We start from the raw sequence: 57,041 nt of genomic DNA, 5'->3' as shown, positions 1-57,041 counted from the left end.
TCAAAAAAGAAATTTTATTTTTTTATCTGCCTTATTTGCCTTGCTGTTTTTTGCACCGCTAACCTACTCGCAGACAACGCCTAAAAAAACAGAAAGCCGGTCTAAATTATTTGAAGAAACAACAACCGACAGTGATTATCTGATGGCGATCGAAAAAGCAAGTGCCGTAATGGAAACTGCTTACAACGATGCCGATTTTGACGGAGCAAGCCATCATTTGTTTGGAGAAATCAAAAGGACCCAAAGCAAACTCGATTTAATTTTAGAAAGCCTTAAAGGTGCAAATCCGAATGTGCGTAACCAGCAAATGTATCGTATTGTTCTAAGAGAAATCCAACAGGAGCTTGACGAGCAAAACGACGCCATCAATTTACGTAACAAAAACCTGGAAAAAATCAAAGACCGGTTTATCGAATTACGTAAAGACAAAACTCTGGTTGGCCTTATAAAAGATACTATCCGACGCAAACAATTTAAAAACGAATTTGCGAATCTTAGAAAAAAATACAAGAACACGGATAGTCTGATGACTAAAAACCAGGGGGTTTTAAACAAAAACAAAAGACTGACCGTAGAAAGAAAAATTGCGGTTTCTAATGCCCTGATTACGGTAGAAAACAATCTGGAAAAATCAGGAATCAGCATGCTGAAGAAAGAATATCCATTTTTATGGAGCATTGCCGATTCTGTGCCGAAGCAAAAAGTTACCCAGACCATCAAATCAAAAATTATTATTGAAGAAAGCGTTGCTGCTTATTACGCAAGTTACCGCGCAGGAGGATTAATTAGCCTTGCAATTTTAATGGGTTTACTGGGCTGGTATATTTTTCGCAACCTGAAATATTTAAAAAACAACGGACATGCCGAAAATCTGGCTCTTTTAAATTTTAAATACCTGAACAAGGGAGTTATCATTCCGGTGGCTGTAATAGGTCTTAATATCGCTGTAGTGAGCAATCTGTATGCTCCTGCTCTGTTTATAGAAATACTTCAGCTCATTTTGCTCGGAATTCTTACGATTCTTTTCAAAAATCACTGGTCAGGAAACGCCATGCGCAACTGGACACTGCTTTTAGGATTGTTCTTTGCCCTTTGTTTTCTGGATTTATTCATTACCGTAGGACTACTGCAACGCTGTTGCTTTATTGTGATTAACGTTTTGGGAATCCGTTACGGACTGGTTCAGATTAAGAGTCTGAAGAACGAATTATACATCAAAGGTTTCTTTAAATGGGCGAATATTATTTTTATCGGATTTAATGGATTATCGATACTGTATAACATTTTCGGACGTGTATCGCTTTCAAATATGCTAAGTGTTACTGCTTTTGTCTCTCTTACACAGATTGTTGCATTAAGCGTACTGATAAAAATTATTCTTGAAATTATTCTTTTACAAATCTATACGACAAGGGTAAAACGCGGAATCGAAAAGATTTTTGACCACGAAAGTTTATCCGACACGCTCAAAAAGCCTTTTATCATCATTATCAGCTATATGTGGCTGGTGGTAATTGGTTCTAACCTGAATTTTTGGGAATCGCTTCGAACTTCGCTGGGGAATTTGCTTAGCCATCCCAACACGATCGGAAGCATCACTTTTACGTTAGGAAATATCCTTTTGTTTTTTATTATTATTTGGGTGGCGCATTTACTGCAAAAATATGTGGCGTACTTTTTTGGTGAAGTAGATGATGAAAACGAAGAAAACATAAATAAAAGACAACATTCAAAATTACTGATTACAAGACTGGTTGTTTTAATTGTCGGATATCTTTTGGCTGTTGCAGCCTCTGGCATGCCTCTGGACAAATTAAGCATACTTTTAGGAGCTTTGGGTGTCGGTGTTGGACTTGGATTACAAAACGTTGTAAATAACTTCGTATCGGGCATTATTTTGATTTTTGACAAACCCATTCAGATTGGTGATGTTGTCGATATCAGTTCAGAATCCGGACGTGTAAAATCCATGGGGCTTCGTACGACTAAAATTAACGCTCCGAACGGTGCCGAAATTATTATCCCGAATGGTAATCTATTGTCGCAAAATATTACGAACTGGACTTATACGGACAATTTTAAGCTAGTTGATGTTTCGATTGAAATTACAGGAGATACCACTCCGGATGAAATTAACGATACTATTCAAAAATCGCTGGAGACGATTGCACTGGTTAACAATATCAAGCCTTCGCAAATCTATTACAATGCGATTTCTGACGGAAAATATAAAATTCAGATCAAATTCTGGTGCAGTATTTACAGAACCGAAGAAACGGTGAGCACTGCCCGTCAGGTTTTATTCAGTAATTTTAAAGCAAAAGGGCTGACCTTTTCAAGCTAAGGAATTCAGTTTTAATTAAAACAAAAAAGCCGTCAGATTTATTTCCGACGGCTTTTTTTATTGTTTAAAGGATTAAAATTTCGCTGCAAATTCTTTGGCAAAATCTTCCAGTTTAATTTTTCCGTCAACAGAAAAATTACCGTTGAGGAAATGTTCCGAAATCTTACCGCTTCGCAACCCTGAACCCATTTCGGTATACAAACCTGCAATTTCTTCCGGTAATCCGGCTTGCGTCATTCCCTGCAAAGATTGTTCGTCAGTAAACTCAACCCATGGTAAATCTGTTTTTTCAATCGCTGATCCAATCGCTTTTGCAATTTCACCTGGTGTACGCACATCGCTGATGATGTAACGAATATTTTTTCCTGTCGCTTCTTTTTGCAACTCTTCGGCTACTGTCGCTGCAATATCTTCCGGATGTACCAAAGGCATTTTGGCATCTGCAGGATAATTGGCTCCCATGATTCCGGCACCTTTTATCATCGGAACGTCGTTGTATAAATTGGTATAGAAAAATCCGGCACGTAAAATAGTTACGGCAGTATTTTCTAAATTATTGTACAACGCTTCGATTGGATGTAGTCCGGCAATTGGCCCGTTTCCGTTTGGCAAATGAGCCCCAATACTACTCAGCATTACAACACGTTTGATTTTTGATTTTTCTATTGCTTCCGCAAAAGCTTTTCCGGCATTTACCGTATTCGAAATCACGTTTGCTCCTCCTAAATTTGGCGGTGTCATCGCAAAAAGTGCATCTGCTCCGGCAAAAGTATCAGCCAAAAATGTACTGTCACTTACGGAACCAACAGCTGCCTTTGCTCCTATTTTTTCAATTGCTTCTTTTCTGTCGGCATTACTGCTGATCACTGTTACCACATGCCCGGCACTTACTAATTGTTTTGCCAATGGTTTTCCGATGTTCCCTAACGAACCTGTAATTATTATTTTCATCTTAAATTGTTTTTTATTTACAGAAACAAAGGTATATTTGTACTTACTTTTATACAAGTACTTACCCTAAAGTATGTATTATGACAGCAATTAAAGAAGCCTCAACAATTCAGGAAAATAAGCAATATGCCTTAGACACCTGCCCTGTTACGTATGTAATGGAAAAAATCGGCGGATACTGGAAGCCCATTATCCTGTATCATTTATCAACCAGCGATAAACGCTACAGCGAACTCAAAAGAGCGATTCCGGCCATAACGGAAAAAATGCTTATTCAGCATCTGAAACAACTTGAAGCCGATGGATTGGTAATCAGAGAAGCAAAACCGGTTGTTCCACCATTTGTAACATATCGTTTAAGCAATTCCGGAAATGGTTTGATTCCGGTGATTCATGCTATGGCAGAATGGGCTTTTAAGGAAAAGGATGGGGTTTATAAGGTTTAAAAAACAAATTATTGTATTAGTTTGTTATAAAAATTTAAACACTAAATTTAACCTTCCAAATTTAAATCAAACCAAAAACAAACCTTAAGAAAAATCAATATGGGAAATCAGGAAAATATTAGGAAAGTTGCCATTGTTGGGTATAACAGAATTCCGTTTGCGAGAGCCAATACTTTTTATTCAGACGTAAGCAATTTACAAATGATGACGGCTACGCTTGACGGACTTGTTGAAAAATATAATCTTCAGGGTCAGTTACTTGGTGAAGTTGTTGGTGGAGCGGTAATCAAACATGTTACAGACAACAACCTGATCAGAGAATGCGTAATGAGAACAGCTCTTGATCCTGCTACTCCTGCCTGCGACCTGCAACAGGCCTGCGATACCGGAATTGAAAGTGCCATTTATATTGCCAACAAAATTGCGCTTGGCCAGATCGAATCGGGAATTGCCTGTGGCGTTGATTCTATCAGCGACATGCCGATTGCGGTGAGCGAAAAACTGAGAAAAATATTGCTTGAGGCCCGAAAAGCAAAATCACTTGGAGGTAAAATAAAAACATTCCTGAAAATCCGACCAAAAGACCTTACTCCGCTTGTACCAAGAAACGAAGAATCCCAAACCGGACTTTCGATGGGCGGACATACGGAAATTACGGCTAAATATTATAAAATATCCAGAGAAGATCAGGATCAGCTGGCATTAAAAAGCCACCTGAATATGGCAAAAGCGTATGACGAAGGTTTTTTCAGCGATATGGTCACTCCGTTTAACGGACTTGATAAAGACAATAATTTAAGAAAAGACAGTACTTTAGAGAAACTGGCAAAACTGGCTCCGGCCTTTGACAAAACCAACGGAACGCTTACGGCAGGTAACTCTACTCCGCTTACCGATGGTGCTTCGGGTATTCTTTTGGCGAGTGAAGAATGGGCAAAAGAACATAATTTACCCATTTTAGCTTACATCACTCACGCTGAAGTTGCGGCTATTGAATATGTAAAAAATCAACAGAATTTATTATTAGCGCCTTTATTCGCAGCATCCAGAATGTTGGAAAAAGCAAATTTGACTTTACAGGATTTTGATTATTATGAAATTCACGAGGCTTTTGCTGCTCAGGTTCTGGCAACGCTTAAAATCTGGGAAAGTCCGGAACTAAGCAAGGAAATTGGTCTTAAAAAATCTCTTGGCGCTATTGACAGAAACAAACTAAACGTAAAAGGAAGCAGTCTGGCTGCAGCGCATCCGTTTGCGGCTACGGGCGGAAGAATTATTGGTGTAATGGCAAAACTGCTTAACGAAAAAGGCTCCGGAAGAGGTTTTATCTCGATCTGTGCTGCCGGAGGACAAGGGATTACTATGATTATTGAGAAATAAGTTTTTTTTTGAAGGTTCAAAGGGACAAAGTTTCAAAGGGACAAAGCAAGCTTTAATTTATTAATCTCGCAAAGTCGCGAAGACGCAGAGTTTTTAATTTAAATTTACTTTGCGTCTTTGCGACTTGCGGGAAATTATCATTTAATGAGAGAATCCAAATGAGATGCTCATAATGATAATTCCAATAACGATTGTGGTGATTATTACGTACAGATAATCTTTTTCTAAAAGGAAAGAAAATAACGACAGTAACACCCTAAATACCGGTGTCAGGAAAAGTAAAACGATTCCGAAGAATATTATGGATTCTCCGCTTCCCTGAATTACGCCTTTATAAACAGAAGCAATTACTTCAAAAATATTTCTGTCATTTTCTTTGAAAACCGAATAGTTTTCGATGTCATTTCCGTGGTGCAATAAATATACAATTCCGCCGATAAAGGCTACTGATAACGAAATCCAGACTCCGTAACGCAATAAATTACCCACTATTTTCTGAAAATCTTTTTCTCCGAATTTTTCCTGTGTCATGTGCTTAGATTTTTCCATTAAGTCCGTTATAAATCATGTTTAAGGCGAGTACAAAAATTAAGCAGGCAAAAAAGATTCGCAGTTTTTTAGGGTTTGTTTTCACCAGGATTTTAGCTCCGGCCATAGCGCCAAACAAAACGCCAATCACAACCGGCATACAGATTCCGGGCTCAATATATCCTTTTTGAATATAAATTACGGAACTCGCCATTGCGGTTACTCCCATCATAAAATTGCTTGTGGTAGTCGAAACTTTAAACGGAATTCGCATAATGTTATCCATCGCAATTACTTTAAAGGCTCCGGAACCAATTCCGAGTAATCCTGACATCATTCCGGCAATTCCCATCATGCTGAACCCTCCTATTACATTCTTTGTTCCGTAACTGATTATTTCTCCGTCATGCGAAGGATAAGTTCCCTGCAGTTTTAGGTTTTTAGCTAATGGACTGGATTCTAAAACAATATGTTCTTCTTTTTTTCTTAATGAATTGATGGCCGAGAAAATCAGGGTAAGCCCGAATAAGACGGCTATAAAAGATGTGGGTGCAATGGCAGAAAGAAGTGCTCCGCCAACCGCTCCCAAAGTGGTGGCAATTTCGAGAAAAATCCCCAGACGCATATTGGTAATTCCTTCTTTTACATAAGCTGCAGCCGAACCGGATGAAGTGGCAATTACAGAAACCAAAGCCGCCCCGATGGCATAATGAATATCAACTCCGAGAACGATTGTTAAAAGAGGTATGATGATGATTCCGCCTCCTAATCCTGATAATGATCCTATAAAACCAGCCAGAAAAGCTCCCAAAATCATAATCAGGGTAAATGTAAGTACTGTCATTTGGATTTCTTTATTTGACTGCTAATTTACAAATACATATTTGCTTTGACAGCATCGCATTTTACAACAAAGCCATAAAAAACTAAAATAAACACATAAACAACTAATTATCAATACAATAAATCTCCGCTTAAAAATACCTTAAAAATTCCGTGATCTTAAAATTCTTTCATTTTTTTTTAAATTTAATCCATTCAAAACAGACTATTTTTATCACAAACTCTTTTCAAAAAAAGAATAAAAAAAGAGTGTTTTCTAACCAATTTATATTATTTTTAACATTTAAATCATTTCTGGTTTTCTTTTATAAATCCCCAATTTACAACGCTTTAACTTTTATTTTTTGAGCTTAACTATCGATTTTATGGTACTTTATTTTAAAAGACTTCATTTACTGTTGTTCTTAATTTTATCGTTTGGCCTGCAGGCGCAGATCGAAAATAAAAAGAAGTCTTTTGTATATAAAAATCCAACTGAAGTTAAGGAAGGAAAAAAAATTGCCGATTTGTATGCTTTGTACAATAAAGGCGATGAGAAAAAGGCGTATCTCAAAGCACATTCCATATTAAAAACTTCCCATAATAACCGCACCACTGCTTGTGCTGATTTGCTCCTTGCCTATTATTTTAACAAAAAAGCGGTCATAGATTCTTCTATTTATTATACCAATCAGGCATTAAAATTTAATACGGTAGTAAATGATTCACTCAAAAACAGGCTTTATTCTCTTGGATATAACCTGCTGGCGATGAATTATAAAAAAAGAGGTTTATTGGGTGAAAGTAAAAAATGGCACCTGAAAGGCATTGAAGTTTCGCAGAAATACAATGAAAAAAACCTGTTCTATACACATACACATGGTTTGGCTTTGGTTTACAGTCAATTGGGAGATAATAAAAATGCTTTGAAATTGTTTAAGCAATGTCTTGAATATAAGGAAGATCCTGAGATTATTTATGGCAGCTATATTAATATTGGTGATATTTACGCGGCTCAAAAAGAATTTGACCTTTCTAACCAATACCTCAACAAGGCAAATATTTTGTGCCAACAGCAAAACAATAATAACTGCAAGGCTATTGTGGCTATAAGTCTTGCCAGCAATCTGGAGGAACAAAACAAAAAAGCAGAGGCTTTGAAGCTTTATAATGAGGCTATTAAAATCGCCGATGCCAACGAATACAACCAAATTGCGCTAATTGCGAGACTGAATACGGGAAAAATTTACCTGGAATCCAAAAAATACGATACGGCAAAACTGATTTATTCTTCAGGATTAGAAAATGCGCTTAAACTGGGGCTGTTAAATGAACAAACGGTTATTTATAATGCGCTGAAAGAAATTGCCATTGCCCAGGATGATTATAAAAATGCTTATCATTTTAGCAATAAGTATTATAAAATAAAGGATTCCATAACCCATCTTCAGAATCAGAAGGAAATTAACGAACTCGACGTAAAGTATAAAACAAGTCAGAAAGAAAAGGAAATTGAAGCTTTGCAATTTGAGAATGCGACCAAAAAACTGACGCTGGAAAATCAGTTTGAGGCTATAAAAAACATGCGCCTTCAGGAAGAAATTACCAATAAGGAAAATGAAAATACGATTTTATTTTTTCAGAATTCATCGGAGAAAAAGTTAAATGAAATTTCTTTATTGAAGAAAGACCAGCAACTAAAGGCTTTAGAAATAAACCAGCAAAAGAAAACCAGGCTTTTTACCATAATTGCCTTTTTGATTTTACTGATTCCGATTACAGGACTTTTGTTTCAATATTATAAACGTCTAAAAGCACAACGCTTACTGAACAGTAAACAGGCTGAAATCAGTTCGCAGAAAATAAACGGAATCCTGAAAGACCAGGAATTAAAACTGATCAAGGCTTCTATCAGCGGACAGGACAAGGAACGCGAACGTATTTCGCAGGAACTGCACGACAGCATCGGCGGAAATCTTGCAGCTATCAAATTACAGCTGAACCATTTGGCAAGCAGTAATTTTTCGAATATTGAAAATATCAACCTGCAGCTGGATGACACGTATCAGCAAGTCAGAAGTTTGTCGCATACTTTGATGCCGAAGAAATTCAGCCAGAACAAATTTTGTGAAGTTTTAGAATCTTACCTCAACAATATCAGTGCTGCGAGTGATCTCAAGATTTCATTTCTGACATATCCGAAAAAGGGAATTAATGAAATGAGCGAGGTGATTCAGATTGAAGTTTTCAAAATTATCCAGGAGCTGCTGACCAATACAATTAAACATGCCAAAGCTACTCAGATAGAAATTCAGCTCAACCTCATCGACAATGACCTGAATGTTTTGTTTGAAGATAACGGAATTGGTTTTAATACCGGAAATTACAAACAGGGAATTGGTTTTATTAATCTCGAAACACGAATTAAGAAACTAAACGGTTCTCTTTTAATAGACTCAAAACTGAAAAGAGGGACTATAATAAATATAGAAATCCCCTCTTTTGCAGAAACAACTAAATCTAAAAAAAACATCCTGAAAGGAATTGACTTAAAAGATCAGCTTGATGAATTAAAAAGTAAACTTTAATTACTGCAAACTGACTATTAATTTTTTTATATAATGAGCAAAATCAAAATTCTTATCGCCGACGATCACACTATGTTCCTACAGGGAATCATTTCGCTATTGGAACAGGAACCTAATATTGAAATTACCGGCAAGGCAATAAACGGTCTTGAAGCGTTGGAAATTATTGGGCAACAGCCTGTCGATTTAGTAATTCTTGATATCAGCATGCCTGAAATGGACGGTATCGAACTGAGTAAAATCTTAAAAAAGAAATATCCTGCTATCCGGATTCTGGTGGTAAGTACACACAGTAATGTTAGTATTATTTCGCGACTGATCCGAATTGGCGTTAATGGCTATTTATTGAAAAATGCCGAGAAAGCCGAATTACTGGAGGCAATCAATACAATTGCAAACGGTGAGAATTACTTTTCTGAAGAAACAGAAGAAAAACATCTCTCGAACAATCTGAGAATTGAGAAACAGGTGTCAACTTTAACGGAACTTAGCTCTCGCGAAAAAGAAATCCTGGTTTTGATAGCGCATGAATACAATACTGCAGAAATTGCTGAAAAAACTTTTATCAGCCTGAATACTGTAAACACGCACCGCAAAAACTTATTATCTAAACTGAATGCCAAAAATACGGCGGGACTTGTAAAATATGCCGTTGAGAATGGTTTGGTTGATTAATATTCAAAACCTCTTCCGAACCTGTAATTGAGAACAAGTCCGAAAGTGTCCGGGATTACAACATTGTCAAATGATTTGTTGTACGTACAGATTATTTTAAAATTGTCTTTTATATAAAAACCAGCCAGAAGATTGACAGTATCCGAAGTGCGGTAACCGCCACCAAATTCGACTTTGTTTTTATAATTTACCAATAGATTTAAATCGGCCTGAAATGGTGCTCCTTCGGTATATTTTGCCAAAAAGCCGGGAGTTATTACCACATCTTCCAATTCGCCTTTAAAAAACCGGTAACCAAAGTATCCGTAATATACATTTTCTAAATTGGTATTGTTTTTTGAATTGAAAGCGCTGTTGAGCACATTTGGAGCAGAAATCCCAACATAGAGGTTTTCTCTGTTATACAAAAAACCAAGTCCAAGCGTGGGTGTAAAAACATTAATATCTTCCTGAAATTCGGGATCGTTTTCTAATCCTAATTTGGTTAGGTTTTCATTATAAAGCATCCCTCCTGCTGTTAATCCAAACGAAATAAAGGTCGAATTATAACCACTAGCCTTCTCTTCTTTGCCTGAATTGAAATGAATTTTATAAGCATATGAGGTAAAAAAACTGGTGGTGTTTGTGACACCAATTTCATCATGCGAAATACCCGCGGCCAGACCTACCTTGTCTGACCACGCCAATGTATTTAACGAAACATCAAAGCTTCTTGGGCTTCCGTCAACAGCAGAATTAAAATAACCATCTGTTGTCAGGACCATATCTGTATTTTCATAAAAACCTGCATGAGCCGGGTTTATAAGGACAGTATTGTAATTATAAGTCGAATAAACTGGCGTTTGCTGTGCATATGCCCTTTCTAAAAAAATAATTAATAATAATGTTATAAGGAGTGTATTTACTATTCTTTTCATGAATTATCGTTTTAAAACAAGGTATCCCTTAAGTTTTGTGAAATGGTGATTATCTGCATTTGGATTGATTTCGAAGAAATATGTTCCTTCGGGAAGCTCATTGGCACCAAGGTTTTTGCTTTTGTTGGCTATTCCGGTAAAAACATTCGTGGTGTTATCGTATCCCGTAATCTGGAAAACCAAATCGCCCCAACGGTTGTAAATGGATACTTTGTTATTTGGATATTGGGTAATATCATCAATCAGCCAGAAATCGTTTATACCATCGTTGTTTGGCGAAAACCCATATTTGGTTTCGTCTGTTTGTTTTGGCAGTACCGAAATAGTAACAGCATCCTGGGCTTCGCAACCGTCTTCACTTATAAAATTAACCGTATAAGTAGTAGTGGTAACTGGTGAAAACAAAGGATTAGCAATTGCTGTATTGCTCACGCCTTCTGACGGAGTCCAGGTAAAAGTTCCGTCTTTTGTAGCTAAGGCTTCAATCTGTATATTTTCGCCTTCCTTTATTTCTACATCATTTCCTGCATCTACCAATAAAATAACTGCATTCAGCTGAAATGGACAATTCGATTCATTTCCTGCCATATCTCTGGCCGTAATATTGATTGTCATTCCGTCTGTAAAATCGCTTCCTGCAGCCGGATCCTGCGTAATAACCGGATTCGGATCTACATTATCGGATACTGAAATTATAGTCGTAAAATCAGGCACTTTCGTTTCTGAACAGGCTACTGACTGGTTTTGCAGACAAGTAATCTGAGGAGATTCTGTATCTGTAATTAAATGAATAGTAAAGGAACAGCTTGCTGAATTTCCGCTACTGTCTGTAAGGCTCATCTCAACGCTCATCCCCTCTGCAACTGCAGAGCCCGGTGGCGGATTTTGAATAATAGTAAAATTAGTATCGCAATTGTCTTTTACCGTAACTAAGTTTATATAGTCCGGTAAATCCAGATAGGATAATAGGTTTTGGTCTCCGGGACAGATCATTTCCGGAGGAGTGGTATCCGCGGAAGCGTTTACTTTAAAACTGCAATACGATTCATTGTTTGAAGCATCTTTTGCGGTTACCGTAATTGTCATTCCATCCACAAATGTGCTTCCTGCTGTTGGTTCCTGTGTGATTATTGGTGAAGCATCACAATTATCCGTGGCCGTAATTAAGGAGGTATAATCCGGAATTATCTTTTCACAGGTTATATTCTGATCTCCGATACACGTTATAACCGGAGGTACATTATCCGCGGAAGCGTTGATGACAAAACTGCAATAGCCTTCGTGACCAGAAACATCTTTTGCTGTGAGTGTTATGGTCATTCCGTTTACGAATGGAGTTCCAACAGCCGGACTTTGTGTGATAACCGGAACTGCATCGCAATTATCGGTCGCTGTAACTAAAGCGGTATAATCCGGAATGGTACTTCCGCATTCTAATTCCTGATTGTTAATACAATTTATAACTGGTGAAGTTGTATCTGGGGCATTATTTATAATAAAATTACAATTTGAGTAGTTATTCGAAATATCTGTTGCGGTAATTGTAATAGTCATTCCGTCCACAAAAAGAGTTCCGGCAACCGGATTTTGAGTAAGAACCGGGGCGGCATCACAATTGTCCGTAACAGTCACCAGAGTGGTATAATCCGGAATTGTACTTCCGCATTCTAAGCTCTGGTTTCCGGGGCATACAATTACCGGAGGTGTGCTGTCGGCAGAAAGGTTAACGGTGAAATCACAATACGATTCGTTGTTTGAAATGTCTTTTGCTGTTATTTTTACCGCCATTCCGGGAGTAAAAGCAGTTCCGGCTACGGGATTTTGCGTAATTGTTATTGTTCCTGTACAATTGTCTGTTGCGGAAACCAAAGAGGTATAATCCGGTAATACTGCTTCACAAGATAAACCCTGATTCCCAATACAGGTAATAACCGGTGCTGTTATGTCAGGAGTTGCGGCATGTATGGTAAGATCACAAGAATCTGCATTACCTGATTCGTCTTTGTATGTAATATGAATTTTTATTCCGTCATAAAATGGAGTTCCTGCCGGAGGTGTCATTTCAGAAGTTATGGTCTTGCTGCAATTATCAGCTACATTCATAATAGGATCTGAAGCATAATCAGGCAGTACGTCACCACAATTAAGGGTTAGGTTTGTCGGGCAGTTAAATGTCGGCGGAGCCGTATCAGGCCCTGAGGCAGTAATATGGAAACTGCATTTGCTTTCGTTTCCTGCGTCGTCTTTTGCCGTAAACGAAATATCCATTCCGTCAAAGAAAGCCGTACCCACTGCCGGGGTTTGTATTACCTCAACATCTGTATCGATGTCATCATATACTATTAATTCGCTAATGTAATCAGGAATTACTGAACCACAGGCCAACTGTTTGTTTCCTGGGCAAAATAAAACCGGATTTACGTTATCTACGGCAAGTGTAATGTTAAAAGTACACGTCTCATAGTTAGAACTTGCATCTGTTACCGTTAGCACTACTGTTACAGGATCTCCGGTAAACACTGTTCCTTCGGCAGGAGTTTGTGTGATAACAGGTTTTTCGTCACAGTTATCTTTTGAAATTAATGAAAACTTATAATTCGGAATTACATCTCCGACATTCATTGCTGTATCTGACGGACAACTGGTGATAACAGGCTTTTCTGTGTCTAATATTGAAGCCCTGCCATAGATTAGATAGGCTTTTCCCGGATTAATGTTTATTTTTAGTTCACTGGAATAAACGCTTAAAGGAGTTCCCACAATCAGGTCATCAAAACCGTCATGATTGATGTCGCCTGCAAAATCTATATTTGAATCACTCAAATAGCCAATATAAACTCTAATTCCGTCTGCAGGAGAAAATTTGGTCAGCTCTACAGTTGAATTCCAAGTATTTTTTCCAAATAAAACATACGCATAAGAATTACCATATAGAAAAACATAATCGTCGATGCCGTCATTATTAAAATCACCAATACCTCCAAATTTATCACTTATATGTGTATCTGTTATCGTAAATCCGTTAGTACCGTTGAGGTCTTTCAGATCTACTGAAGCGGGCATGGAAGAAGATCCAAAAAGAATATAATTTCTGCTAAAGGCAATATCATTAAATCCATCGTGATTTAAATCTCCTGCTTTATTGACACGTCCGTATTGTAATGTTTGTGTCGAATGTTCTACAGTAAAACCATTACTGCCGTTTAAGGTCATCACATCAAATGAAGCCGGAAAACCGGAACGACCGTAAACAATAAACTTTTTGGCACCATCAAAACTTCCTAATGCAATATCCGGAATACCATCTCCATTAACATCTCCTAAAGAGGCTACAGATCTGCCCACTTTATCAGTTGCAGAGCTACTGGTAATTACGGCACCATTTGTTCCGTTTATGTCTGAGCTTAAAAGCAGAGCCGGAAAGCCACCATTTTTACCATAAATAACATAGGCTTTCGGAACACTACTTCCAAGTCCGCCAATAAGAATGTCGCTGTAACCATCGCTGTTAAAATCTCCCGCACTGTCCATGCTGAATCCGTTACGCTCAAAATTGACAGCTCCCTTAAATGTAAAACCATTATTTCCGTTTAATGACGATAAAAAGAACTCAGACGAATAACCGCCCGTTTTTCCGAAGATCACATAGACAGCACCAATGTAAAAGCTAAATGAAGGTCCGTTTGTAGATGGTGCACTCATCATTATGTCTGCCAGTCCATCACCATTAAGGTCACCCGCTTCTGATACTGAATATCCGATTTCGTCAAATTCGCCCGGATTAATATCATTTCGAATAATAAATCCGTTACTGCCATTTAAAAATCTAAAATCAATTGTCGGAGGAAATCCTGCCGTAGTACCAAAAATAACATAAGCTGCTCCTTTCTTTGTCTCACTTTTATTTCCAAAAGCTCCTGAAGAAGAATAATAAGCCCCAAGAGCACTGACAATAAAATCGTCTGTTCCGTCTCCATTAATGTCTCCGGCTTTGCTCACACTATATCCGGCCTTAGTTACTCCTGGTTCTCCATACATTACAAATCCATTTGATCCGTCTATCTTATCTACTGAAGAATCAAAACTTTTGCAGTTCTGCGGTGGTGTCGGACTCTTTAGTTTTACCAAAAAACTACAGGAATTTGTATTTCCTGATAAATCGGTTACCGTGATAATAACATTGGTATCTGCTGTAAATAAAGTTCCGTGAGGCGGGTTTTGAGTAGTGATTAAATCATAATTACTGGTAAAGGTGCAATTATCGTTTAAAACCTCCAGCATAGAAATATAATCAGGCAATGTAGCATTAGCAAAAAGCTCCTGATTTCCCGGACAGGTAATTGTTGGAATTACATTATCTGTATGATCTGCTTTTTCTCCATAAAAAATATAAGCAGTACCCTTATTGCTATATCCAAATTTTCGGATATTACCAATTACAAAATCATTGGTTCCGTCCTGATTAAAATCACCAAGACCCCCTACATCAGAACCGAATATTCCGCTCGAAAAATTTTTATCCGTATCAAAAACCTGATACCCTAATGTATGGACAATGTTTTTTTCGTTTACAATTCCCGTTGCTGTATTTCCTCCATATACCATGTAAACAGCTCCATTATAACTGATTCCTATTTCGGCAGCAATGGCAACATCAGCTTTGGAATCCTTATTTATATCTTTTATACCGGTAACAAAGGTTCCGAATTTGCCGGAATTCAGTGATCCCTGAAAAATAACTCCTGTAGCCGATGTAATATTCGAAACTGATGATGTACCCGAAAGACCGCTATTGCCAAAAACAACATAGGCTTCACCTGCTTTTAAAATTCCATTAACGTTTTTGCCCGGTGCGCCAATTATAATATCAGCAATTCCGTCCTGATTAAAATCTCCCGCAGCGGCTACCGAGGTTCCCATATTAGCAGAAACTCCTGTACCCAGAATTATATATCCTTCGCCGGCTGTCAGGTTATCTAACTGAATTATGGCCGGAAATACCAGGTTTTTACCAAATAACACAATTGTTCTTCCTGCGCTGCTATCCGTTCCGTCTGACATTGACGGATAACCTAAAACCAGGTCATCTATTCCGTCATTATTAAAATCTCCTGCATTTTTGCAAACAGCGTTCATACTGACAAAACTTGCAGCATATCCTACTATAGCAAAACCGTTACTGCCCGTAAGTGCAGAAGTAGTGATATCGGATGGTGCGGCACTACCAAAAATGATATAATGTTTACCGCCTGAATTGGAATTATCTGAAACTATAACATCGCTTATACCGTCATGGTTGATATCTCCGGCATAACTAACATTTTTTACAGTAGTGGATTCATGTATGGTGATAAAGATACCTTTTGAATTATCTATATCGGTACGATTGTATAAAGCCTGAAAAGGGGTGCTTTTTCCATAAAAGACAAAAGCTCTTCCTTGTCCGGAAGGTTCAAAATTTGAGGATGCAATAATATCGTTTATCCCATCATGATTAAAATCTCCTGCAATATCTAAAGACAGGCCTAATTGTTCTTCTGCAATTTCTCCTCTTATGATAAAACCATTGGTTCCGTCTAAAGTGGTAACATCAAAAGTCTCAAGTGAAAAACCGGATCCTCCAAAAATCACGTAAATTTCACCAACATTGGACAGTCCGCCAAAATCGGCACCGGGTGCTGATATCATTAAATCAGGAATTCCGTCGCCGTTTATGTCTCCGGCAGATCTGGCTTTTAAACCCAAATCATCCGAAAAGGATTTGCCGGTAACGGTAAATCCGTTGGAGCCGTCAATTATAGATTTTGGTATTTGCGGACAGCCGTTTTGTCCATAAGAAAATATTATTCCTGATAATAAAAGCAGTATTAGAATAAGCTGTCTTTTATTATTTGTTTTGGATGTAGTAGAATTTTTTTTCATTCTCAATACTATATTTTACACTTGATTTAAGTTGCAAAACTATAGTATCACAGAATCTTAAATGTCACTAGAAATAGTGATTTTAATCAGAAGATTTATATGTAATTTATCTTCATAACTGAGAAGAATTTTTTAGTTATTCTTTGCTTCATTAGCCACTAGTGCAGCAACAGCGTCAACAGATTTCTGAACAATTTCTTCAGCAGTTCCTATGAACCTGTACTTTTTAGCGATTTCCTTATGCGGAAAAATAAAATGAAGAAATATGGTACCAACGGGTTTTGTTGCGCTTTCGCTCCCGCCCGGAGTTGTTAATCCTGTAAGTGCCACACAAATATCCGATGTTACGAAACGATGGAAATTTCTGGCCATTAATTTGGTCACAACCGCCGATTCTGCGGTATATTGTTTTATTGTTCCTTTCGGGATGAGAAGCAGGTCTTCTTTCATAGATTCATGATAACAAACCAGTCCGCCAATCAGTATTTTTCCTGAATCCATAACGGTAGAAAATTCATAACTTAACTTTCCTGCCGAGGCACTTTCGACAAAACATATCGTCCAGTTTTTCTTTATTAATGCTTCGCAACATGCTGTAACAATTTTACTTGCCATGGTTTATGTTTTAAAGTTTTGACATACTTTTTTATACCAATTAAAAATGGCAAAACAGATTAATCCGTTTTGCCATTTCCAAATATTCAAAATATTATAAGTTTGCTTCTCTTTCCCAGAAGCGGTGTTTTCCTATTGCATCTGCAAAAGAAGCGGCTAAATTTTCATCGCCAGCCTGATCGCTGATCAGTATACCCACATCCCTGCTTATTTTATCGTTGTGAGCAAAACAAAGGGTTTCAATTCCTTCGCCTTCAACAGCAATAAATTTGCAATGCTTATAAGCGTCAGTAACAAATTCTTTTACTTCATTTTTATTTTTTATATCCAGAATTCCTTTTCCGGCCGGAACAAATACGGCATCAAAAAGTACAGAGGCTGCCGTTAAGTAACTTTGGTCAACAGGAATTTCTGTACCTTCTTCAGAAACTATAGTCCCCAGGTGAGGCGCAATAATTTTGACTACTGCCCCGCCGTTTTCCAACGTGGTTTTCATATTATTTACAGACGCAGCATTTACCCCATCATTGCACAAAAAGGCAATTTGTCTGGTTGCAATTATACCGGAACCTTTGTCATTTTTAAGTATGCTTAAGGCATCAGAAGTATCAATTTCAGATTTAACTTCTTTTGGTTCGTACTTTGTCGGATCGGCATCTGCTCCTACTCCGTGATTTATTGGTGTTTCTAAATCTTTTGGCACTTTTAGTCCCAAACCTTTCGCTACTTTACTAACCAGTATTTTATCTACCTTAGATAATAGTCCCAGCATTCTTTCGCGTATTGCTACTGTTTCAACTTTTCCTAATTCAAAACACAAAGCATTAATAATATGTGCTTGTTCTGTTTCGGTCTGACTTTGATAAAAAAGTGTCGCCTGGCTAAAATGGTCTGAGAAACTGGCACTTCTGTCACGAACTTTGTGCGCATCTACGCGTTCGTTAAAACTGGCAAAACCTCCTTCGTCAATTTTTGCCTGAAACGGACAGCCGCCACCTAATGAATTTGGATGGTAACTTACACGACCAACTGCAATTTCCTGACGCATGTGTCCGTCGCGCTGGTTATTGTGCATTGGAGCAATGGTTCTGTTAATCGGAATTTCATGAAAATTTGGACTTCCTAATCTTGACAATTGTGTATCTGTGTAAGAGAATAAACGCCCTTGCAGTAACGGGTCATTGGTAAAATCAATTCCCGGAACAACATGTCCAGGATGAAATGCTACCTGTTCTGTTTCTGCAAAAAAGTTATCTGGATTTTTATTCAGCGTCATTTTTCCGATAATGGTAACGGGTACAATTTCTTCAGGAATTAGTTTGGTTGGATCCAGTAAATCAAAATCGAATTTATGTTCGTCACTTTCCGGTACAATCTGTACTCCCAATTCCCATTCAGGGAAATTTCCAGATTCAATAGCTTCCCATAAATCCTGTTTATGAAAATCGGAGTTTTTACCTGAAATTTTTTGTGCTTCGTCCCATAAAACACTGTGCGTTCCTAATACCGGTTTCCAGTGAAATTTTACAAAGTGGGATTCGTTTTTGTTATTGATGAATCTAAAAGTATGTACACCAAAACCTTCCATCATCCTTAAGCTTCTTGGTATTGCCCTGTCACTCATGACCCACATAATCATGTGCATCGATTCGGGCATCAGTGAAATAAAATCCCAAAAAGTATCATGGGCAGATGCTGCTTGTGGAATTTCGTTATGAGGTTCCGGTTTTACGGCATGAACCAGATCCGGAAATTTCATGGCATCCTGAATAAAAAATACAGGCATATTATTTCCAACCAGGTCATAATTCCCTTCTTCTGTATAAAATTTTACAGAAAATCCACGAACATCACGCGCCAGGTCTGTAGATCCTCTTGATCCTGCAACTGTAGAAAAACGTACAAAGACAGGAGTTTTAATATCGGTATTATTTAGAAAACCCGCTTTTGTATATTTACCCAACGGTTTATATAGTTCAAAATAACCGTGGGCTGCAGAACCTCTTGCATGTACAATTCGTTCCGGAATTCTTTCATGGTCAAAATTGGTGATTTTCTCTCTTAAGATGAAATCTTCCAGTAATGATGGTCCTCTTTCTCCTGCTTTTAGGGAGTTATTGTTATCATTTATTTTAACTCCCTGATCTGTAGTAAGAAATTGACCGTCTGCATTTGATCTGTTCAAATCGAGATCCTTTTGCTTATTATTTGTATCATCGTAATTTGATGGTTTCTGCTTTTTCATATTAATAGGAATTTAATTTATTTTTTTTTTGAAAGAAATCATATGAATTCACCTTACAGACTGGTTTTATAAAAAGTTTGGTAAAATTCATTGTTTGTAGTAATCAAAAGTAGGAAGACAGGAAACAGAACGGCTTACATGATTCTTATCAAAGCTTACAATATTTAAAGCTTTGATTTTCAATACAAAAAATTAACATTTTCAATCATTTTCTTATAAAAACCGAAATAATAAGTTTTCTGTTCTTAAAATTTGGACACATCCATTTAAAACTGATAATTATAGAATCTCAACGCAATTTTGTGTAAAGCAAAATGATACGTCCGGAGGTAAATTTGTAAGAGACATTAAAATATAAATATCGCCTGGTATAAACTAAAAGTGAATTTTAAAACGAATAGTTATGAAAAACGATAATAAAAATTATGGTCAGGTCGAACGTAATTTTCATCATGATGAAGCTGACCTTACGGACAAAAAAAGAGATGCTTCTGTAGAAAATTTGTTTGACAACGATCAATATGATACGGAAAATAAGGATGACATGCAGTATAAAGAAGATGACCTGAACGATGTCAACCATGAAACAAACGATTATAACAGAAATGAAAATATCCCAAACGAAGAAACCGTATTAGACAAGGATGGGAATATTATTAATGAGCAGCCAAACGATCTTGATGATAATTTTAATCAAAACAACATTGATTATTTAGAAAAAGACGGCGATTTGGATAACAATCATAAAAAATAAAATAGTATGGAAAAGTATCAAAACCCTGATTATGGTCAGCACGATCCTGATTATATCGAACAAAATACACTTGTTGACGGAACTCTTTCTAATGAAGACCAATACAAACAAGATTTGAAAAAACATGACGAACGGGAATTTGGCGAAAGCGATCCTGATCATTACGAACAAAACACCCTTGTCGACAATGATAATTATGCGCGTGATGAGGATCCGTATCAACATCAGGAAGAATTTATTGATGACCCAAAACATCCGGTTGATTTTGAGAGCAACACTGACGTGAAAGCTGAGAATATTCCGAATGAGGAAAGAGTTATCAATGAGGATGATGCGATTACAAACGACGGCGAAGAAGATGATTTAAATGAAGATTATGATCCTGATTTAGATAATGATAATCCTGATGAAGACTTGGATGAAGACGAGGAACTGGACGATTTTGATGCAGAACATTTCCCGGAAAATCATCCAAGAGAATAACTAAATATATTCCGGTTTAAAACAATGATTTTATGACTATCGCAACTCAAATTGTATGGCTTTTTGTATTAGCAATTCCAATTTCCTGCATTAGCTGGACTGTAACTCATGAAGAGATTTTCAGGGAGCCTCACGAATGGTGTGTCAGGCGTTCGCAAAACGGCAGATTTATCGTGACCCGAAAATTTTTCTACCTGTTTACATGCGAATATTGCTTTAGTCATTACATTACGATCATTTTTATAATTCTTTGTGATTACAAACTATTGTTAGATGATTGGAGGGGTTATTTAATCGCTTTATTTTCTCTTGTGTTTGTTGCCAATATCTACATGAGCCTTTTCGGGTTATTGAGACAGGCCATAAAAAAAGAGAAAGTTGAAATAAAGAAAATTGAATCTGAGGAAAAACAAATTGAAAATCATAATGATTAGATGGAAATTATGTAAAAATATTTTAAAATTATGTAAATCCAGTTTTTAAACTGTTTTATTTTTTATAATTAACCCATTAATCAACTAATAAGAAGCATCTTAACTCTAAAATTGTTCTTTTTGTTATTATTGTTGCGATTCTGAGTATTAAATGTTCAGATCATTGTGATGACGAAAATTTAAGAAGAGATAGAGAGTTAACAATTGTAACCAAGCATAAAGATTCAATTGAAATTGACTAACATTTAATTACAAAACGGCATCCTTCCGGGTGCCGTTTTTTTAGTTTAAATTATTCTGAATATTGTTTCTCTTTAACGGATCACTTCTATAATCTTCAATAGACTTAATATCCGACCAATACTCAATTACCGTATTTATAATTTCTTTAAATTTATCATAATCATAAGGTTTAATGACATAACTGTGGGTAGGTACCGAATAAAGGTCGATCACAAAACACTGATTAAAAGTAGTCGTAAAAAATAAGCAGGGACAATGGAGTTCCATACTCAGTTTTTTGTATGTAACCTGTACAATTTGTTCATCATTCATATTGAGCAACGCAATGTCTGAAAGTATTAAAAAGACTTTCGTTTTTTCTAAAGTTATATAGCTATATGCATCATTTGCTGTATTAAAATAAAGAACTTTGTTTAAAATCCCCAATTCAGAGAAAATTTCCATAAATAATTTCCGATCCCCCTGATTATTTTCTATAAGCACAATAGGTCCATTTTTATTCATACCAGGCTATTTTTAGTTATAAAATAAAGCAACGAGTAGTACTAATATTACTGAACACAGCAATATCCAAATCAAATATTCTAATTTTTAAGAGAAATTTTTTATACTATTTTTTTTGAAAAATTATATAATTTTATTGTAGGACTATTACTTCTAAATTTACGAATTATTTCAATAGGTTTACTATATCCTTAAAATTATATAATTAGATATTTAAATTCTATAAGCAAAAATTAAACGAAATGATTTAATTTTGTAAAAATGAGAAAACAATAAAATCATTGCCATGAAAAACAAAAATCAATTGCAGATTATGGCAAGACAGTAATTGTTAAAGACGCTTCCGGTACAGAAAGTACTGCTGATGATTCACAAAAAAGGCTCTGCTAATATTAAAGAGTCCACAAATTATAATTTTTAAAATCAAAAGAATGGCAGAAAAAAATTATGATCCAGACAATGACAATTGTCCGGAAAAAGACACCATAGAAAACCTTCATAATTCAAAACTTAATAATAATTCTCAGACTGCAGAAGAGTTTATAGATGACAGTCCAAATCGTATTTCCAAAAAGGATAAGGATAAAGAACAAAAAACTGACTCAGGTAAACCAGAGGATAATTAGAGACCTATAGAAGTCTTTTTAGATTTCATTTAAAAATAATCTGAACAGAACCAGATTTTAATACGTTTAATTTAAAAAAATAAAAGATATGTCAAATTTCATTAATCCATTATTAATTGGAAACGCAGCGGCCGGTTTATTAGAAAACAATAATCCTAAAATATCTGCAAAACATTTAGCCTGCGCCGGAGTGAGTACATTAATCATTGGTGCTGTATTAAAAAAAACAGGCCATCGTAAAGCAGGAAACCTTCTTGCAGGACTGGCGTTACCATTACTTACGTCTGCATGCTACAAAAAATTTAAAGCCAAAAAATCAGAGAATGTCAATAAAAGTACAGACATTACAGGAAACTTTTACGAAGGTTAATTAAGTAATGCACCAAATAAAAAAAAGCACTTCATCTGAAGTGCTTTTTTTATTTAGGAATGGGAATGGTATTTTAGCGCAAAGCTATTTCTAATTGATATTACCTTCAACCCAGTTAAGTGCTTTGTTGAAAGCCTCTTTTTTAAAACCTTTAAATTCACCTGGCACAACATAGCTAAACCCATTTGTAAAGGATATGATTTCTTCAGAATCAGAAACTATGGCAGCTCTGTTCCACTTTCCCAGATGCTTAAGCCCCAGCATCGCATCCTGCAGCCATGCGCCGGCTGTAAAATTCTCTATATCAGTGTCCAAAACCAATAAAAAATTGATTTCATTCATTTGTTTTACCAGTTTTTCTACCGCCGGAACCACTACACTCTGAAAGTCTTCTTTTGTCACTTCTGCTAATGCTCTGAAAGCAACAATATTATCTGTTGTATCGATTTGATGTATCATTTTTTTAAAAATTAATTATTGAAATTCATTTTGAGAATTCCGGGTCACACCATCGGAAATTTAGAATAAAAATAAAAAGAAACAATTTTTTTTCCATTATATTATCTCAATATAATCTTACAGAATCTCTATTAATAAAAGTTTCTATAACGTTAATCTTTCGTTTTATCCAGTCAATATCTTAAACAGAATTCAGGTAATTTTAAATGTATTAATGAATTAACTGAAGTAAAATGGAAAAGCCAAAGAAATTTCCCGAACAAAAACAGCAACTGCCCGGTAACGAATTTCAAATGAATCCACAGCCTGAAATTATTCGTGAAAATTATGGAGGAAGCGGAAAACTTTTAGGTAAAGTAGCCTTTATAACTGGTGGAGACAGCGGTATTGGCCGCAGTGTTGCCGTTCATTTTGCCAGAGAAGGTGCCAATGTTGCAATTGTATATTTAAAAGAAGATAAAGATGCCCTTGAAACCAGAAGACTGATTGAAAAAGAAGGACAGCAGTGCCTGATTATAAGCGGGGATTTAAAAGATGAGAAATTCTGTAAATCTGCAATAAAAAAATGCCACTCAACATTTAAAAAAATCAATATTGTGGTAAATAATGCTGCCATACAATTTCCGCAAAAAGAACTGGAAAAGATAACGGCAGCACAGCTACAGAAAACTTTCGAAACCAACATTTATCCTTATTTCTATATCACAAAAGCAGCCCTGCCTTTTATGACCGAAGGAGATACCATTATCAATACAAGTTCCGTTACAGCCTATCGAGGAAGCGAACATCTGGTAGATTATGCCAGTACAAAAGGCGCCATTGTCAGTTACACCCGATCTTTATCAGCAATGCTGGCACCAAAAAAAATCAGGGTAAACGGCGTAGCACCAGGCCCGATATGGACACCTTTGATTGTGGCTAGTTTTGACAAACTTTCAGATTTTGGAAAAGACAATCCGATGGGAAGAGCCGGACAGCCCTCAGAAGTAGCACCCGCCTATGTTTTTCTTGCCTGCGAAGACAGTAGTTATATCACCGGACAATTTATTCATATTAATGGCGGGGAAATTGTGGGGTAATATTTAAAATGCGTTTGCCACGAATTTTCACGAATTGTTTTTTATAAATCTTAAAAAAAAGCGGATATACTTTTATCAAAGTATATCCGCTTTTTTGATTATAAATATGATTAATGACCAATAATTTCATGTCAATTCCATTATTATTACAAAAGCATATTAGTAATATTAATATTGCTAAAAATAATTTGATTATTAGTTATTTTAGAGTAAAATTCATTAATTTGTTAAAGAAGTTGTAACTCTTTTATTATATATTATTTACAGCCTTCATTAATAATCACGACTCAAAAACAAATATTTTACCTAACTCTAATTCGTATCTGAATGAAAAAATTACTCTTATTAGGAATAATTTCTACTGCTTTTCTTTCCTGTACCACTGATGATGCCGAAACCGGAAAATCAGCCGCAAACAGAACAGGAATACAAGCAAACGGCCCCGGAGATTCTCCAATTATAGTACCTCCACCTCCAATCAAAAAACACTCCGTTGTGTCGAAGGGCCCCGGAGATGCTACTATCCCGGTTCCGCCACCTCCAAAACCTAAATAAAATTATTAACCCTTTCTAAAATATAACTAATGAAAAAATTATTACTTTTTGGATGTGTTGCAATATTTAGCATAACATTTTTTTCTTGTACAACTGATGATAATCAGGAAACTGCAAATATGGGCACTAGTCTAACCGGACCTGGAGATCAACCTATAATAGTTCCTCCGCCTCCAACAAAAAAACAGGCAAAAGTTGTTGAAGGTCCCGGAGATGATCCAATTACAGTACCGCCGCCACCGCCAACCAAAAACTAATTTAAATTATAAACCATTTTTAAGTATAATGAAAAAAATATTACTTTTTGGGAGTATTGCAATGCTTAGCATTACATCCTTTTCCTGTACTACTGACGAGAATCAGGAAAATGAGAACGCAGGTAAAATACAAACTAATTTAACTGGACCTGGGGATCAGCCTGTCATAGTATTACCGCCGCCGAGAAAAGCAGTTTCTGCTCAGGGACCAGATGATGATCCAATTACTGTACCACCTCCACCACCAAAGAAACTAACAGTTTTTGCAGATGGGCCTGGTGATCTTCCTATTAAGGTTCCTCCACCTCCATTAGAAAATTAACTAAAACTATAAATTGTTGTAAATAATAACTAATGAAAAAAATATTACTTTTTGGAAGTTTTGCAATACTTAGCATTACATCCTTTTCCTGTACTACTGACGAGAATCAGACAATTGAGGAAACAAGCAAAACACAAGCAATCGTTGACGGACCTGGCGATGATCCTATTATTCCACCGCCACCTCCCAAAAAACAATCTGTTGTGTCAAAAGGCCCCGGAGATGCTCCAATTATAGTACCTCCACCAAAAAAACAGGCGTCGATTGTAGAAGGACCAGGTGATGACCCTATTAATCTACCGCCACTAAAAAAATAAGATTAATTTAAAATACGATCAAGGGAAAATAATAAAACTTATTTTCCCTTTTTTTATGCCTTTTATTTTGAAGCGCAATCCTTTTTCTTGTATGTCTTAAAAATGTGATTTGAAATCGGTCTCATTGCACTTTTGTTTTCAGGATGCTTCCCATTTCCATATGAATTAAAGAAATCAACTTTTTTATTGCTCTTAGTGTACCAAACAATTGCCTCACCATCTGGTTTAAAGCATCTTGAAGTATCGCAAACTGGTATTTTTCTTAAACTTAAAAGATTGTCATCTATTTGGATAACTTCATTCAAATTTCCTTTAATTGGTTTACCACAATCAACAATTTCATAATGATCATCAGACCATTGCATGCAGTGTTTTTTAAATACAGTAAAACATATTACTGATCCAATTAAACCAAAAAGAAATATTGTAGCAACTATTGTTCGTTTTGACCTTTTAAATAGCCTTCCATAAAACTTATTTTTGAATTGTGCCTTTTTTGATTTTGACTTTTGTTCATCATAATTGGGTGAATATCCATTGGATTGCTGATTTTTTTTGTCTTTCTCAGTAATTTCTCTATCAGGTGAATTATCAAATTGTTGTTCCTCTACAATACCTCCTTTTTCAAAAAATTGCTTATAAGGTCTTAATTTGAAATCTACCAAAATAGCAGCAAGGTTTACAGTATCAAATTTTAATGGCTCTTTTTTTCGTTTCAAAAAATCCCCAACTTTTTTAAACTTATCTGTATGAACAGTAGAAGTATCTTCATTATTTGAATCAAATTTAGATTTAAAAAAATCATAATATACTTTTAAATCATCACTACTAGGATCCGATGTGAAAATTTTCCAGCATAAATCTCTCAAATTTGCTTGCGAGGGTGGGTTAAAAAAATTGGAATTAGAACCGTTTTTTTCTTTCTCAAATTTAATTCTTATAGCTTCTTTGTAATCTTCTCTAGTATTGTTTAGCATAAGCTTTTCGGATTTTGCAGGATTTTCAAGGTGTTTTCAGTACTTGTTCGGATTTCTAAATATTTAATGGGAATTCCTGGAATTCCGTATAAACACTGACTAATACTCGTCGCATCTTTGCCATATCAAAATTAGTTACTGTTCGATTTCGCGATAAGAACAAATGTACAAAACTAGTTCAAATACAAGTGTGGAAAACCGTAAGACGGTGTTTATCCCGGGAAGTATAGATTAAATCTTACTGTTCTACGCACTTGACTTCCCAACAAAAATCAACAACAGCCGCAAGGTGCGGTCTGAAAATCAGCAAGAAAAATTTCGATTTCAAATATCGAACAGGCTGATCTATTCCAAATTTTTAACAAAGAAGTAAAATGAAAAAAGTTTTTATATTATCGTGTTTAGTAGTAGCCTGTATGGCGTTCGTATCTTGTACAAATGATGAAGAAGATACAACAGATAACAAATCTAAAATTCCATCATATGCAGATTATCCAGGTGATACCGGTGGTGGGCAAAGTGGGCAAACCCCTATTCCTCCTCCAAAACCATAATTAATTTATGATTGGTAACAGTCCAATTAATTAATTTCATAATTTCGGGAAATGAAACTCTTAAAAGTCCATTTCCCGATTTTTATTTTTTTGCTTATTTGCCTGATAAGCATCTCATCCTGCACTAAAAAAGAACCTTATCATTCTGAGGAAAAAACAAAAAAATCAGACTACAGTAATTATTTAGCCATGGCCGATAAATACTTTGAAAAACAGGTTTATGACAGTGCTTTTTATTTTTATAATAAATCCAGATTGGAATGTAAACCAAATGAAAATGAAAAGATTATCTATTCTTTGCTTAAAATGTCTGTGACACAACAAATTCAGGGTGATTATTCCGGAAGTGAAACTAGTGCTACAGAAGCAATTCCTTTCTTTCAGACAAACACTAATTCTTATTACAGAGTGGCTGTCTACAATATTTTAGGTATTAATTATAAAAACACATTTGACTTCAATAATGCTATTCATTATTACAATCTTGCCTACCGATTTTCTGAAGATGACCTGCAAAAAACTATCATAAAAAATAATATTGCAGTTGTACATATTGAGAGGCGCTCCTATGAGCGGGCTTTAAAAATTCTTCTTTCCTTGGAAACAAAAAAACTTGCAGATAATCCTGAAAATAACGCACGTGTCTTAGACAATATAGGATTTTGCTACTATAAACTGAAAAATCCTAAGGCATTAGATTACTTAAACCAATCTTTAAAAATACGACGAGAGATAAAAGATAATTTTGGAATTACTTCAAGCTTAATGCATTTTTCAGAAGTTTATACTGAAACAAATAAAAAACTTGCAAAACAATACGCCAGTGATGCTTACTCAAAAGCTTCTGAAGTAAATAATGTCGATGACCGGCTGGCATCTTTAAAACTATTGATTCAAACCTCAGAAGGAAAAGAATTAAAAGAAACAACTTCTCTTTATTTAAAGATTAATGACAGCATAATCAGAACCCGGCAAAAAGCAAAAAATCAGTTTGCCAAAATAAAATATGATTCAAAAAAAGACCGTGAAGAAAATTTGATATTAAAAGCGCAGAAAGCAGAAAATGACTTACTATTAGAGCGACAAAAAAGTCAAAACTTAATTTACTTAGTGGTAATTATTGTAGGTGTCGGATTCTTGTTCTTTCTATATTTTTACCTTACCAATAAAGGAAAACGCGAAAAAACAAAAGCCGTGTATGAATCTGAAATCCGTATTTCAAAAAAACTGCATGACGAATTGGCAAATGACGTATTTCATACCATGACTTTTGCCGAAACTCAGGATCTGAAAGTCCCGGACAAAAAAATAGTTTTATTGGATAATCTTGAGAAAATTTATGCAAATGCGCGAAATATTTCTAAAGAAAACAGCATCATTGATACCGGAGAGAATTATGAAAATAATCTGAAAGAGTTATTGACAAGCTATAAAAGTGATACAACCGAAATCATTATAAAAAAAGGAAATACGATTGACTGGACAAACATACAGCCCGAAAAAAAGATTGCACTGCAAAGGGTATTGCATGAACTCATGGTCAATATGAAGAAGTATAGCCAGGCTAGTTTTGTTGTGATTGATTTTGATGTAATCGAAAATAATATCCAAATCAAGTACTCTGATAACGGAATTGGAATTGAAGATAAATTAGTACTAAAAAATGGTCTTTACAATGCGGAAAACCGTATTAAAACAATAAAAGGAACTATTACTTTTGACATTGGAACCGGTAAAGGTTTCAAAGCTAAAATCTTATTTCCTAAATAATAACTATACTTTATGTTTAAAAAAGTTTTAATTGTAGATGACATTGATTTTAATGATATTGCCGCTGTTCAGGTTTTAAATGATCTTGAAGTTCCTGAAATAGAGTATTCAAAATATTGTGATGATGCTTTATTAAAATTAAAAAAAGCACATTTAGAAAATCAGCCTTATGAATTATTGATTTCTGATTTATCGTTCAAAGCCGATCATAGAGAAAACAAACTCAATTCGGGGGAAGAACTTATCGCTGCCGTAAAAAAATTGTATCCGGAAATTAAGATTATTGTTTTTTCAATTGAGGACAGAGCATTTCGTATAAAATCTCTGTTTGACGAGTTCAGTATTAATGGTTATGTAATGAAAGGCCGTACGAGTATTTATGACCTCAGAAAGGCAATTGAAAAAGCCTACAGAAACGAGGAAAAAAATATTTCTCAGGAGTTACAGCATTTATTACATGACAAAGCTGTTATCGAAATTGATAAATACGATATCGAACTGATACGACATCTTTCTTTTGGTGTTCCGCAGGAAAGCATGGAAGCTACTTTTAAAGAAAAAGGAATTACTCCAAACAGCAAAAGCACAATTGAGAAACGTATTGCTAAACTTAAAGATTATTTTAAAGCAAACAATCCAGCTCATCTTGTTTCTATTGCCAAGGATTTGGGTATTATATAAAACGCATTTACTTATTTAATTTCATTGCTAAGCCCTTTTTAAAGGGCTTTTTTATTGCCTAAATTATAATATGATGCTGCTTACGGTTTTCCGTAAAATACTGATTTTAAATAGGGTTAAGTTTGGATTATTAAAATTCAAACAAATGAAAGTTAACCAATTATATATCGGACATATCTGTACATTATGCTGTGGAAGTCTGATATATATTCTATTTCGAAGCTCAAATCTAAAAATGTTTATTTGGTTCGAAAAATTGAACCTCTTAAATACAATAATCAAACTTAGACGTTTTACGATTTATTACGCAGACAGTCTTCCAAACATCATTTTATATTCACTACCAGATGGCTTATGGTTATTTTCTTATGTCAGCCTTGTTTTATTCCTGTGGAGAAATGAAATCAAACATGAAAATCTATTTTGGATTTTTAGTATTCCAATAATCTCAATTACGTCCGAATTAGGGCAAATAATAAAATTAGTTCCAGGCACTTTTGATTTATCGGATTTAGTAATGTATCTCCTAGGAACTCTTTTACCTTTTTTAATTTACCAAAAATCAATAACTATAAATTTAAAACACTTATGAAAAGAAAAGTACAACATTTATTTTCTGCATTAGTTCTTGCAGGTTTTGTCTTCATTGCCTTTGAAAGTGGAGATGATAAGAAAAGTAATTATAAAAGGAATTCTACCGGAGTAACTGATAGTGAAAGTTCAAAACCTGATGTTGAAATAATAAAGCAGTCTGCAAAATTTGAACCTACTCTAAGTTCTTATACAATTCATTGCCGTCTTAGAAATAATACAAATGAATTGATCACTTATCTTGATTTAAAAGCAACCTTCTACGATAAAGAAGGAAATATCGTTGGAACAGGAATTGGTAATGCTGCAAATTTTGCGGCTGGTGCTGAAAAAACGGTAGATGTTATGGGGCTTGATATCCAAAACTGTGAAAATTATGAAGTTGAAATTGAAACTATATTAAATTAAACAATAACTAAAATCAAAAAAAATGGCAACATCACATGAAATTAAATGTATTAATAAATCTGATAGATATAATATACATGAGCGCATTTTGCGTATTGGAGGAATAAACAATAATGGAACAATTTGGAGATTATCTTTAGCAGAAGCTATAGAAGCTATTGAAAATGATAAATGGACATTTTATGTAAATAATATTTATGGCCAAAAAGTAAATGTAATAATTGCAAAAACTTCGACTGGGAATAAATATTTAAAAACAGAAGCAGATACTACTGAAAAAAATAATTTACTAGAATTACCTGAATGCAAATAGTGTAATCATGGGCTTTCGATTTCAAAAAAGGATAAAACTTGGAGGAGGATTAGGCTTAAATTTAAGCAAATCCGGAATCTCTCCAAGTTTAAGAACCAAAATGGGAACATTTAGTAAAAGTGGTTATTCTGTTAAAACACCAATTAACGGATTACGATATCAAAATAGTGGCTGCATTATATTATTTGCATTCACAGGACTTATAACATTTCTAATTTACATTATATGAAAACATTAATAATCATGAACAATAGAATAAAATATACTGCATTTTTTTTAGCAATATTATTATTGGGTTTAATAATATCCTGCTCTGAATCATCAGATTCAGCTGATATATCATCGAGTTCAAATTGCCCAACAAAAACCTGTGGTGATTTTAAATCTCAGAGTCAGGCACAATCTGCTTATGACAGCAACAAAAGTTGTTATAAAAACCTGGATTCGGACGGAGACGGAATTGCATGTGAAAATCTATCTAAATAAATATCTTAACAATGATAACAATAGAACTAAAAAGCCATTTTCTGAGATTATATCAAATGGCATTATCCGATGATCAATTTGATGTTTTAGAGCTTCAGATGCTCTACCATTTTGCAGACGAAAGAGGAATTCCAAGAGAGGAACTTGATAAACTTTTTCTCAATCCGATAAATACTGAATTAATTATCCCTGAAGATCTTAACACGAGAATTGAATATTTATATGATTTTACGCGAATCATTTGGGCCGATGGAAAGATTACCGAAGATGAACTAAACATGCTTAAAAAGTATTGCAGAAAATTTAATTTTCTGGATGAAAACATTAATGAACTATCAGATTATCTCATTGATTGTGTCCAGAAAAATATTCAAAAAGAAGAAATCATAAATCAATTAAATTCTTAAGTTATGAAATCACTTACACAATTATTTAGTTTAAAAAAAGAAGATTCTCCTCTTAAAAATTTTGATGAAAACGAAGAAGACAGAGAACAAATAAGAATCACTTATTATCAAAGTGGCTTTGCTGCATCTGTAAAAGCTACCGGAAAACCAATTGTCTTAAAAGCATGCCTGCAAAATCTGTATATGAGCTTTGAAGACCAATGCCGAAAACAAAAACAGGAACAGGACCGACTGAAGCAACCTTATCGCGAAGAGCAGGAAAAAAACAGGACAGAACTAAAAAAATCGGAAGCTGCCATTGGTATTTATGAAAAAAAGGAACAAGACCTAAATGATAATATTGATCAGATAAAAAATGAAATTATCGAAGTAAAACGAAATCCCGACAAGTACGGAATTGAGGATGGAAAGGGATTAAAAGCCCAATTTTATATCGGTTTATTTCTGCTTTTGCCCATAACATTATACGTCCTGGTTTTCTATATTTCTGCATCCTATTCTGCCTTTTTTAAAGAGTTTGCAAACGATAGCCTCACAGCAGCGATTTTTGATGCTGATGCATTAAACAATTCTTTTAAAGCAAGCTGGTTAGAAGGTGTATTAGTGGTTACCATTCCATTTGTATTTATGGGGTTAGGTTACGTCATTCACATGGTGCAGAAAGGAAAAGGTTTAAAAAATATTTTCAGGATGATTGCCCTTTTTGTAACCACGTTTTTGTTTGATGCATTACTGGCTTATCAAATTGAGAAAAAAATATATGAGTTCAATAAAACGACAGATTCAGCTCCTTATAATTTAAATATAGCTTTAGGTGAAGCGGAGTTTTGGATGATCATTTTTGCCGGATTTGTAGTGTATATCATCTGGGGACTAGTTTTTGATTTTGTCATGAAAGAGTTTGAAAACATTGATAAAATCAGGGCTTTTATAAGAGGCAAAAAAGAAAATCTTCTTGATTTAGAAAAATTAAAAACCGATTATATCAATAAGGCTAATGATTTTAAAGGGCAAATTGTAACTATAAACGGTAAAATATCAGAACTTCAACTGAAAATCGATGGCTTTGTTTTTCCTGTAAAAGAATATCTTCATTATCATCATCAATATAAAGAAGGCTGGTTTCAGGCTATCAACACTGAAATTGCTTTACCTCATAAAGAAAAAGTAGAATTACTTGAAGGATGTGAAGATTTATCTGAAGAACATCTTGGCAGATTAAATTTAGTTGATCCTGATTTTCAACATTTAGTATATTTTAAAAACTAATATTATGAAAAACACTTTACTAAAAATGGTAATGTCATTATTACTGATTTTATTTTTTTCATGCAAAGAAGAACCTAAAAATGAAGAAAAAGAAGTCGTTACAAAAAATCCCATTGCCGAAAATTATAACATTAGTATTCTACTGGATTTATCGGACAGGATTAGTCTCAAAAAAAATCCAAATCCAACAATGGAATATTACCAAAGAGATTTGGGTTATATAAAATCCGTTTCTGAAGCCTTTACTGAGCATTTAAAGTCAAAACGAATCAGGCAAATTGATGATAAAATGCAGTTATTCTTTAATCCGGAACCTCAAGATCCGGAAATTAATTCGATTTCTGAAAAGTTGAAAATTTCAATTGATAAAAATAATGCCTCAAAAGAATTATTGAATTCGCTGAACTCAAATTATGCTTCCCAAACCTCTAAAATATATGAATCGGCTATAAAAGATGATAATTTTATCGGCTCTGATATTTGGAATTTTTTTGATACTAAAGTAAAAGATCAATGCATTGAAAACGGAAGAAGAAATATTTTGGTCATACTGACTGATGGCTATATGTTTTATGAAAATACCGTTGTAAAAGAAGCTAACAGAACTACTTATATCACACCAGAATTAATTCGAAAAAACGGTTTGAATACACAAAACTGGCAAAAAAAGTTTCAGGAGCAGGACTTCGGATTTATAAAAGCCGGTAATGAATTATCTGATCTCGAAGTAATTGTTCTGGGAATTAATCCTAATCGAAATAATCCTTACGAAGAAAAAGTAATAAAAGCGTATTGGACAAAATGGTTTACAGAAATGAAAGTAAAACGTTTTGAGATTAAAAATGCTGATTTGCCATCTAACATGGAGAAAATTATAAAAGATTTTATATCAAAGAATCCATAATTTAATAGAATTGTAAAAGAATAAATATTGATTCACAAAGAGGATTTATAAAATCCTCTTTTTCTATTTACAAGCCGTTCTGCTTTTAAAATAAATTTCGATTTACGGATTACCGTAAAGTATTGGTTTTGATTGGATTTACATTTGAATAAATAATTTTAAAACTACAAAACCAATGGAAATTAATATTCAACTTAAATCATTAGCTGATAAGATTAATCAGCTTAAAAGCAAAATTGAAACGGAAGAGTCTACCAAACATGCTTTTGTATTACCATTTATTCATGTCTTAGGATATGATGCTTTTAATCCTCTTGAAGTTGTTCCGGAATTTACAGCCGATTTGGGCTTAAAAAAAGGAGAAAAAGTAGATTATGCTATATTCCAGAATGGCGAACCAATTATCATAGTGGAGTGTAAAGGATGGAAAGAAAAACTTACGGTTCATAACTCTCAATTATTCAGATACTTTCATGTTACCAAAACACGATTCGCCCTTTTGACAAATGGTATTAATTATCAATTCTTTACTGATTTGGATGCTCAGAATAAAATGGATGAAAAACCATTTCTTGAATTCGACATTACCAATCTCAAAGAAAATACGATTAGTGAAATTACAAAGTTTCATAAATCTAATTTTAATGTTGACAATATTGTCAGCAATGCCAGTTCATTAAAATATATTAAAGAAATAAAAAAGCAAATTAACGATGAACTTGAAAACCCGTCCAGCGATTTTACAAAGCTTTTTGCAAATAAAGTTTACACGGGCAGGCTTACCGAAAAAGTAGTTGATGAATTTAAAGATTTGGTACAGAAATCAGTTAGTCAATATATTAACGATAGAATCAATGACCGGCTGAATGCAGCTCTTACCAAAGAAACTATTAAACAGCAAGATGAGGAAATTCTGTCTGTTGAAGATGAAAACAAAGTGGTAACAACCGAAGAAGAATTAGAAGGCTACAGAATTATTGTTGCGATTTTGAGAAGAAAAATTCCAATTAAAAGAATTGTACATCGTGATACACAATCTTACTTCGGAATTTTGTTAGATGATAATAATCGTAAACCACTCTGCAGATTACACTTAAACGGAGGAAAAAAATACATCAGCCTTTTTAATGATAATAAAAATGAGACCAAAACCGCAATTTCATCAATTGATGATATTTATCAATTTGAGAAGGAACTACTAGACACAGTTGATATTTATGAAGGTCAAATTCAGGTATAAATACGCTTACATTCAATAAAATGGAACTATATATTTATAACCTGAACAGATGAAATTATGATTAAAAAATTACTCCTTGTTTTTCTATTAGTAATAACAGGCTGTACAAAAGAATTACCACAGCCAAAAATAAACACTTTTTACAAAGAAGTTATTACTGCCGATGACCGCAAAACGATTACACCCGAAGAAGCAAAAACGTATCATGTAGATACTGGGTATCAATATGAGTACCGAACGGGCAATTCGGGGCATTATGAGTATAATTATGATGTAAAAGGAATTGACAGCAAAGGAGATTCTGTTTTCGGAAATATTAATGTGCAGGGAAAATTTGGTGCCGGGATATTACTTGACACTGTTAAAAATATTGAAATCAAAACACAATGGATTGCACAAGGAAAACTAAAAGCAATAGACACAAATGGAAATGAATACAATTTAATAGTCCCCTAAAATCTTAACCTAAATCTCATGCAATGAAATATATTTTAATCCTACTATTTATATTCCTCAGCTCTTTTCGCCCACCGGAAACTAAAGTATATATCTGTGGTCCTACAGGTGCAAAAAAATATCATTATAAAGAATATTGCCGTGGCTTAACCGCCTGTCGGCATGAATTAACCAAAGTGTCACTTTCTCAGGCACAAGGTTATGGTTTGACTTTATGTGGCTGGGAAGATTGATTTTTTTATATGAAATTTCAACTTTAAAGAATAATTATCAGGACAAAGGAATGTATTTCTTTTGTCCTTTTTAATTTTAAAACATCCATACATCATTCATTATCAATATCATGAAAAAACAATTATTCTAAAAATCGGTTTTTTTGAATGAAATTTTTCTTAACTTTAATACTAATTACCGCATATTTTATTCTACGCCTTCGGTAAAATGTTCTCTATACTCTCTCTTCTAAAAAAATAAATGCCAGATTACGTCTAATACATATTTATTCAACGCAGTTTAATTAATTAATTTTAAAAACACTAGCCAATGAAATGTAGTACAGTAATATCAGCCATATTATTATTATTTTTTAGCATTCAAAGTTTCGGACAGGTCTATTCCGAAAAAATAGTTGGAGAAAAAAATAAGATACTCAAAGACAGTCTTAAAGTTGAAAAATATCCTTATGCATTACCAATTTGGGGAGAAAAAGTAGCCCAAAAAGGATTTAAACTCCCCTATTCTGCCGGGATTTCGGTTAATTATTTCTGGCAGGATTCTGAAATTGTAATAAGTGATCTGGAAGTTGGTTTTAATAATGGCCAGAAATTTAACCTGGATGAAATTGTACGCTTTGACAAATCTTCTGTGGAGGCCGGTGCACTTACTATTCGGCCGGATGTATGGTTACTGCCTTTTTTAAATATCTACGGAATTTTTGGCAAAGGTAAATCTACAACCAAAATAAATGCAGGAATCTGGGTACCGGATGCTGACAATAACTGGTCGGAAATTGCCAGTTTCAGTACAAAAGCAAATTTTGAAGTAACAACAGTCGGTCTTGGCCTGACGCCCACTATTGGTATTGGCGGCGGGTGGTTTGCCCTGGATATGAATATGTCGTGGAGCGATGTGAGTTCGTTAGACAAACCGGCTTTCTCTTATATTTTTGGACCAAGATTGGGTAAAACTTTTAAATTCAATAAGCCGGAACAAAACATTGCGGTCTGGGTTGGAGGCTTTAGGGTTCATATCGGTGGGGACACAGACGGAAACATCAATTTATCGGATGTTTTGGAATTGGACAGTGCTCAGCAAAAAGTAGATAATGGTTTTGAAAAAGTAGCCGAAAACCAGACAAAAGTAGATACCTGGTGGAATTCGCTAACTCCTGCACAACAGGCAAATCCTGTTAATAATGCCAAACACAATACAGCAAACAGGGCGCTCGAAAGTGCCGGAAACATTTTAACATCCTTAGACGGAGCTTTAAGTACTGCCGGGTCTGGGTCTTCGACCATACAATATTCACTTCAGAAAGCCCCAAAAGATATGTGGAATTTTATTGTTGGATCCCAGTTTCAGTACAATAAACATATTATGTTTAGGGTTGAGGCAGGTTTTTTGGGCAGCCGTACACAAGTATTGGGCGGTCTTCAATATCGTTTTGGACTCTAATTTCATCAACATGAAAAAAGGTTTATTTTTACTTAGTGCTTTTTTTTGCATCGCTACTGCCCAGTCACAAGTTTTGATTTCCCTTATTTTTGGAGATAAACTTAATTCGCCTTTTTTGGAATTTGGTTTAGATGGCGGACTTAATTTCTCCACCATTTCTAATTTAGAGAGTTCGGGAACTGAACCTGGTTTTAATCTTGGGTTTTATTTCGATATAAAATCAAAAAAAAATCCGGCGTGGATGATCAATACCGGAGTTATTGTAAAATCGCCCATGGGAGCTCACGGATTGCCTGTTTATTCTCTAAATGACGAAAATTTGGATAACACATTTGCCGGAGGAAGCGTTGACCGCGAAATCCGTTATTTTAACGTCCCGATACTCATCAAATACCAGTTCAAAAACAATATATATCTAAAAGCGGGGCCACAATTGGGATTGCTGGCCAAGGCTTTTGATAAATTTAAAAATGAATATAATAAGGAAGATGTTATTTATAAATACGATATCAGAGACAAGCTGCATGTTATTGATGCCGGTGTTGCTCTGGGCGCAGGTTATCACATGAATGTCGGAAACGGTCTGAATATAACGGTTCAGTACTACTACGGATTAGTGCCGCTGATGAAAGGAGATGCAAGTCCCAATCAATATAACAGATCGTTGTATGTTACCGCGGGAATACCCATCGGAAAAGGAAAAGCCGCCCAAAAAAGAGCCGAAGAAGAGGAAGAAAAATACAAAGTTATTCCCCCTGAAATTCCGAAATAATATAAAAGCCTGCCCAAATGAACGGACAGGCTTTTGACTTAAAATAAACTAACACAAAAAAAACTTAATTGTAGCCTTCATTTTGTTTAAATAATTTCTGATCTATTACTGTTTGCGGAATTGGAAATACTCTTCTAAATGGTTCTGTAGCTGCTTTTGCAGTTCCGGCTAAATCAAATTTTCCAAAACGGATACTTTCCGGTCTTCTTTGTAATTCCCAGTATAATTCGAAACCTAATTCTTTATATAATTGTACTGCATCTAAAGCAGCAGTAAGTGGTTTTCCCGGTGCATTTGCATACAAAGATTCTCTTTTTCTGCTGGTGCGTAATTTGTTTAAATCGTCCATAGCCAGACCTGCACTTCCTTTTCTGTAAAGAGCTTCAGCTCTCATCGCATACATTCCTCCTAAACGGAACAACGGAATATCAACATTACTGTTACCGTTTCCTCCTTCAGGATCAAATTCATATTTAAATACGCGGGCTCCCTGATTGATTTCGTTTTGGGCAAAAACAGATTTAGTAGGATCAGCAAATGTCAGTGTTGGCGTAAAATTCATTTTCGTAGTAGTACTTTTTTCCATAACCAATGGCGAAACTTTGATACGGTTACCTACCATTTCAAAAGCAGCAGAAGTCAATAATACAGGACCATACTGAGGCCCGGCCTGGATTCCTCTGTTAAAATGGAACCAAGGCGTCGCAGGGCTGCTTTTAGGTACAATATCTGTTGCCGGAACACTTACATCTGTACCATCGTTCATAAACCATGTACCGTCTGCATATTGATAATGTTGTTGAAATCTTGGATCATCATGGTTATTATCCCATGAATTATAAAATTCCGGAGTTGTACAGGAAGCGTTTGTTCCTCTGTTTGCAGCAGATGTTCTCTGGTTACGCTCCATACACACGTAAGCAAAACTGTTAGAACCGTTTCTGATGTAATCTATTTTTTGAGAAATCGCAAAAATAAGCTCTGAACCATTATCGTTATCTCTTGCAAAGTTTTTGAAATAATCACTTTCTAAACTAAATTTCCCTGAGTCGATCAATAGTGATGTGTAATAAATAACACGATCCATATCTGTTCCTGTTCCTGATACCGCTGCTTCATTAAAATTGAAATTTGATGAGGCATTGTAACGGTCTTTAAATACGGCACGATTTAAATACATCGTAGCTAAAAAAGCATAACCGGCTTGTTTGGTGAATCTTCCGTGGTGGGTTCTCTGGGAACCAATATCAGCCAAATCAGGTAATATAGCCTCAACATCTTTAATTAACTGATCAATTTGAGTATCTGCTTTTAAAATTTGTATCGGTGCATCTACATTTAATGGATCTCTAAACGGTGCCTGCCCGTAAAGATCTAATGTAGTATATGTATAGTAGGCTAAAAGAGCTTTTGCTTCTGCCAAAAATAATGCCTTTTCAGGAAAAGAATTTTCTTCTGATGACTTAATTGCGGTTAAAGAACGTGTAATTCCGTTTGTCAGTAAATCCCAGTTACCTACTACAATGGCATTACTTGAACTCCATGTAAATTCATGCATATCTCTCCATTTTCCACCATCACCCCAGTCACTTCCTCGGGTTGGCAAAATAGCTTCGTCTGTAGTGTATTCCTGCATGGCAAAAACGGCTCCGTGATCTGTAAAAGTTCCGTCTCCAAGTCTGTCATAAGCTGCAGCAAGCGAACCTGCAGGATCTGTTGCATCAGTTCCCAATTTTTCATCAAGCACAGCTTCATCAAGGTCTGTACAGCTGCTTAAAAGAAAAAGAAAAGAGAATATAGTTATAATTTTCAGGCTAAAAAATGTCTTTGTTTTCATGATTTATAATTTTAAAGTTGCTCCAAAACTGAACGTTCTCGAAGTTGGGTAAGCAGCGTAATCTATACCGATAGATTGGTTTCCTCCGTTTGATTTCGGACTGTTGATTAACGGATCATACCCTGTATAGTTCGTGATGGTAATCAGGTTATTTCCTGTTACGTAAAGTGTTAATCCGTTGATCCAGCTCAGATTTTTTAAATCAAAATTGTAACCAATACGAGCTGCATTCAATCTGATAAAATCAGACTTTTCTAAGAAAAGCGTAGATAAAATTGGTGAGTTTGCAGGATTTGCACCAGACTCATAGTAACCTGTTGCAACGTTTCTGTCAGAAGCCAGGTTATTGATGTTTAATGCATTCAATCCTGTATTGTTTAACAAATAACCTCCTGTCTGTCCAATGATTGAGAATGAAAAACTAAAGTTTTTGTATCTCATATCGCTATTAAAACCGTAGTAAAAAGTTGGCAAAGCTCCTTCGATAATCACTCTGTCGCTGTTATCAATTTTACCGTCTCCGTTTTGATCTTTAAAAACATTACCGCCTTTAGCATCAAATCCGGTATGTTCCAGTAAATAAAATGAACCTGCTGCGTAACCACTTTTGTAAATGTTCGCATTTACTCCCGATTGTCCAGGTCCTGAAATAGTTCCTGTTAAGATTTCTGAAACCGGTAAATCTTCAATTTTATTGCTTAATGTGGCTCCGTTCACATCAACATTCCAGCTAAAATCTTTAGTGTCAATTATTTTTGAACCTAACATAAACTCAAAACCTTTGTTAACGATTTTTCCGTCAATATTTGTCCATACCGTTGTAGTTGGTTTTAAAGGACTTGAAGGAACATTCAAAATCGCATCTGTTGTTGTTTTGTTGAAATAATCAAGAGTTCCGTACAATTTGTCATTCCATAAATTGAAATCAAGACCTAAATTGTATTGCGTAACCACTTCCCATTTCAAATCAGGATTTGCTGTTCTGGTTACAGAAACTCCGTTTACCAGATTTAAATCATCATATAAGTAATATCCGTCCGGGCCTGACAAAGAATAACTTGCCTTAGTAAGTTTGTTCTGAACTTCCTGGTTTCCTGTTTGTCCCCAGCTCGCTCTAAGTTTTAAGTTATTGATAGCGGCTGAATCCTGTAAGAAACTTTCTTTAGAAATATTCCATCCCAAAGCAAATGAAGGAAAGTAACCGTATTTGTTATTATCACCAAAACGAGTCGAACCGTCAGCTCTCATTGAAGCCGTTAAAAGATATTTTTCATTAAATGAATAATTCAATCTTCCAAAATACGATTGCAATTCATTTTCCTGGGCATAACCTGTAGTTCCTGATTGTAGTCCTGCAAATCCCGGATTAATTGATGGTTTTATACCAACTCCCTGAGCAGAAATTCCGTCAATACTGAAACTTGTTCCTGATTTTTCAAATTTTTGATATGAGAAACCTCCCAAAACCTCAAATTTATGTTTGTCCAGTAATAAGTTATAAGTCAGATAATGCTCAATCAAAGAGTTCTTAGAATCTAAATTATTTTGAACATATTTTCCTTTTGGATTCAAATCGGTAAGGTTTGGATAAATAGTCGTATTTCTTTCTGCAGAAGAACGGTCGATACCAACGTTTAATTTATATTCCAATCCGTCAATAATTCTGAAAGAAGCCTCTAAATTTCCTAAAACTCTCAACGTACGTGTCTGATCCTCATAAATGCTTAATAAGTAAGCCGGATTATAATGAGCGTTCATGTTGAAATTCGTATATTTTCCATCTGCATCAAAAACAGATCTTGTCGGGTTTGCCATTAAGGTATGAACAATTAATTGTCCGTTAGAACCACCGTCATCACTTGTAGGAACACCATCATCTTTAGTTTCACTTGCAGTCAGGTTCATTTTTAATTTTAAACGTTTATTATCTAAAAATGATTCGGCAGCATTAATTCTACCCGAAAGACGTTTGAAATTACTGTTACGGATAATTCCTTCCTGATCCATTTGTGCAAGAGATGCATAATAATTTCCTGTTTCTGTTTGTTTTGCAAAAGACAGTGCATTATTTGTAGTAATAGCACTTCTGTAAATTACGTCCTGCCAGTCTGTGTTTCCACCGTGATCAAAAGCAGGATCTTTAATCGCTCCTCTGTATTCAGATGCACTTAAAACATCTAATTTTTTAGCTACTTTTGAAATTCCCATATAAGAATCAAGAGTCAGTGTTCCTTCTCCTTTTGAACCTTTTTTAGTCGTAACCAAAACAACCCCGTTTGATCCTCTTGCACCGTAAATGGCAGCTGCAGAAGCATCTTTAAGAACTGTAATCGATTCGATATCACTTGTATTTAAAAAGTTTAACGGATTTTTTGCAGATGAATTTCCAAATCCGACATTACTTCCGGTTGGACTCACATCATCATTTGTCAATGGCATTCCGTCTACAACAAATAAAGGTGTACTACCGCTTCTGATAGAACCAACCCCTCTAATGGTAACGTTTACTCCTGCTCCGGGCTCACCACTTGTGTTAACTACACGTACACCCGCAACTTTTCCCTGAATTAAATTATCTACAGAAACATTTACCCCTTGCTTAAAATTACCCGCTTCTAATTGTGTAACTGCTCCGGTAACATCTTTTTTAGATTGTTTTCCGTAACCAACAATCAGCACCTCGCTCAATTCAGAAGTATTTGGCTCCAGCTGAATCGTCATAAAACTCTTTTGCGCTGCCAACGTTTTGGTTTTATAACCTAAATAAGAAACTTCAAGAGTTGTCCCTTCATTTACAGAAAGTTCAAATTCTCCGTCAAAATTAGTAACAGCAGTATTTTTTGTATTGGCTTCTAAAACGGTTACACCCGGAATTGGCACTCCGTTTTCGTCAATAATTTTTCCTTTTACCGTAATTTTTGCTTCTGCTTTTGAAGTTTTTACTGTAGTCGTTTTTTGTATTAAAACTAATTTCCCGTTGATGTTGTAATTGAAATTAGCTTTTTTAGAAAGGTCACTTAAAATTAAAGCAACAGATTCATTACTGTAATTTACAGTATAAGCTGTATTATCAGAAATAATAGCTTGTCCGTAGCTGAATTTGTAATCGGTCTGTTTGCTCAATTTTGAAAAAATAGAAACTAAAGTTGCTTTTTCTATTTTATTTTCTACTTTTGAATTTTTAACAAAATTGTTTGTACTGAAACCGCTTTGAAACGACAGTAATGTCAGGGCTAAAAAGAGGATACTTTTTAGATTTAAATTGGTAAGTTTAAAATACATGATTTAAGTTATTGGTTTTTCGATACTTAATTATTAATTGGCAGTTGTTCTCAGCAACTGCTTTTTTTGTTTTTAGTTCACTTGTACTATTCCGTCATATATATTGAATTTTAGGTTTGTGATATAGTTTATTTGCTTTAAGACACTTTCCAGCGAAGCATTCTTTTCTATAAAAACGGTTACCGGCATAGTCAGCGCAGCCTGGTTTTTACACTCAAAGGTTACTCCGTATTTATATTGTAAAATGGTAATTACCTGTTTTAAGGTCGCCTGGTTTAGCGTTATATCTGTTGTGTACCAATTGATCGAAAGAAATTTATCAACCGGAAGCCTGGTTAGCTTTTTATCAACAAACAAAGCTTCTTCATTCGGAACCAGATCAATGCTTTGCCCTTTTGCAGAAACATTTACTTTTCCGGTTACCACAATTACTTCACATTTTGATTTTGAAAACTGAATATGGAATGAAGTCCCGACAACTCTGGTTTTAATCTCGCCGGACTCGATAATAAAAGGGTGTTTTTTATCTTTGGTTACTTCAAAAAAAGCGTTTCCTTTTAATAAGGACACCTTTCTTTCTTCTCCGCTAAATTGTGCAGGGTATTGAAATGAAGAATTTGCTGCCAGATAAATTTTCGAACCATCGCTCAGTCTCACTGATTTTGGAGAGGATGTAGTTTTTAATGTAAACTGTTTTTCGTCTGATACATTCGGTTTATAAAGAATCCCCAGACCAACAAGAAAAAGAATACTGGCAGCAGCCATATATTTAAAATACGGTTTAAAAGTTTTTTTCTTCTCTATTCGAAGCTGAATACTTTCATATATATTTTTAGAAACTTCGTCGCTGTTCCCCATCGAAGCTTCATCCCATTTTGCATTTTTATATTCTGTAAAAGCAAAATGATCTAACAGGTTTTCTTCTGCTTTTGACGTTTTATTCTGAACACTTTTATTTATAAGATATTCTAAACTGTGCTTAATTCTTTTTACCATAATACTTGTTGTTATATACAAGTACAGGAAATGAGGAATCGTACTATCCGCAAATATTATGAAACCGTTAGCGAAAAGTTATTTTAAAAAATTTTGATGCAAAATAATATAAGGAGCCATCCAGGCCAGATCTTTCAGGCCTTCGCGCAATTGTTTTAATCCGGAAGAAATCTGATTTTTGACGGTTTGTTTGGATAATCCAAGTTCAGAAGCAATCTGATCTATAGACATATCCTGAAATTTATACATTAATAAAACCTCTTTTCTTTTTTCAGGAAGTTTCTCTAATAAGGAATAAAGCAGATCCATAACTTCAGGATCAATCGACGTAAAATTGTCGATAATGTAATCTTCGAATTTATCTTCTAAAATCGTCTTATCAAAACGATTATTCTGATAATGTCTGAAAACCTGGTTTTTTACCGCACGAAACAAATAAGGTTCAATTGCATTTATGTTCAGCTCTTCTCTTCTCTCCCACAAATCAATAAAAACATCCTGAACTATGTTCTGCGCCAAGTCTTTATCCTGAGTCATTGTATACGAAAAAGCATTTAACTTTTTCCAGTATTCGGTATACGTTTTCTCAAAAATTTCAGGGTTATTCATAGCAAAATTTACGGTTCATTTATAGTGTAAAATAATAAAATGTTATACCAATGCTTTTTGCCTGAAGGTTAAGTTTAAATTAAATAAAGGATTCTTTTGCTGTAGTAATACTACTTTTTTGTCTGAGAAATGATAATCTGTTTGCGATTTCTTTTTTTTAAACTAACACAAAAACCAGATTCCGATTTTAATTTAGTAATTCCAAAAAGCGGCAGTATTCTCAGCTCTTCTTCCCTTTCCCTTTTTCAATTATTACAAACTTCAATTTCAAATCATGAAACAAATTCTGTTTACATTATTTCTTGCGGGCACTATACATTGCAGCGCGCAGCTACAAGACGACAACCTAAAACTTAATCAGATACAGGTAATTGGTTCACACAATAGTTACCGACATGCCATCGAAACAGATTTATACAATTTAATTCAGGCAAAAGACACGACGCGTTCTTTAAAAGGATTGCAATACACGCATATTTCCCTTACTGACCAGCTAAACAAAGGCTTGCGAAATCTTGAAATTGATATTCAGGGCGATCCTAAAGGTGGGAAATTTGCACATCCAAAAGGTTTGGATCTCGCAAAATCACAAGAGGCTTATGATCCAGATGGAGAAATGAAAAAACCGGGTTTTAAGGTTTTCCATATGATTGATATTGATTTCAGGACTTCCTGCTACACACTTCAAGGCTGTCTTGCAGAGCTAAAAAAATGGTCTGATGCCAACCCTGATCATATTCCGGTTTTTATCACTTTAGAACCAAAAGATGATGATAGTTTCTTAGGGACGAAAGCGGAGAAATTTACCCCTGAATTATTCGACGCTTTGGATAAAGAACTTCGTAAAGGTCTGGGGAATAAACTAATCACGCCGGATATGGTGAGAGGAAAATACAATACGCTTGAAGAAGCTGTTTTAAAAGGCAATTGGCCAACACTAAAAAAAGCCAAAGGAAAATTTTTCTTTCTGTTAGACAACAACGGCGCAAAAAGAGATTTGTACGCATTAAATCATCCGTCCCTAAAAGGACGCGCCGTTTTTATAAACGCAGAACCTGGAAAACCGGAAGCGGCAGCAATGTTCAGAAATAACGCTGAGGATCCTGAAATTGCCGATTTGGTGAAAAAGGGATATATCATTCGTACCAGAGCTGATTCTGATACTAAAGAAGCAAGAGCAAACGACTACTCGCATTTTGAAGCAGCCAAAAAATCCGGCGCGCAAATCATTACAACCGATTATTATCTGCCAAGTACTTTTTTTAACTCGCCTTATCAGGTCAAATATGATGACGGGAGTTATGTGAGAGTGAATCCGGTTAAATAGTTTTTTTGTTTCAGGTTTGAGGTTTCAGGTTTTGTGGCAACGTGAAACTTGAAACTTGAAACTTGAAACCTGAAACCTGAAACCTGAAACTTGAAACTTGAAACTTGAAACCTGAAACCTGATTTTTTTAAATGGTTTGTTTCACGCAGATTTGGCAGATTGAGCAGATTTTTTTTATTCTTATTTGTTTTATTTATATTAATATGCCTTATATAGGATGGATTAAAATCCATCCCTACAAAATGGATAGAGCCTATGTCTCTTTTTTGAAATTATGTTTGTAAAGTTCCGGAGGGTACGGTATTAATTCGTTGATATATGAAGTACCTATTTTGTGTCCGTATTAGTGTGGTGTTGCTTCGTTCCTCGCAATGACACAAAATAAGAATAAAAATCTGCTCAATCTGCCAAATCTGCGTGAAAAAAACTTCCCGAACTTTGCGTAAAATCCTAGCGCTCTTTGCGGTTAAAATTACTTCAGACTTTTAACCACCCCTGTTTTCAAATCAACCGTAAAATGATCCGCTGGAACTTCATGCATAAATTTACTAAAGATGGTAAAAAACAAACGCATTTGATTTTTTAAAGGTGCCTTACTTTCTTTGTTATTCTCAAGAAACAATTGGTACAGCACCTTATATTGCTGAACTCTCTTCTCTCCTACATCTGCTAAAGCCAGTTCGTCGGCGCTTCTGAAACGGTAAAAATCTACGAGTAAATCATAACCGTTCCATTTTTTAAAATCTTCTTTTTTCAGATTGTTTTCTGCTAAAATTTTAATTGCTTTTTGCTCCGCAGCAGCCCATTCTGTTTTGAAATTCTCTTTGCTTTTGAGAATTGCATCAAAATCTTTATCCGACTGGATATTCGCCAAAACCAATAAATCTTCTCCGGAAATATTCAGAATAAAATCCTTAATAGCCACAGGCCAGTCATCTGACAAGAAACGCAGGCGGACTAATTCTTTTAAATGAAAATCGGTAAAATCATGATAATTCTTCGTTTTTAGAATATCAATATTCCAGATGTCTTTGGTTTGTTTGCTTTGAAGAAACTGATATTCTGTTCTATACAAATCAAAAAGCTCATCATACCGCTTAACCTTATCAATTGTAATAGTTTGTATATCGACCAGATTATCTTTTTTGATGGTCAGTAATTTGTAAGCCGGAATATACGCCGCCAGAGAAGGCGTCTGAATATTGACCAGTGTGTTTCCTTTTGATGAAGTCCTAATTCCGGTGTCGTTGATGTGCATGTGACCGCCAAAATGGATTTTTAATCCCGCATCTGCAAAAGTCTGCGCCACTTCTTCAACCGGAACACGATTTAACTGCCATTTATTCGGGCCAAGTAATTCCTTTATTTCCGCGGAAGCGTCATCATTAAAATCAATCATCGGGAAATGGCTGAACGCAACTAAAGTTTTGCCTTGCTTTTTTGCTTCAAGCGAAATTTCTTCTACCCATTTGATAAGGTGCTTTTTATTCGAAAGTACATTATTGTGGCCTGTACTTGCTTCTGCATAATTTTTCGGGTCTTTTGGGTCTGAAGTTGCATTTTTCTTCGGAATATAAACATTGCCATCAATTGCCATTAACCAGAGCCCTTCAACCGGTTCCACCACATAACTTACATCGGGAACTTCATAACCCGGTGCAACCTCATACACCCTGTTGGATAATAAGGCTGCCTGTTCTGCTTTTGCATAGGTATAGTCCAGACTATTATACGCAGCAAACGGCGTTGACCAGAATTTATATTTTTTGTCCGGATAAAATCCGAAATCCTTCAGGTTGTCGGTAATGCCCAAATACCCCATTTTAGCAATATCAGCCGTAATTACAACCGGCTGTTCGAATTCTAAATTGGGTTTGTACATGCCTTCTTTGCTGTAAATGGGCTGACTTTTTCCTTCGTTTCCCAAAAAATCTTCTTTTCCTGATTCCTGTGCAAACGGCCCGACCGGATCATGGTTTCCGGTGGTGATAAAAAATTCGATTCCGTATTTTTTTTGATATTCATCCAGTATTTTTTCCAGTCCGCGAACGTGGATTGGCTGTCCGTCGTCAGTGTAGTCGCCCGGAAGTGCAACGAATTTTATTTTTCGTCTGGCGATATCATCCAAAGCGGCAATAAAGGCAAAATAATTTTCATTGAAAATTCTCGTAGAATGCAGCTGCGAGGCCATCGTTCTGACCAATGTGTATTTTCCGGTTTTCGGATTCAGGATTCCGCGATAATCGGTATCAGAAAATTTCCCGAACAAATCCTGTAAATGTACGTCTGACAGAAAAGCAATCTGGACATTTTCAAGTTTTGGTTGTTTTTGGGCGGTAATTATATTGAGAAAAAAGAAAAAAAGAAGGGATAAGAATCTATTTTTAGAAGAGGAAAACTGAATCATAAATAACAATTTTGCAAATGCCAGATTTATAAAATGACTTATAAGTTTATAATCTGCAATTTTAATTATTAAAATTCAAAGTGATTTTATGCAATTGTTACCGAATAATAATCTTTTGGAAATTGATTATTTATTGATAGAGATTATGAGGTTAAGGATTTCTTCTGTATTTAAAATATAATCCGGTGTCATATTTTTTATGGCGTTACTGGGCATAAACGGCATATCGGCAGAATCGGGATCCTGAACAATGATAGTACCTCCCGCCTTCTGAATAAATTTTAAACCTTCTGTCCCGTCACTGTTGGAACCGGATAATAAAATCCCAACCAAAGTGTCTCCGTAAACTTCTGCAGCCGATTCAAATGAAACATCGATACTGGGTCTGCTGTAATTTATTTTTTCAGAAGTATCGAGAGAAAATGTATCGTCTTTTTCAAATAACAAATGATAGTTTGATGGTGCTACATAGACAAAGCCGGGCAATAAACGTTCCTTGTCCTCAATTGCTTTTACCTGTATGGTAGTCTTCATTTTAATTAGTTCCTCAAGGGTCAGATCATCAGTACCTCTGCGGTGGAGCACAATTACGAGTGCAAAAGAATTTAAATAATGAAGGTCCGGAAGAATTTGCAGCAGAGCGTTTAAGCTCCCGGCAGATCCTCCTATAATTACCACTTTGCAGTCTGATATTATTTTACTTTCCTCCATATTTTTTCTTTCTCTAACTGCTTGTATTTAGTTGTCGATATAGAATATTTTATTGTTTCTTTTGTTCCTAATGCCAGAAATCCTAAAAGGGATAAGCTTTCATCAAACAAATTGATTACTCTTTTTTGCAGGTTGTTATCAAAGTAAATCAAAACATTCCTGCATAGTATAAAATCAAATTCATTGAATGAATTGTCTGAAACCAGATTATGCTGCGAAAAAACCATTTTCTCAGACAGTTCTTCATTAAACTTGGCAATGCCATAGTTGGCAATGTAATAATGGGAAAAATCTTCCTGTCCGCCGGAATCACGGTAATTTTCTGAGTACTCTTTCATCATGCGTAAAGGAAAAATTCCCTTTTTGGCAGTTTCCAGAACTTTAGAATTGATGTCTGTCGCATAAATAATGGCTTTATGCAAAAGTCCCGCTTCTTTAAGCATTATGGCCATAGAATATACTTCTTCGCCGGTTGAACATCCTGCATGCCATAATCTTATAAAAGGTTTTGTTGCCAGTTGGGGCAGAATTTCTGTACGAACAATTTTGTAAAAAGAGGGATCGCGAAACATTTCTGTCACGTTTACCGTTATTTCGTCAATCATTCGTTTATAATATTCGGGATCGTACTTTACTTTTGATAAAAACTCATAAAAATTTGAAAATCCGTCTAATTGATATACTCTGTTTACACGCCTCTTTAGGGATGCTCTGGAATAATTTCCAAAGTCAAAACCATAATACTCATAAATATCATTTATAAGCGTTTCTAACTCAATATCTTCAATCATAATATATTCAAATTTTAGATAAAGCTTCCAGTAATTTATCTACATCAATAGGCTTCGATATATAATCATCTGCACCGGCTTCAAGGCATTTTTCTTTGTCCCCGACCATTGCCTGGGCTGTTACGGCAATAATCAGAGTATCCTCTCTTAAAGGTATTTTTTTTATTAGCGGAATAGCGTCATAACCATCCATTTCCGGCATCATCATGTCAATCAGTATGGCATCGATGATTTCGTCTGTCTGCAATAATTTCAACGCTTCTTCTGCACTTAAACAAGATAAACAATCATAGGATTTAGCACGCAATGTGTTTACCAGAGCAAAAATATTTCTTGGATCGTCGTCTATAATTAAGAGTCGTTTTTTACTCATGTCGCATTATTTTATTTTATCGTATAACCAAACTCTCAATAATGATAATAGCTGATCAATATCTACCGGCTTAGTGATATAATCCGAAGCACCGGCCTTGATACATTTTTCCCTGTCGCCTGTCATTGCTTTTGCCGTAACGGCTATTAATGGCAGTGAAAGGAATTTAGGATTTGTACGGATTTTTTCTGCCGTTTCATAACCATCCATATTTGGCATCATCATATCTAATAAAACTACATCGGTATCCGGATTTTCTTCTAATACCTTGATTGCTTCTTTACCGTCAAAAGCGGTGATAACATTCATTTTAAAGATTTCAAGCGCTTTTGTCAGCGAATATATATTTCGTACATCATCATCAACAATCAGCACTTTTTTATCCAGTAGGATATTGTTCAGTAAATTAAGCTTTTTATAACTTTCTTTTCTGTTGTCTCCGTTTTTATTCTCCTCAACCAGATGCAAAAATAAAGATACTTCATCGAGCATTCTTTGGTACGAATGGGCTGTTTTTACAATAATGGAATCTGCATATTTTTTAATTTTTACTTCTTCTTTTAATGATAAACTTTTCCCTGTAAATACAATTACCGGAAGATTTTCTAAGCCCGGATTCTTTTTGACCCCGTCTAAAATCTGATATGCCTGTTTGTCCGGAATTCCCATATCCAGGATTACACAATCGATTTCTTTTTTGTTCAGAGCCACAAGGCCGTCAGTAACTTCACTTTTAATTTCTGAATTAATATTGTGCGTTTCTAAGAAAAAAGATAATGCTTTTGCATGTTTCGGGTTGTCTTCTATAATTAAAACCTTTTGTGATTCTTTGGTAATGATGCGTTCTATTCTGGTAAAAACTTCCGGAATTTTGTCAAAAGCAGCCGGTTTATCAAGAAAATCAATAGCTCCTTTTAACAAACTTTCCTGTTTTAGTTTGTGCGATGACATAATGTGCACCGGAATATGTTTGGTCTGGATATTATTTTTTAATTCCTCCAAAACTTCCCATCCGCTTTTTATTGGCAACTCAATGTCCAGTAAAATTCCGATTGGCTTGTACATGATCGCAAAATTTAGCGCATAATCGCCACGAACGGCAATAATAGCTTTATAACCATTATTACGGCTAAAAGCCAGAAGTGATTTTGCAAAACTGATATCATCTTCAACAATCAGGATTACCTTGTCTCCTTCAAAAATCGTATCTCTGTCATCTTCTATTTCATCAGGGATAATTGCTGAAATATATTTGTTTTTGATTTCTTTTACTTCATTTGCTATCTCTTGTGTGATTTCAATCGGAGGGTTTTTCTCCACAACCACCTTTTTATTCAGCATTGCATAAACAGGCAGGCAGAGCGTAAACGTACTTCCTTTTCCTTCTATACTGTTAAGGATGATTTCTCCTCTTAATAATTTTGCCAGTTCCCTGCTGATTGATAATCCTAAACCTGTTCCTCCATATTTACGTTTTGTAGAACCGTCAGCTTGTTGGAAAGCTTCAAAAATCAACGGCTGTTTATCTAACGGGATTCCGATTCCGGTATCTTTTACAATGAAACAAATTATCTTATCATCGTCGTCGTTGACTTTTATTTCCAGGCTTACAGACCCTTTTTCAGTAAATTTTATCGCATTTGAAATCAGGTTTTTCAGGATTTGCTCTAATCTCATTTTGTCTGTTTTAATGACAATTGGAGCATCTTTGGAAATCACTTCAAACTTGATATTTTTTTGTTTTGCTACTTCAGAGAATAAATTAGACATTCCGTCCGTAATTTCGCTTGTTGAAACATCGATAAATTCCAATTCCATTTTTCCGGCCTCAATTTTAGATAAATCAAGGATTTCATCAATTAAACCAAGCAAACTGTTTCCTGAACTCTGAATTACTTTTGCAAATTCTATTTCTTCATTGTTCATGCTCTGACTGTTGTTTTCAGACAACAATCGGCTCAAAAGCAAAATAGAATTTAAAGGTGTTCTTAATTCGTGTGACATATTGGCCAAAAACTCTGACTTATAACGTGTTGTAAGTTCAAGAGCTTCCGATTTTTTCTGGATTTCGTTGTTTTTTTCTTCCAGTAAAACGCTGCGTTCAGAAAGTTCTTCATTGGTTTGTTCCAGTTCTTCCTGCTGTACCCTTAATTCTTCTTCAGATGCCTGCAGTTTCTCTGTTTGTGCTTCCAGTTCAGCATTAATGGCTTCCAGTTCCGTATGCTGCATTTTCAGCTCTTCCGATTGCGATTGCGTTTCTTCCAGCAACTCCATTACACGTTTACGGTTTTGGGTTGATTTTATGGAAATACCAATATTATTTCCTACAATTCTCAGGAATTCTAAATGAAGATCAGAGAATCCGTAAATACTTGCCAGTTCCAACGCGCCTTCTGCCCTGTTATCTATAAGCGGAACCGCCACAATATGGGTAGGTTTTATTTCTCCCAGTGCGTAATTGATTTGTATAAAATCTGTAGCTACTGATTTTAATTCTAATATTTTACCTGATACGATTGCCTGACCCAGCAAACCTTCACCTTTTATAATTACTTCCCTGTTCTTTGCCGGTATATAACTATATCCTGCAGTTGCATACAGTTCATCACCTTCGAGTATGTATATTACACCCGCACTGCTGTTGGTATAATTACATAAAAACTCGATAATATCTTTACACAGCTGATTCATGGATTTATCACCCAGCATGACATTATTAAGTTTGGCAATACCGGTTTGCAGCCATTCTTTTTCTGATAATAAACTAAAAGAAGTTTTAAGCGAAGAACTCATATTGTTTAATGATTCCCCGACACTGCCCAGTGCGTCTGTCTTGGTATCTTCGACCTTTATATCATAATTTCCGCTCGAAATATTAGACGCAATTGTACTGATTGCTTTTATTCTTTCGGCTGTTTCCCTATCTTTTTGTTCCAGCTCAAGCTGAAGTAATGTTCGCTCTTTAAAGTCTTTTAGAATCCTGATTAAAAACACAATCGAAATGACAAAAGCAATAACAAACGCTACAATGATCAGGATAATACTGTATGTTCCGTATTGTTCTGAAGTTTCATTTCTTTCTTTTAAAAGAGCCTGTTCGCTGTTTTCAATTCTTCTGAAATAATTTCGCAGTTCACTGGTCATTTTTCTTCCTTCAGTAAGATCAAATGACACATTGTTTTTGCCAAGACGTTTTTTTACAATCTGGTTGTTTAAATACTTAAAGAAATTAGATCGTAGCGGTTTTAATTCATTCACCAGTTTTTGCTGCGCCGGATTATCCATCGTGAGCTCATCCAGTACTTCAAAATAAGCATTTGACTGTGTTTCAGCTTCATTATATCCTTTGACCAGTTCTTCATCTCCTGTAAGCAGGTAACCCCGCATTTTGGTCTGCGCATCTGTAATAGATGAAGCACCCTGATTCAGGTTATAAATTACATCCTGGGTATGGTTGACCCAAAAATTACTTCTCAACAAATTTTTAATACTAATGTATGAGGCTGTAGAGCTGATCGTAAGGACCAATAGCGAAACCATCGAACTAACTAGTAAGTTTCTTCTAAAATTGCTTTTCATAGGTTTTAATCCGGTTGTTTAATTCTGATTTTCATATTTTAAAGGAAGGACAATAATAAAACTGGCGCCCTTGCCTACCTGACTTTTAGCGGTTATTAATCCGTTGTGTTTTTCTACAATTTTTTTGGCGATTGCCAGACCAATTCCGGTTCCTTCATAAGTCTGACGATCATTTAAGCTTTGGAATATAATAAAAATACGGTCAAGATAAATTTCATCAAAACCGATTCCGTTATCAGAAACTATAATCCGGCAGTATTTTCCGTCCGGCGAAACTTCTCCGTCAAAATCTTTGGTTTTTATTAGTTCTGAAGTAATTTCGACAATGGGTGGTTCTGCATTTCCTGAAAATTTAAGAGCATTTCCGATAAGGTTCTGAAATACCTGGCGCAACTGGCTCGGAATACTGTCTATTGTCGGAAGTCCTCCTGTTTTTACAATTGCATTTTTGCGTTCGATCAGGTAATCAAAATCCGAAAGCACTTCCTGTAAAACAACATTCAGGTCGGTTTTTTCGGGCTTGACATTGGCAGATAATCTGGAATAAGCAAGCAAGTCTGTAATCAGCGTTTGCATTCTCTCTGCAGATTTTACAGTACGGTCCACATAATCAATTGCCTTTTCGTTTTCTTTTAAATAAAGGTCTTTTATGATTTTTATGAAAATCTGAATTTTCCGTATGGGTTCATTCAAATCATGAGAAACTACCCAGGAAAATTGCTGTAACTCGTGATTTTTGAGTTCGAGTTCTTCATTTTTTAAAACAAGTTCTTTGGTTCTTTCCGCAATTTTGATTTCGAGATTGTCCTGAGCTTCTTTTCGAATTTTGATTTCTTTTGAAAGTAAGTCTTTCATCACTCTCAATTCGTTTTTCTGTTCGTAAATTTTAATGAAGGTTTTTACTTTCAGAATAAGTAAATCTGTATCTACCGGTTTTGTAACGTAATCTACTGCGCCGGTTTCGTATCCTTTAAAAATATATTTTTTTTCGACACTGATAGCCGATAAAAAAATCACGGGAATTTCTTTTGTCCTTTTATTTCCTGAAAGAATTTTGACTACTTCAAATCCATCCAAGCCAGGCATCTGAACATCCATAATGATCAGACAATAGTTTGTTTTTAAAATTTTCTTTAACGCCTCTTCACCAGACTCGGCCGTATCGACCTCTATATTATGCAGTTCAAGTGTTTTTTTTAAGGCAATTATATTAGCCCTAATATCGTCTACGATTAATATCATTCTATTGGGGTAAAACGTTATTGAAATAAATATTTGAAATAAAACTCAATTTTAAATGGATTTTTGTCTTAAAGCAATAAATTTTTTCTAAAAAACAGGTGACAAACTTTCAAATTTATAAAAAAAAAGGAGAAGACTTTTTTTATCCTAAAGCTAAATTGTTTCATAATTCCCATGTTTTGATATAATAATCTGTACCAGCAAGGATTAGTAATTGTTTTTAATGTCAACAAACCCTGCTTTTACTCATTAAAGTAGGGTTTTTCAATCAAAAAACAACAAAATCAATTTAAAATCTACTTAGAATCGATTTCTGAAAAGGAGAAAAAATGACATAAAATGCAATTTGAAGTTTGCTTTATTGTGTCAACCTTAATTTTATTGAAGTCAATATACCTGAAATCATATTCATACTTTTAGTGTTCTAAAAATCAAATCTAAATCCGGTTAACTATGAATATCACTGACATTGTTGGACTCTTTGCTGGTATATGTGTCACAATATCAGTCATTCCGCAAATTTATAAAGTATGGAAAACCAAAAAAGTACGGCAGATCTCGCTTTTGACATTTAGCGTCCTTACTTTCGGAATTGCTGTTTGGGTTGTATACGGGATTCTCAAAAACGATCTTCCCATTATTATCACAAACAGTGTTTCCTTATTTTTAAATTTAGTAATGGTCTATTTTATTATTTATTACGAAAAGGAAAACTGATAAAAATAAAAAAACAGCTTGTTTTAAGCTGTTTTTTTGGTCTTACAAGTTAAGGTGTATATCAGGCTGTCTTAGCTAACGTATTTTGAGTACTGTTGAGAATGTGATATTTCTCTTTGAAAAATCTTGGAAGATAATTTCTTCCTGCATGTCCGATGTTGTGTAAAACTTCAGATACATTGATATTTGAAATTCTTTTGATTTCATCTAATTGTCTGGTGGCCAAATCTAGGATTGGTGCAATCATCGTAACATAATTGTAACTGTGCTGCATAACCTCAATTTCTACGATACTCTGTAAAATGCTTTTTTTAAGAAGATTTTTGACAATACCTTTTTGGGTAATTCGTCCAAAATCGGCAATTTTTTCGGCAATCTGAGCGTTTTGTGATTTCACGTCAATATAATTTCCGGAAGGATTCATAAACATTTTAGTCATTTTGGCTATCATGTCAACATTGTCTTCAACCTGAACAGTAGCAGTAGGAACTCCGATCAATAAAAATTTGACAGGCTTGTTTCTTTCAAAATACAACACATTATTAATAGTGGTATTGTTGCTCATAATTCCTGACTGGTCTTTTTTAAGACTTGTAAGACTTCCGTTTGCCCCAAAGCTGTGTTTTAAATGTCCTTGCGAGCAGTAAGCAAAAAATATTGGCGCACAATGAAATGATTCAATACTAAAAGTAACCTCATCAGAAAAAACCAAATCAAATTGCATATATGACAGTTCTCCTATATGCTTAAAAGCCATATATTGATTCGGAATCTTAGTTTCAATTATACTGTTCATTCCTTCTCCGCCGGGAGACATAAAATGTATTTTATC

At 35.1% G+C, this 57,041-nt stretch carries 53 protein-coding genes; 32 read left to right on the top strand and 21 right to left on the bottom strand.

The window, feature by feature from the left end:
• A partial coding sequence (locus DCO46_RS09805; protein WP_243416288.1) for a mechanosensitive ion channel family protein occupies positions 1–2,344 on the top strand: 2,344 nt, incomplete at its 5' end.
• 72 nt (positions 2,345–2,416) lie between these two features.
• Here DCO46_RS09805 and DCO46_RS09800 read toward each other — a convergent pair.
• Positions 2,417–3,295 (bottom strand): NAD(P)H-binding protein, encoded by an 879-nt coding sequence (locus DCO46_RS09800; protein WP_116752377.1) that lies wholly within the window; start codon positions 3,293–3,295, stop codon positions 2,417–2,419.
• Positions 3,296–3,375: 80 nt separating this feature from the next.
• On the opposite strand from DCO46_RS09800, the gene DCO46_RS09795 reads away from it, so the two are divergent.
• A complete protein-coding gene (locus DCO46_RS09795; protein WP_116752376.1) occupies positions 3,376–3,741 on the top strand; it encodes a winged helix-turn-helix transcriptional regulator in 366 nt (121 codons plus the stop codon).
• Between the two features lie 99 nt (positions 3,742–3,840).
• A complete protein-coding gene (locus tag DCO46_RS09790) occupies positions 3,841–5,121 on the top strand; it encodes an acetyl-CoA C-acetyltransferase (protein WP_116752375.1) in 1,281 nt (426 codons plus the stop codon).
• Positions 5,122–5,262: 141 nt separating this feature from the next.
• Here the strand turns inward: DCO46_RS09790 and DCO46_RS09785 are convergent, their stop codons facing one another.
• Both DCO46_RS09785 and DCO46_RS09780 read right to left on the bottom strand, forming a co-directional pair.
• Positions 5,263–5,670 (bottom strand): DUF1634 domain-containing protein, encoded by a 408-nt coding sequence (locus DCO46_RS09785; protein WP_116752374.1) that lies wholly within the window; start codon positions 5,668–5,670, stop codon positions 5,263–5,265.
• Entirely contained in the window at positions 5,657–6,493 is an 837-nt protein-coding gene (locus tag DCO46_RS09780; RefSeq protein WP_116752373.1) for a sulfite exporter TauE/SafE family protein, read from the bottom strand. Before DCO46_RS09780 ends, DCO46_RS09785 begins: the two co-directional genes overlap by 14 nt.
• Positions 6,494–6,836: 343 nt before the next feature.
• On the opposite strand from DCO46_RS09780, the gene DCO46_RS09775 reads away from it, so the two are divergent.
• Positions 6,837–9,059, top strand: a complete 2,223-nt coding sequence (locus DCO46_RS09775) for a tetratricopeptide repeat-containing sensor histidine kinase (RefSeq protein ID WP_243416287.1) — start codon at positions 6,837–6,839, stop codon at positions 9,057–9,059.
• Between the two features lie 33 nt (positions 9,060–9,092).
• The gene (locus DCO46_RS09770) at positions 9,093–9,734 is read left to right on the top strand and encodes a response regulator transcription factor (RefSeq protein ID WP_116752371.1); all 642 of its coding nucleotides are present in this window, start codon (positions 9,093–9,095) and stop codon (positions 9,732–9,734) included.
• On the opposite strand, the gene DCO46_RS09765 is transcribed toward DCO46_RS09770, so the two are convergent.
• From DCO46_RS09765 to DCO46_RS09750, 4 genes are all read right to left on the bottom strand, one after another.
• The gene (locus DCO46_RS09765) at positions 9,731–10,651 is read right to left on the bottom strand and encodes a PorP/SprF family type IX secretion system membrane protein (protein ID WP_116752370.1); all 921 of its coding nucleotides are present in this window, start codon (positions 10,649–10,651) and stop codon (positions 9,731–9,733) included. The genes DCO46_RS09770 and DCO46_RS09765 overlap by 4 nt on opposite strands.
• A gap of 3 nt (positions 10,652–10,654) precedes the next feature.
• Complete coding sequence (locus DCO46_RS09760) at positions 10,655–16,573, bottom strand: HYR domain-containing protein (RefSeq protein ID WP_116752369.1); 5,919 nt, start codon at positions 16,571–16,573, stop codon at positions 10,655–10,657.
• 132 nt (positions 16,574–16,705) lie between these two features.
• Positions 16,706–17,188 (bottom strand): CinA family protein, encoded by a 483-nt coding sequence (locus DCO46_RS09755; protein WP_116752368.1) that lies wholly within the window; start codon positions 17,186–17,188, stop codon positions 16,706–16,708.
• Positions 17,189–17,282: 94 nt separating this feature from the next.
• Positions 17,283–19,433 (bottom strand): catalase, encoded by a 2,151-nt coding sequence (locus DCO46_RS09750; RefSeq protein WP_116752367.1) that lies wholly within the window; start codon positions 19,431–19,433, stop codon positions 17,283–17,285.
• A 403-nt stretch (positions 19,434–19,836) separates the two neighbouring features.
• Between DCO46_RS09750 and DCO46_RS09745 the strand changes: the two genes are divergently transcribed.
• From DCO46_RS09745 to DCO46_RS09735, 3 genes are read left to right on the top strand one after another with little or no spacing between them, the layout of a single operon-like run.
• Positions 19,837–20,187 carry a hypothetical protein gene (locus DCO46_RS09745; RefSeq protein WP_116752366.1) on the top strand — a complete coding sequence of 117 codons (351 nt, stop codon included), beginning with the start codon at positions 19,837–19,839 and terminating at the stop codon, positions 20,185–20,187.
• A gap of 6 nt (positions 20,188–20,193) precedes the next feature.
• On the top strand, positions 20,194–20,670 hold the full coding sequence (locus DCO46_RS09740; RefSeq protein WP_116752365.1) for a hypothetical protein: 477 nt from the start codon (positions 20,194–20,196) through the stop codon (positions 20,668–20,670).
• A gap of 32 nt (positions 20,671–20,702) precedes the next feature.
• Positions 20,703–21,104 carry a hypothetical protein gene (locus tag DCO46_RS09735; RefSeq protein ID WP_116752364.1) on the top strand — a complete coding sequence of 134 codons (402 nt, stop codon included), beginning with the start codon at positions 20,703–20,705 and terminating at the stop codon, positions 21,102–21,104.
• A gap of 282 nt (positions 21,105–21,386) precedes the next feature.
• Here DCO46_RS09735 and DCO46_RS09730 read toward each other — a convergent pair whose 3' ends face one another.
• Positions 21,387–21,851, bottom strand: coding sequence for a response regulator (locus DCO46_RS09730; RefSeq protein ID WP_116752363.1), 465 nt, complete (start codon positions 21,849–21,851; stop codon positions 21,387–21,389).
• Positions 21,852–22,282: 431 nt separating this feature from the next.
• Between DCO46_RS09730 and DCO46_RS09725 the strand changes: the two genes are divergently transcribed.
• Together DCO46_RS09725 and DCO46_RS09720 are read left to right on the top strand one after the other, a co-directional pair.
• Positions 22,283–22,477 carry a hypothetical protein gene (locus DCO46_RS09725; RefSeq protein ID WP_116752362.1) on the top strand — a complete coding sequence of 65 codons (195 nt, stop codon included), beginning with the start codon at positions 22,283–22,285 and terminating at the stop codon, positions 22,475–22,477.
• An 88-nt stretch (positions 22,478–22,565) separates the two neighbouring features.
• On the top strand, positions 22,566–22,847 hold the full coding sequence (locus DCO46_RS09720; protein ID WP_116752361.1) for a PrgI family protein: 282 nt from the start codon (positions 22,566–22,568) through the stop codon (positions 22,845–22,847).
• A 90-nt stretch (positions 22,848–22,937) separates the two neighbouring features.
• On the opposite strand, the gene DCO46_RS09715 is transcribed toward DCO46_RS09720, so the two are convergent.
• Positions 22,938–23,306: an STAS/SEC14 domain-containing protein gene (locus DCO46_RS09715; protein WP_116752360.1), complete on the bottom strand. Its 369-nt coding sequence runs from the start codon at positions 23,304–23,306 to the stop codon at positions 22,938–22,940.
• Positions 23,307–23,539: 233 nt separating this feature from the next.
• Here DCO46_RS09715 and DCO46_RS09710 point away from each other — a divergent pair, with 233 nt between their 5' ends.
• The 5 genes from DCO46_RS09710 to DCO46_RS09690 all read left to right on the top strand — a co-directional run bounded on the left by DCO46_RS09710 (position 23,540) and on the right by DCO46_RS09690 (position 25,836).
• Entirely contained in the window at positions 23,540–24,385 is an 846-nt protein-coding gene (locus DCO46_RS09710; protein ID WP_116752359.1) for an SDR family oxidoreductase, read from the top strand.
• A gap of 327 nt (positions 24,386–24,712) precedes the next feature.
• Positions 24,713–24,940: a hypothetical protein gene (locus DCO46_RS09705; RefSeq protein ID WP_116752358.1), complete on the top strand. Its 228-nt coding sequence runs from the start codon at positions 24,713–24,715 to the stop codon at positions 24,938–24,940.
• A 29-nt stretch (positions 24,941–24,969) separates the two neighbouring features.
• Positions 24,970–25,197 (top strand): hypothetical protein, encoded by a 228-nt coding sequence (locus DCO46_RS09700; protein WP_116752357.1) that lies wholly within the window; start codon positions 24,970–24,972, stop codon positions 25,195–25,197.
• Between the two features lie 61 nt (positions 25,198–25,258).
• Positions 25,259–25,519: a hypothetical protein gene (locus DCO46_RS09695; RefSeq protein ID WP_207784959.1), complete on the top strand. Its 261-nt coding sequence runs from the start codon at positions 25,259–25,261 to the stop codon at positions 25,517–25,519.
• A 32-nt stretch (positions 25,520–25,551) separates the two neighbouring features.
• Positions 25,552–25,836 carry a hypothetical protein gene (locus DCO46_RS09690; protein WP_116752356.1) on the top strand — a complete coding sequence of 95 codons (285 nt, stop codon included), beginning with the start codon at positions 25,552–25,554 and terminating at the stop codon, positions 25,834–25,836.
• Positions 25,837–25,898: 62 nt separating this feature from the next.
• On the opposite strand, the gene DCO46_RS09685 is transcribed toward DCO46_RS09690, so the two are convergent.
• Positions 25,899–26,813: a hypothetical protein gene (locus tag DCO46_RS09685; RefSeq protein WP_116752355.1), complete on the bottom strand. Its 915-nt coding sequence runs from the start codon at positions 26,811–26,813 to the stop codon at positions 25,899–25,901.
• A gap of 416 nt (positions 26,814–27,229) precedes the next feature.
• Between DCO46_RS09685 and DCO46_RS22660 the strand changes: the two genes are divergently transcribed.
• The 15 genes from DCO46_RS22660 to DCO46_RS09610 all read left to right on the top strand — a co-directional run bounded on the left by DCO46_RS22660 (position 27,230) and on the right by DCO46_RS09610 (position 38,338).
• Positions 27,230–27,367 carry a hypothetical protein gene (locus DCO46_RS22660; RefSeq protein ID WP_165828899.1) on the top strand — a complete coding sequence of 46 codons (138 nt, stop codon included), beginning with the start codon at positions 27,230–27,232 and terminating at the stop codon, positions 27,365–27,367.
• Positions 27,368–27,418: 51 nt separating this feature from the next.
• The gene (locus tag DCO46_RS09680; RefSeq protein WP_116752354.1) at positions 27,419–29,137 is read left to right on the top strand and encodes a tetratricopeptide repeat-containing sensor histidine kinase; all 1,719 of its coding nucleotides are present in this window, start codon (positions 27,419–27,421) and stop codon (positions 29,135–29,137) included.
• Positions 29,138–29,149: 12 nt separating this feature from the next.
• A complete protein-coding gene (locus tag DCO46_RS09675) occupies positions 29,150–29,818 on the top strand; it encodes a response regulator transcription factor (protein WP_116752353.1) in 669 nt (222 codons plus the stop codon).
• 588 nt (positions 29,819–30,406) lie between these two features.
• Positions 30,407–30,817 carry an FxLYD domain-containing protein gene (locus DCO46_RS09665; protein WP_116752352.1) on the top strand — a complete coding sequence of 137 codons (411 nt, stop codon included), beginning with the start codon at positions 30,407–30,409 and terminating at the stop codon, positions 30,815–30,817.
• Between the two features lie 22 nt (positions 30,818–30,839).
• Positions 30,840–31,130 (top strand): DUF3892 domain-containing protein, encoded by a 291-nt coding sequence (locus tag DCO46_RS09660; RefSeq protein WP_116752351.1) that lies wholly within the window; start codon positions 30,840–30,842, stop codon positions 31,128–31,130.
• A gap of 7 nt (positions 31,131–31,137) precedes the next feature.
• Positions 31,138–31,359: a DUF4236 domain-containing protein gene (locus DCO46_RS23425; RefSeq protein ID WP_116752350.1), complete on the top strand. Its 222-nt coding sequence runs from the start codon at positions 31,138–31,140 to the stop codon at positions 31,357–31,359.
• Positions 31,356–31,616, top strand: a complete 261-nt coding sequence (locus tag DCO46_RS09650; RefSeq protein ID WP_243416286.1) for an excalibur calcium-binding domain-containing protein — start codon at positions 31,356–31,358, stop codon at positions 31,614–31,616. Before DCO46_RS23425 ends, DCO46_RS09650 begins: the two co-directional genes overlap by 4 nt.
• Before the next feature lie 11 nt (positions 31,617–31,627).
• Positions 31,628–32,023 carry a hypothetical protein gene (locus tag DCO46_RS09645; RefSeq protein WP_116752349.1) on the top strand — a complete coding sequence of 132 codons (396 nt, stop codon included), beginning with the start codon at positions 31,628–31,630 and terminating at the stop codon, positions 32,021–32,023.
• Positions 32,024–32,026: 3 nt separating this feature from the next.
• Positions 32,027–33,292, top strand: a complete 1,266-nt coding sequence (locus DCO46_RS09640) for an ABC transporter permease (RefSeq protein ID WP_116752348.1) — start codon at positions 32,027–32,029, stop codon at positions 33,290–33,292.
• Positions 33,293–33,296: 4 nt separating this feature from the next.
• On the top strand, positions 33,297–34,196 hold the full coding sequence (locus DCO46_RS09635; RefSeq protein ID WP_116752347.1) for a hypothetical protein: 900 nt from the start codon (positions 33,297–33,299) through the stop codon (positions 34,194–34,196).
• A gap of 175 nt (positions 34,197–34,371) precedes the next feature.
• Positions 34,372–35,436, top strand: coding sequence for a type I restriction endonuclease (locus tag DCO46_RS09630; RefSeq protein ID WP_116752346.1), 1,065 nt, complete (start codon positions 34,372–34,374; stop codon positions 35,434–35,436).
• A gap of 57 nt (positions 35,437–35,493) precedes the next feature.
• Positions 35,494–35,892 carry a hypothetical protein gene (locus DCO46_RS09625; RefSeq protein WP_116752345.1) on the top strand — a complete coding sequence of 133 codons (399 nt, stop codon included), beginning with the start codon at positions 35,494–35,496 and terminating at the stop codon, positions 35,890–35,892.
• A 23-nt stretch (positions 35,893–35,915) separates the two neighbouring features.
• Positions 35,916–36,125, top strand: coding sequence for a hypothetical protein (locus tag DCO46_RS09620; RefSeq protein WP_116752344.1), 210 nt, complete (start codon positions 35,916–35,918; stop codon positions 36,123–36,125).
• Between the two features lie 310 nt (positions 36,126–36,435).
• The gene (locus DCO46_RS09615) at positions 36,436–37,566 is read left to right on the top strand and encodes a hypothetical protein (protein ID WP_116752343.1); all 1,131 of its coding nucleotides are present in this window, start codon (positions 36,436–36,438) and stop codon (positions 37,564–37,566) included.
• A 10-nt stretch (positions 37,567–37,576) separates the two neighbouring features.
• On the top strand, positions 37,577–38,338 hold the full coding sequence (locus DCO46_RS09610; RefSeq protein WP_116752342.1) for a porin family protein: 762 nt from the start codon (positions 37,577–37,579) through the stop codon (positions 38,336–38,338).
• A 64-nt stretch (positions 38,339–38,402) separates the two neighbouring features.
• On the opposite strand, the gene DCO46_RS09605 is transcribed toward DCO46_RS09610, so the two are convergent.
• The 4 genes from DCO46_RS09605 to DCO46_RS09590 form a co-directional block, all read right to left on the bottom strand.
• Complete coding sequence (locus DCO46_RS09605) at positions 38,403–40,175, bottom strand: RagB/SusD family nutrient uptake outer membrane protein (RefSeq protein WP_116752341.1); 1,773 nt, start codon at positions 40,173–40,175, stop codon at positions 38,403–38,405.
• A 3-nt stretch (positions 40,176–40,178) separates the two neighbouring features.
• Entirely contained in the window at positions 40,179–43,457 is a 3,279-nt protein-coding gene (locus DCO46_RS09600) for a SusC/RagA family TonB-linked outer membrane protein (protein WP_116752340.1), read from the bottom strand.
• A 72-nt stretch (positions 43,458–43,529) separates the two neighbouring features.
• Positions 43,530–44,453: a FecR family protein gene (locus DCO46_RS09595; protein WP_116752339.1), complete on the bottom strand. Its 924-nt coding sequence runs from the start codon at positions 44,451–44,453 to the stop codon at positions 43,530–43,532.
• A 78-nt stretch (positions 44,454–44,531) separates the two neighbouring features.
• Positions 44,532–45,062, bottom strand: a complete 531-nt coding sequence (locus DCO46_RS09590) for an RNA polymerase sigma-70 factor (RefSeq protein WP_116752338.1) — start codon at positions 45,060–45,062, stop codon at positions 44,532–44,534.
• Between the two features lie 274 nt (positions 45,063–45,336).
• Between DCO46_RS09590 and DCO46_RS09585 the strand changes: the two genes are divergently transcribed.
• Positions 45,337–46,389, top strand: coding sequence for a phosphatidylinositol-specific phospholipase C1-like protein (locus DCO46_RS09585; protein ID WP_116752337.1), 1,053 nt, complete (start codon positions 45,337–45,339; stop codon positions 46,387–46,389).
• A gap of 472 nt (positions 46,390–46,861) precedes the next feature.
• On the opposite strand, the gene DCO46_RS09575 is transcribed toward DCO46_RS09585, so the two are convergent.
• From DCO46_RS09575 to DCO46_RS09550, 6 genes are all read right to left on the bottom strand, one after another.
• Positions 46,862–48,796, bottom strand: coding sequence for a metallophosphoesterase family protein (locus DCO46_RS09575; RefSeq protein ID WP_116752335.1), 1,935 nt, complete (start codon positions 48,794–48,796; stop codon positions 46,862–46,864).
• A 126-nt stretch (positions 48,797–48,922) separates the two neighbouring features.
• Positions 48,923–49,507: a chemotaxis protein CheB gene (locus DCO46_RS09570; RefSeq protein ID WP_116752334.1), complete on the bottom strand. Its 585-nt coding sequence runs from the start codon at positions 49,505–49,507 to the stop codon at positions 48,923–48,925.
• On the bottom strand, positions 49,489–50,298 hold the full coding sequence (locus DCO46_RS09565) for a CheR family methyltransferase (protein ID WP_116752333.1): 810 nt from the start codon (positions 50,296–50,298) through the stop codon (positions 49,489–49,491). The genes DCO46_RS09570 and DCO46_RS09565 overlap by 19 nt, the downstream gene beginning before the upstream one ends.
• A 7-nt stretch (positions 50,299–50,305) precedes the next feature.
• Complete coding sequence (locus DCO46_RS09560) at positions 50,306–50,671, bottom strand: response regulator (protein WP_116752332.1); 366 nt, start codon at positions 50,669–50,671, stop codon at positions 50,306–50,308.
• Positions 50,672–50,677: 6 nt separating this feature from the next.
• Positions 50,678–54,250 (bottom strand): response regulator, encoded by a 3,573-nt coding sequence (locus DCO46_RS09555; RefSeq protein WP_116752331.1) that lies wholly within the window; start codon positions 54,248–54,250, stop codon positions 50,678–50,680.
• An 18-nt stretch (positions 54,251–54,268) separates the two neighbouring features.
• Complete coding sequence (locus tag DCO46_RS09550) at positions 54,269–55,492, bottom strand: response regulator (RefSeq protein ID WP_116752330.1); 1,224 nt, start codon at positions 55,490–55,492, stop codon at positions 54,269–54,271.
• Positions 55,493–55,945: 453 nt separating this feature from the next.
• On the opposite strand from DCO46_RS09550, the gene DCO46_RS09545 reads away from it, so the two are divergent.
• Complete coding sequence (locus DCO46_RS09545; protein WP_116752329.1) at positions 55,946–56,209, top strand: SemiSWEET family sugar transporter; 264 nt, start codon at positions 55,946–55,948, stop codon at positions 56,207–56,209.
• 61 nt (positions 56,210–56,270) lie between these two features.
• Here the strand turns inward: DCO46_RS09545 and DCO46_RS23220 are convergent.
• On the bottom strand, positions 56,271–57,041 hold a 771-nt coding region (locus tag DCO46_RS23220), incomplete at its 5' end, for a hypothetical protein (protein ID WP_243416285.1).

It is taken from the genome of Flavobacterium sp. HTF, from assembly GCF_003105115.1.
Classification (GTDB): Bacteria; Bacteroidota; Bacteroidia; order Flavobacteriales; family Flavobacteriaceae; genus Flavobacterium.
This window is presented reverse-complemented; position numbering and strand designations above follow the sequence as displayed.

Bases quoted from the DNA above. Each gene is read 5' to 3' on its own strand.
- DCO46_RS09800 (WP_116752377.1), bottom strand. From the start codon at position 3,295: ATGAAAATAATAATTACAGGTTCGTTAGGGAACATCGGAAAACCATTG.
- DCO46_RS09795 (WP_116752376.1), top strand. From the start codon at position 3,376: ATGACAGCAATTAAAGAAGCCTCAACAATTCAGGAAAATAAGCAATAT.
- DCO46_RS09790 (WP_116752375.1), top strand. From the start codon at position 3,841: ATGGGAAATCAGGAAAATATTAGGAAAGTTGCCATTGTTGGGTATAAC.
- DCO46_RS09785 (WP_116752374.1), bottom strand. From the start codon at position 5,670: ATGGAAAAATCTAAGCACATGACACAGGAAAAATTCGGAGAAAAAGAT.
- DCO46_RS09780 (WP_116752373.1), bottom strand. From the start codon at position 6,493: ATGACAGTACTTACATTTACCCTGATTATGATTTTGGGAGCTTTTCTG.
- DCO46_RS09770 (WP_116752371.1), top strand. From the start codon at position 9,093: ATGAGCAAAATCAAAATTCTTATCGCCGACGATCACACTATGTTCCTA.
- DCO46_RS09765 (WP_116752370.1), bottom strand. From the start codon at position 10,651: ATGAAAAGAATAGTAAATACACTCCTTATAACATTATTATTAATTATT.
- DCO46_RS09760 (WP_116752369.1), bottom strand. From the start codon at position 16,573: ATGAAAAAAAATTCTACTACATCCAAAACAAATAATAAAAGACAGCTT.
- DCO46_RS09755 (WP_116752368.1), bottom strand. From the start codon at position 17,188: ATGGCAAGTAAAATTGTTACAGCATGTTGCGAAGCATTAATAAAGAAA.
- DCO46_RS09750 (WP_116752367.1), bottom strand. From the start codon at position 19,433: ATGAAAAAGCAGAAACCATCAAATTACGATGATACAAATAATAAGCAA.
- DCO46_RS09745 (WP_116752366.1), top strand. From the start codon at position 19,837: ATGAAAAACGATAATAAAAATTATGGTCAGGTCGAACGTAATTTTCAT.
- DCO46_RS09740 (WP_116752365.1), top strand. From the start codon at position 20,194: ATGGAAAAGTATCAAAACCCTGATTATGGTCAGCACGATCCTGATTAT.
- DCO46_RS09735 (WP_116752364.1), top strand. From the start codon at position 20,703: ATGACTATCGCAACTCAAATTGTATGGCTTTTTGTATTAGCAATTCCA.
- DCO46_RS09730 (WP_116752363.1), bottom strand. From the start codon at position 21,851: ATGAATAAAAATGGACCTATTGTGCTTATAGAAAATAATCAGGGGGAT.
- DCO46_RS09725 (WP_116752362.1), top strand. From the start codon at position 22,283: ATGGCAGAAAAAAATTATGATCCAGACAATGACAATTGTCCGGAAAAA.
- DCO46_RS09720 (WP_116752361.1), top strand. From the start codon at position 22,566: ATGTCAAATTTCATTAATCCATTATTAATTGGAAACGCAGCGGCCGGT.
- DCO46_RS09715 (WP_116752360.1), bottom strand. From the start codon at position 23,306: ATGATACATCAAATCGATACAACAGATAATATTGTTGCTTTCAGAGCA.
- DCO46_RS09710 (WP_116752359.1), top strand. From the start codon at position 23,540: ATGGAAAAGCCAAAGAAATTTCCCGAACAAAAACAGCAACTGCCCGGT.
- DCO46_RS09705 (WP_116752358.1), top strand. From the start codon at position 24,713: ATGAAAAAATTACTCTTATTAGGAATAATTTCTACTGCTTTTCTTTCC.
- DCO46_RS09700 (WP_116752357.1), top strand. From the start codon at position 24,970: ATGAAAAAATTATTACTTTTTGGATGTGTTGCAATATTTAGCATAACA.
- DCO46_RS09695 (WP_207784959.1), top strand. From the start codon at position 25,259: ATGCTTAGCATTACATCCTTTTCCTGTACTACTGACGAGAATCAGGAA.
- DCO46_RS09690 (WP_116752356.1), top strand. From the start codon at position 25,552: ATGAAAAAAATATTACTTTTTGGAAGTTTTGCAATACTTAGCATTACA.
- DCO46_RS09685 (WP_116752355.1), bottom strand. From the start codon at position 26,813: ATGCTAAACAATACTAGAGAAGATTACAAAGAAGCTATAAGAATTAAA.
- DCO46_RS22660 (WP_165828899.1), top strand. From the start codon at position 27,230: ATGGCGTTCGTATCTTGTACAAATGATGAAGAAGATACAACAGATAAC.
- DCO46_RS09680 (WP_116752354.1), top strand. From the start codon at position 27,419: ATGAAACTCTTAAAAGTCCATTTCCCGATTTTTATTTTTTTGCTTATT.
- DCO46_RS09675 (WP_116752353.1), top strand. From the start codon at position 29,150: ATGTTTAAAAAAGTTTTAATTGTAGATGACATTGATTTTAATGATATT.
- DCO46_RS09665 (WP_116752352.1), top strand. From the start codon at position 30,407: ATGAAAAGAAAAGTACAACATTTATTTTCTGCATTAGTTCTTGCAGGT.
- DCO46_RS09660 (WP_116752351.1), top strand. From the start codon at position 30,840: ATGGCAACATCACATGAAATTAAATGTATTAATAAATCTGATAGATAT.
- DCO46_RS23425 (WP_116752350.1), top strand. From the start codon at position 31,138: ATGGGCTTTCGATTTCAAAAAAGGATAAAACTTGGAGGAGGATTAGGC.
- DCO46_RS09650 (WP_243416286.1), top strand. From the start codon at position 31,356: ATGAAAACATTAATAATCATGAACAATAGAATAAAATATACTGCATTT.
- DCO46_RS09645 (WP_116752349.1), top strand. From the start codon at position 31,628: ATGATAACAATAGAACTAAAAAGCCATTTTCTGAGATTATATCAAATG.
- DCO46_RS09640 (WP_116752348.1), top strand. From the start codon at position 32,027: ATGAAATCACTTACACAATTATTTAGTTTAAAAAAAGAAGATTCTCCT.
- DCO46_RS09635 (WP_116752347.1), top strand. From the start codon at position 33,297: ATGAAAAACACTTTACTAAAAATGGTAATGTCATTATTACTGATTTTA.
- DCO46_RS09630 (WP_116752346.1), top strand. From the start codon at position 34,372: ATGGAAATTAATATTCAACTTAAATCATTAGCTGATAAGATTAATCAG.
- DCO46_RS09625 (WP_116752345.1), top strand. From the start codon at position 35,494: ATGATTAAAAAATTACTCCTTGTTTTTCTATTAGTAATAACAGGCTGT.
- DCO46_RS09620 (WP_116752344.1), top strand. From the start codon at position 35,916: ATGAAATATATTTTAATCCTACTATTTATATTCCTCAGCTCTTTTCGC.
- DCO46_RS09615 (WP_116752343.1), top strand. From the start codon at position 36,436: ATGAAATGTAGTACAGTAATATCAGCCATATTATTATTATTTTTTAGC.
- DCO46_RS09610 (WP_116752342.1), top strand. From the start codon at position 37,577: ATGAAAAAAGGTTTATTTTTACTTAGTGCTTTTTTTTGCATCGCTACT.
- DCO46_RS09605 (WP_116752341.1), bottom strand. From the start codon at position 40,175: ATGAAAACAAAGACATTTTTTAGCCTGAAAATTATAACTATATTCTCT.
- DCO46_RS09600 (WP_116752340.1), bottom strand. From the start codon at position 43,457: ATGTATTTTAAACTTACCAATTTAAATCTAAAAAGTATCCTCTTTTTA.
- DCO46_RS09595 (WP_116752339.1), bottom strand. From the start codon at position 44,453: ATGGTAAAAAGAATTAAGCACAGTTTAGAATATCTTATAAATAAAAGT.
- DCO46_RS09590 (WP_116752338.1), bottom strand. From the start codon at position 45,062: ATGAATAACCCTGAAATTTTTGAGAAAACGTATACCGAATACTGGAAA.
- DCO46_RS09585 (WP_116752337.1), top strand. From the start codon at position 45,337: ATGAAACAAATTCTGTTTACATTATTTCTTGCGGGCACTATACATTGC.
- DCO46_RS09575 (WP_116752335.1), bottom strand. From the start codon at position 48,796: ATGATTCAGTTTTCCTCTTCTAAAAATAGATTCTTATCCCTTCTTTTT.
- DCO46_RS09570 (WP_116752334.1), bottom strand. From the start codon at position 49,507: ATGGAGGAAAGTAAAATAATATCAGACTGCAAAGTGGTAATTATAGGA.
- DCO46_RS09565 (WP_116752333.1), bottom strand. From the start codon at position 50,298: ATGATTGAAGATATTGAGTTAGAAACGCTTATAAATGATATTTATGAG.
- DCO46_RS09560 (WP_116752332.1), bottom strand. From the start codon at position 50,671: ATGAGTAAAAAACGACTCTTAATTATAGACGACGATCCAAGAAATATT.
- DCO46_RS09555 (WP_116752331.1), bottom strand. From the start codon at position 54,250: ATGAAAAGCAATTTTAGAAGAAACTTACTAGTTAGTTCGATGGTTTCG.
- DCO46_RS09550 (WP_116752330.1), bottom strand. From the start codon at position 55,492: ATGATATTAATCGTAGACGATATTAGGGCTAATATAATTGCCTTAAAA.
- DCO46_RS09545 (WP_116752329.1), top strand. From the start codon at position 55,946: ATGAATATCACTGACATTGTTGGACTCTTTGCTGGTATATGTGTCACA.